49 protein-coding genes, 1 pseudogene and 1 CRISPR repeat array (1 of these 51 running past the window's edge) are annotated in these 57,671 nt (G+C 40.9%); of the genes and pseudogenes, 20 read left to right on the top strand and 30 right to left on the bottom strand.

Features of this window, described 5'->3' with window-relative positions; translation table 11 throughout:
* From CQA40_RS05555 to CQA40_RS05530, 6 genes are all read left to right on the top strand, one after another.
* Positions 1 to 279 carry the 3' portion of a methyl-accepting chemotaxis protein gene (locus tag CQA40_RS05555; protein WP_115519921.1) on the top strand. It extends 1,362 nt beyond the left edge of the window, so only the last 279 of its 1,641 coding nucleotides appear in the window; the start codon falls outside the window, past its left edge; the stop codon is at positions 277 to 279.
* Positions 280 to 481: 202 nt separating this feature from the next.
* Positions 482 to 1,399, top strand: coding sequence for a DMT family transporter (locus CQA40_RS05550; RefSeq protein ID WP_115519934.1), 918 nt, complete (start codon positions 482 to 484; stop codon positions 1,397 to 1,399).
* Positions 1,400 to 1,500: 101 nt separating this feature from the next.
* Positions 1,501 to 2,412: a DMT family transporter gene (locus tag CQA40_RS05545; RefSeq protein WP_023928266.1), complete on the top strand. Its 912-nt coding sequence runs from the start codon at positions 1,501 to 1,503 to the stop codon at positions 2,410 to 2,412.
* Between the two features lie 78 nt (positions 2,413 to 2,490).
* Positions 2,491 to 2,961, top strand: a complete 471-nt coding sequence (locus CQA40_RS05540; RefSeq protein ID WP_023928265.1) for a DMT family transporter — start codon at positions 2,491 to 2,493, stop codon at positions 2,959 to 2,961.
* Positions 2,962 to 3,532: 571 nt separating this feature from the next.
* On the top strand, positions 3,533 to 3,793 hold the full coding sequence (locus CQA40_RS05535) for a hypothetical protein (RefSeq protein WP_115519920.1): 261 nt from the start codon (positions 3,533 to 3,535) through the stop codon (positions 3,791 to 3,793).
* An 87-nt stretch (positions 3,794 to 3,880) separates the two neighbouring features.
* Positions 3,881 to 4,657, top strand: a complete 777-nt coding sequence (locus CQA40_RS05530; RefSeq protein WP_115519919.1) for a hypothetical protein — start codon at positions 3,881 to 3,883, stop codon at positions 4,655 to 4,657.
* A 358-nt stretch (positions 4,658 to 5,015) separates the two neighbouring features.
* Here the strand turns inward: CQA40_RS05530 and CQA40_RS05525 are convergent, their stop codons facing one another.
* The 6 genes and pseudogenes from CQA40_RS05525 to CQA40_RS11110 form a co-directional block, all read right to left on the bottom strand.
* The gene (locus tag CQA40_RS05525; RefSeq protein WP_115519918.1) at positions 5,016 to 5,894 is read right to left on the bottom strand and encodes a peptidylprolyl isomerase; all 879 of its coding nucleotides are present in this window, start codon (positions 5,892 to 5,894) and stop codon (positions 5,016 to 5,018) included.
* Positions 5,895 to 6,038: 144 nt separating this feature from the next.
* Entirely contained in the window at positions 6,039 to 7,442 is a 1,404-nt protein-coding gene (locus CQA40_RS05520; protein ID WP_115519917.1) for a hypothetical protein, read from the bottom strand.
* A complete protein-coding gene (locus CQA40_RS05515; RefSeq protein ID WP_408941414.1) occupies positions 7,439 to 8,278 on the bottom strand; it encodes a cytidylyltransferase domain-containing protein in 840 nt (279 codons plus the stop codon). Before CQA40_RS05515 ends, CQA40_RS05520 begins: the two co-directional genes overlap by 4 nt.
* Positions 8,279 to 8,344: 66 nt before the next feature.
* Positions 8,345 to 8,479 (bottom strand): annotated as a pseudogene (locus CQA40_RS11585) (cytidylyltransferase domain-containing protein); the annotation flags it as partial.
* Positions 8,480 to 8,577: 98 nt separating this feature from the next.
* Entirely contained in the window at positions 8,578 to 9,390 is an 813-nt protein-coding gene (gene flgH, locus CQA40_RS05510) for a flagellar basal body L-ring protein FlgH (RefSeq protein ID WP_115519915.1), read from the bottom strand.
* Positions 9,390 to 9,539: a hypothetical protein gene (locus tag CQA40_RS11110; protein ID WP_181882846.1), complete on the bottom strand. Its 150-nt coding sequence runs from the start codon at positions 9,537 to 9,539 to the stop codon at positions 9,390 to 9,392. The genes flgH and CQA40_RS11110 overlap by 1 nt, the downstream gene beginning before the upstream one ends.
* A gap of 229 nt (positions 9,540 to 9,768) precedes the next feature.
* Between CQA40_RS11110 and CQA40_RS05505 the strand changes: the two genes are divergently transcribed.
* The 3 genes from CQA40_RS05505 to CQA40_RS05495 all read left to right on the top strand — a co-directional run bounded on the left by CQA40_RS05505 (position 9,769) and on the right by CQA40_RS05495 (position 13,403).
* Complete coding sequence (locus CQA40_RS05505) at positions 9,769 to 11,568, top strand: glycosyltransferase (RefSeq protein WP_115519914.1); 1,800 nt, start codon at positions 9,769 to 9,771, stop codon at positions 11,566 to 11,568.
* Between the two features lie 196 nt (positions 11,569 to 11,764).
* Positions 11,765 to 12,031: a hypothetical protein gene (locus CQA40_RS05500; protein WP_115519913.1), complete on the top strand. Its 267-nt coding sequence runs from the start codon at positions 11,765 to 11,767 to the stop codon at positions 12,029 to 12,031.
* A complete protein-coding gene (locus CQA40_RS05495; protein WP_115519912.1) occupies positions 12,003 to 13,403 on the top strand; it encodes a histidine kinase dimerization/phospho-acceptor domain-containing protein in 1,401 nt (466 codons plus the stop codon). Before CQA40_RS05500 ends, CQA40_RS05495 begins: the two co-directional genes overlap by 29 nt.
* Positions 13,404 to 13,563: 160 nt before the next feature.
* Here CQA40_RS05495 and CQA40_RS05490 read toward each other — a convergent pair whose 3' ends face one another.
* Entirely contained in the window at positions 13,564 to 14,937 is a 1,374-nt protein-coding gene (locus CQA40_RS05490) for a glycosyltransferase family 9 protein (protein WP_115519911.1), read from the bottom strand.
* Between the two features lie 240 nt (positions 14,938 to 15,177).
* On the opposite strand from CQA40_RS05490, the gene CQA40_RS05485 reads away from it, so the two are divergent.
* A complete protein-coding gene (locus tag CQA40_RS05485) occupies positions 15,178 to 15,882 on the top strand; it encodes a Bax inhibitor-1/YccA family protein (RefSeq protein ID WP_115519910.1) in 705 nt (234 codons plus the stop codon).
* A 157-nt stretch (positions 15,883 to 16,039) separates the two neighbouring features.
* On the opposite strand, the gene CQA40_RS05480 is transcribed toward CQA40_RS05485, so the two are convergent.
* Both CQA40_RS05480 and CQA40_RS05475 read right to left on the bottom strand, forming a co-directional pair.
* On the bottom strand, positions 16,040 to 16,939 hold the full coding sequence (locus CQA40_RS05480; protein WP_115519909.1) for a DUF815 domain-containing protein: 900 nt from the start codon (positions 16,937 to 16,939) through the stop codon (positions 16,040 to 16,042).
* A gap of 223 nt (positions 16,940 to 17,162) precedes the next feature.
* Entirely contained in the window at positions 17,163 to 19,331 is a 2,169-nt protein-coding gene (locus CQA40_RS05475) for a M99 family carboxypeptidase catalytic domain-containing protein (RefSeq protein ID WP_258864474.1), read from the bottom strand.
* A 291-nt stretch (positions 19,332 to 19,622) separates the two neighbouring features.
* On the opposite strand from CQA40_RS05475, the gene CQA40_RS05470 reads away from it, so the two are divergent.
* Together CQA40_RS05470 and CQA40_RS05465 are read left to right on the top strand one after the other, a co-directional pair.
* Entirely contained in the window at positions 19,623 to 20,303 is a 681-nt protein-coding gene (locus CQA40_RS05470; RefSeq protein ID WP_115519908.1) for a flagellar FLiS export co-chaperone, read from the top strand.
* Positions 20,304 to 20,793: 490 nt separating this feature from the next.
* Positions 20,794 to 23,907, top strand: a complete 3,114-nt coding sequence (locus CQA40_RS05465; RefSeq protein WP_181882845.1) for a Plug domain-containing protein — start codon at positions 20,794 to 20,796, stop codon at positions 23,905 to 23,907.
* A gap of 85 nt (positions 23,908 to 23,992) precedes the next feature.
* Here CQA40_RS05465 and CQA40_RS05460 read toward each other — a convergent pair whose 3' ends face one another.
* The 6 genes from CQA40_RS05460 to CQA40_RS05440 form a co-directional block, all read right to left on the bottom strand.
* A complete protein-coding gene (locus CQA40_RS05460) occupies positions 23,993 to 26,677 on the bottom strand; it encodes a tetratricopeptide repeat protein (RefSeq protein ID WP_115519906.1) in 2,685 nt (894 codons plus the stop codon).
* Between the two features lie 73 nt (positions 26,678 to 26,750).
* The gene (locus CQA40_RS05455; protein WP_023928248.1) at positions 26,751 to 26,975 is read right to left on the bottom strand and encodes a YdcH family protein; all 225 of its coding nucleotides are present in this window, start codon (positions 26,973 to 26,975) and stop codon (positions 26,751 to 26,753) included.
* Between the two features lie 179 nt (positions 26,976 to 27,154).
* Positions 27,155 to 28,369, bottom strand: a complete 1,215-nt coding sequence (locus tag CQA40_RS05450) for an ABC transporter permease (protein WP_115519905.1) — start codon at positions 28,367 to 28,369, stop codon at positions 27,155 to 27,157.
* Positions 28,370 to 28,396: 27 nt separating this feature from the next.
* Complete coding sequence (locus tag CQA40_RS11105; protein WP_181882844.1) at positions 28,397 to 28,558, bottom strand: hypothetical protein; 162 nt, start codon at positions 28,556 to 28,558, stop codon at positions 28,397 to 28,399.
* The gene (locus CQA40_RS05445; protein ID WP_115519904.1) at positions 28,555 to 29,235 is read right to left on the bottom strand and encodes an ABC transporter ATP-binding protein; all 681 of its coding nucleotides are present in this window, start codon (positions 29,233 to 29,235) and stop codon (positions 28,555 to 28,557) included. The genes CQA40_RS11105 and CQA40_RS05445 overlap by 4 nt, the downstream gene beginning before the upstream one ends.
* A gap of 34 nt (positions 29,236 to 29,269) precedes the next feature.
* Positions 29,270 to 30,523 (bottom strand): efflux RND transporter periplasmic adaptor subunit, encoded by a 1,254-nt coding sequence (locus CQA40_RS05440; RefSeq protein WP_115519903.1) that lies wholly within the window; start codon positions 30,521 to 30,523, stop codon positions 29,270 to 29,272.
* Positions 30,524 to 30,832: 309 nt separating this feature from the next.
* Here CQA40_RS05440 and gltX point away from each other — a divergent pair, with 309 nt between their 5' ends.
* From gltX to CQA40_RS05415, 5 genes are all read left to right on the top strand, one after another.
* A complete protein-coding gene (gene gltX, locus CQA40_RS05435; protein WP_115519902.1) occupies positions 30,833 to 32,155 on the top strand; it encodes a glutamate--tRNA ligase in 1,323 nt (440 codons plus the stop codon).
* 23 nt (positions 32,156 to 32,178) lie between these two features.
* Positions 32,179 to 32,457, top strand: coding sequence for a YggT family protein (locus CQA40_RS05430; RefSeq protein WP_023928243.1), 279 nt, complete (start codon positions 32,179 to 32,181; stop codon positions 32,455 to 32,457).
* A 38-nt stretch (positions 32,458 to 32,495) separates the two neighbouring features.
* Positions 32,496 to 34,133, top strand: a complete 1,638-nt coding sequence (locus CQA40_RS05425; RefSeq protein WP_115519901.1) for a lytic transglycosylase domain-containing protein — start codon at positions 32,496 to 32,498, stop codon at positions 34,131 to 34,133.
* Between the two features lie 143 nt (positions 34,134 to 34,276).
* Positions 34,277 to 35,095: a site-specific DNA-methyltransferase gene (locus tag CQA40_RS05420; RefSeq protein ID WP_115519900.1), complete on the top strand. Its 819-nt coding sequence runs from the start codon at positions 34,277 to 34,279 to the stop codon at positions 35,093 to 35,095.
* Entirely contained in the window at positions 35,089 to 35,664 is a 576-nt protein-coding gene (locus CQA40_RS05415) for an Hpy99I family type II restriction endonuclease (RefSeq protein WP_115519899.1), read from the top strand. Before CQA40_RS05420 ends, CQA40_RS05415 begins: the two co-directional genes overlap by 7 nt.
* 119 nt (positions 35,665 to 35,783) lie before the next feature.
* On the opposite strand, the gene CQA40_RS05410 is transcribed toward CQA40_RS05415, so the two are convergent.
* The 14 genes from CQA40_RS05410 to CQA40_RS05340 form a co-directional block, all read right to left on the bottom strand.
* Positions 35,784 to 37,268 (bottom strand): ArsB/NhaD family transporter, encoded by a 1,485-nt coding sequence (locus tag CQA40_RS05410; protein WP_115519898.1) that lies wholly within the window; start codon positions 37,266 to 37,268, stop codon positions 35,784 to 35,786.
* A 24-nt stretch (positions 37,269 to 37,292) separates the two neighbouring features.
* Positions 37,293 to 37,910: a hypothetical protein gene (locus CQA40_RS05405; RefSeq protein ID WP_115519897.1), complete on the bottom strand. Its 618-nt coding sequence runs from the start codon at positions 37,908 to 37,910 to the stop codon at positions 37,293 to 37,295.
* Complete coding sequence (locus CQA40_RS05400; RefSeq protein ID WP_115519896.1) at positions 37,897 to 38,745, bottom strand: site-specific DNA-methyltransferase; 849 nt, start codon at positions 38,743 to 38,745, stop codon at positions 37,897 to 37,899. The genes CQA40_RS05405 and CQA40_RS05400 overlap by 14 nt, the downstream gene beginning before the upstream one ends.
* Positions 38,746 to 38,876: 131 nt before the next feature.
* Entirely contained in the window at positions 38,877 to 40,016 is a 1,140-nt protein-coding gene (locus CQA40_RS05395) for a site-specific DNA-methyltransferase (protein WP_115519895.1), read from the bottom strand.
* A gap of 234 nt (positions 40,017 to 40,250) precedes the next feature.
* Positions 40,251 to 42,311 carry a DUF1561 family protein gene (locus CQA40_RS05390; RefSeq protein ID WP_115519894.1) on the bottom strand — a complete coding sequence of 687 codons (2,061 nt, stop codon included), beginning with the start codon at positions 42,309 to 42,311 and terminating at the stop codon, positions 40,251 to 40,253.
* Positions 42,287 to 43,006, bottom strand: a complete 720-nt coding sequence (ung, locus tag CQA40_RS05385) for a uracil-DNA glycosylase (RefSeq protein WP_115519893.1) — start codon at positions 43,004 to 43,006, stop codon at positions 42,287 to 42,289. The genes CQA40_RS05390 and ung overlap by 25 nt, the downstream gene beginning before the upstream one ends.
* 119 nt (positions 43,007 to 43,125) lie before the next feature.
* Entirely contained in the window at positions 43,126 to 43,875 is a 750-nt protein-coding gene (locus CQA40_RS05380; RefSeq protein WP_115519892.1) for a hypothetical protein, read from the bottom strand.
* 265 nt (positions 43,876 to 44,140) lie between these two features.
* On the bottom strand, positions 44,141 to 44,635 hold the full coding sequence (locus CQA40_RS05370; protein ID WP_115519890.1) for a flavodoxin: 495 nt from the start codon (positions 44,633 to 44,635) through the stop codon (positions 44,141 to 44,143).
* Between the two features lie 203 nt (positions 44,636 to 44,838).
* Positions 44,839 to 45,162, bottom strand: a complete 324-nt coding sequence (gene cas2 / locus CQA40_RS05365) for a CRISPR-associated endonuclease Cas2 (protein WP_258864473.1) — start codon at positions 45,160 to 45,162, stop codon at positions 44,839 to 44,841.
* A complete protein-coding gene (cas1, locus tag CQA40_RS05360) occupies positions 45,125 to 46,357 on the bottom strand; it encodes a type II CRISPR-associated endonuclease Cas1 (RefSeq protein ID WP_115519889.1) in 1,233 nt (410 codons plus the stop codon). Before cas1 ends, cas2 begins: the two co-directional genes overlap by 38 nt.
* A 5-nt stretch (positions 46,358 to 46,362) precedes the next feature.
* Positions 46,363 to 49,740: a type II CRISPR RNA-guided endonuclease Cas9 gene (gene cas9, locus CQA40_RS05355; RefSeq protein WP_408941413.1), complete on the bottom strand. Its 3,378-nt coding sequence runs from the start codon at positions 49,738 to 49,740 to the stop codon at positions 46,363 to 46,365.
* Between the two features lie 288 nt (positions 49,741 to 50,028).
* Positions 50,029 to 51,900 carry an ATP-binding protein gene (locus CQA40_RS05350; RefSeq protein WP_258864472.1) on the bottom strand — a complete coding sequence of 624 codons (1,872 nt, stop codon included), beginning with the start codon at positions 51,898 to 51,900 and terminating at the stop codon, positions 50,029 to 50,031.
* A 53-nt stretch (positions 51,901 to 51,953) separates the two neighbouring features.
* A complete protein-coding gene (locus CQA40_RS05345; protein WP_408941412.1) occupies positions 51,954 to 52,199 on the bottom strand; it encodes a hypothetical protein in 246 nt (81 codons plus the stop codon).
* Positions 52,200 to 52,309: 110 nt separating this feature from the next.
* Entirely contained in the window at positions 52,310 to 53,182 is an 873-nt protein-coding gene (locus CQA40_RS05340) for a class 1 fructose-bisphosphatase (RefSeq protein ID WP_115519887.1), read from the bottom strand.
* A gap of 204 nt (positions 53,183 to 53,386) precedes the next feature.
* On the opposite strand from CQA40_RS05340, the gene CQA40_RS11580 reads away from it, so the two are divergent.
* From CQA40_RS11580 to CQA40_RS05330, 3 genes are read left to right on the top strand one after another with little or no spacing between them, the layout of a single operon-like run.
* Positions 53,387 to 53,521, top strand: coding sequence for a hypothetical protein (locus CQA40_RS11580; RefSeq protein ID WP_258864471.1), 135 nt, complete (start codon positions 53,387 to 53,389; stop codon positions 53,519 to 53,521).
* Positions 53,515 to 54,162: a ribulose-phosphate 3-epimerase gene (rpe, locus tag CQA40_RS05335; protein ID WP_115519886.1), complete on the top strand. Its 648-nt coding sequence runs from the start codon at positions 53,515 to 53,517 to the stop codon at positions 54,160 to 54,162. The genes CQA40_RS11580 and rpe overlap by 7 nt, the downstream gene beginning before the upstream one ends.
* A 39-nt stretch (positions 54,163 to 54,201) precedes the next feature.
* Positions 54,202 to 55,164 carry a 3'-5' exonuclease gene (locus CQA40_RS05330; RefSeq protein ID WP_258864470.1) on the top strand — a complete coding sequence of 321 codons (963 nt, stop codon included), beginning with the start codon at positions 54,202 to 54,204 and terminating at the stop codon, positions 55,162 to 55,164.
* A 763-nt stretch (positions 55,165 to 55,927) separates the two neighbouring features.
* Positions 55,928 to 56,886: direct repeats of the CRISPR family, unit length 36 nt; unit sequence ATTTTACCATAAGAGAATTTAACAAGCGGCTAAAAC.
* Between the two features lie 278 nt (positions 56,887 to 57,164).
* Here the strand turns inward: CQA40_RS05330 and CQA40_RS05325 are convergent.
* Positions 57,165 to 57,524 carry a hypothetical protein gene (locus CQA40_RS05325; protein ID WP_115519884.1) on the bottom strand — a complete coding sequence of 120 codons (360 nt, stop codon included), beginning with the start codon at positions 57,522 to 57,524 and terminating at the stop codon, positions 57,165 to 57,167.
* Positions 57,525 to 57,671: the final 147 nt, after the last annotated feature.

The following is a 57,671-nucleotide window of genomic DNA, read 5'->3' as shown; positions in this document are numbered from 1 at the left end:
CCACAAGCTCAAAAAAGCATAGAACTAGCCACACAAACCGCCTCTGTGCTAGATGAGATAAAAGACCAAGCTAGCGACTCCCTAGCAAAAGCAAAAGATGTAAGCACCTCCTCTAGACACCAAGATGAGAGTGTCAAAAATATCCGTGCTGAAATGGATGAAATGGTAAATATATCTAGAAACACAACAGAGCTTATGCACAAAGCTTCTAGAGCAATAAGCGATTTGGAAAATATCTCTACCAAACTCAAAGAAAACATTGGATTTTTCAAAGTATAAAGAGGATAGTTAGCTATACTAAGCCTATAAAAATTGCAGTGTAAAATCTGCATTGCTTAGTGATTGTAAAAATGCTTAAGCTAATATTTTTGCTAAAGGGTATTTTAGATTCTTATGAGATAAAAAATCTAGCGTGATTTGCACTACTTCATTTGTTGTAAATCCTGCTAAAAGCCTAAAGGCTTAATAAATGCTATCAACTATCAAAAAAACGATTAAGCACAATTTGGCTGTGTATTTTATGGTGCTTGCTTGTTTGGATTTCGCGCTTGTGGGGGCGTGTGCCAAAATTTTGAGCACTGAGGGGTTACCTAGCATTGAGGTGGTGTTTTTTAGAAATCTTATCGCTGCTTTTTATCTCTACTATCTTTTCAAAAAATCCACACTTAAGCAAAAAGAGGGTGGGCATTTTGGGATTTTGCTATTTCGTGGTGTAGCAGGTGTGCTTTCCCTCTATCTTTTGTTTTATAATATTGAGCATATCACTCTTGGTGGAGCATACTCTTTCCAAAAAACTGCACCGATTTTTACCACACTTATTGCATTTTTTGTATTTAAAGAAAGTATAGGATTTAGGGGGTGGCTAGCCGTTGGTGTGGGGTTTGTAGGAGTGCTACTTATCGCACAGCCGTTTGCTAGCGAGGATTTTCACACAGGTTTTGAAGCAAAAAACTGCCTTTTGGGCGTGCTGTGCGGATTTTTGTCTGCTATATCTGTGGTAAGTGCTCGCAAACTGCGACACTACTACACCACCGAAAAAATCGCGCTATCTTTTATGGTTGTTGGCACGCTTGTGCCATTGCTTTCAATGATTATTGGTGGATTTTACGCACCAAAGGAGCTAGATTTTGTGGTTTGTGGCTTTGTCCTGCCAAGTGCAAAATCTATGTTTTTTATCGTGGTTATGGGGATTTTGGGCGCGGCATATCAAATCCACCTTACCAAAAGCTACGGTGTAGCAAAAAAAGCTGGCATTGTCGCTGGGGTAAGCTATCTTGATGTGGTGTTTTCGCTGATTTTGGGGCTATTTTTGGGAGATAGTTTTCCTAGTGCTATGGTGTTTGCAGGTATTGTTAGCATCATTGGTGGGGGAATCATCTTGGTGCTTAGCAAAACCTAATGATTTATCTATATAAAGTAAAATATGCGATGATAAAAGGTGGCAAAATCTAAAAATAGCAAAAACCAAGATAAACGCTGATAAAACTCATAGAGGAAAATATGCTAAAAGTCATCAAACATAATTTGGGTGTGTATTTTATGGTGCTTGCTTGTTTGGATTTCGCGCTTGTAGGGGCGTGTGCCAAGATTTTGAGTGATGAGCTACCAAGCATTGAGATTATGTTTTTTCGCAATATCATCGGTGTGGCGTTTATGCTCTACTTGCTTAGCAAGGTCAAAATCCATAAAGAAGGTGGGCATTTTTGGCTATTATTTTTTCGTGGGCTTACAGGTGCTATTTCGCTGTATTTGTTTTTTTATAATGTCTCTAGCATTTCGCTTAGTGGAGCGTTTGCTTTCCAAAAAACCTCGCCAATTTTTATCACGCTTATTGCGCTTTTTGTATTTGGCGAGAGGGTGGGACTAAAGGGCTGGATAGGGATTTTTATCGCTTTTGGTGGCGTGCTACTTGTCTCGCAGCCTTGGGCGCACCCTGATATGCACACAGGCTTTGATTTTAAAAACTCCATTATAGGCATTATAAGCGGATTTTTTGCGGCACTAGCACTTGTGAGCGTGCGCAAGCTAAGGGGGTTTTATGCTACCGAGCAAGTGGCGTTTTCATTTATTTTTATGGGGGCTTTGCTACCGCTTATTTCGATGATTGTCGCAGAATTTTACGCGCCAAAGGAGCTAGATTTTATGCTTGCACCATTTGTGATGCCTAGCCTAAAATCGTGGATTTTTATCATCATTATGGGGGCTATCGGCACGATTTATCAAATCCACACTACCAAAAGCTACGGTGTAGCAAAAAAGGCTGGCATTGTCGCTGGGGTAAGCTATCTTGATGTAGTGTTTTCATTCATATTGGGGTTATTTCTAGGGGATAGTTTCCCTAGTGCTATGGTGTTTATCGGTATCGTTGGAATCATACTAGGTGGGCTTATCTTGGTATATAGAAAAGATTAGATTTTGGCGGTTTTGTTTTTGTAAGATTTTGTGATTTTACACTTTTTTGTTGGATTTTAGGTTTTAAGGAGAGTAAAAATGTATTATCTCATCGCTTTATGTATGGGGATAGCTATCGCTACCCAAGCCCCTATAAATGCCTCTTTGGCTCGCTCTTTGCAAGGCTCATCACTTCAGCTTGCTTCGCTTGTGGCTGCGCTAATATCATTTGGCATAGGCACGATTTGTTTAGGCTTTATGGCGTATTTTAGTGGTGCTTTGGGACTAGATACGATTAAATCGCTTTTTTCTCAATCGTGGTGGAAATTTTTGGGTGGCGTGCTAGGCGCGTTTTTTGTGTTTGGGACGATACTGCTCGCCCCCAAAATAGGGCTACTAAATATGTTTTTGCTAGCACTAGCTGGACAGCTCCTCACAAGTGCAGTGCTAGACTCTATGGGGGCTTTTGGACTAGGGATAAAGCCTATCTCGTGGCAAAAGATTTTGGGACTAGGGATAATACTAATAGGACTTTTGGTATTTTTCTCCAAAGAACTACAAAAAAACTAGGGTTTTGATAAATTTGTGTGAGATTTTTGCGTGTGGCTTTTTGGGTTAGTTTGTTTGTTATGTTAGGCTTTGTAGGGAAACTGAAGTATCTAAAAACTACAAATTTTGCATAGGTATTTTTGGATATTTCGCTTTTTTGCAAAAAGCTCAATATGACAATGATATAAACGCTTAATATGATAGCGAAATCCAAAAAACTACAATGATTTGCAAGCGTAGCAAAGTATCTAAAAAATAGCGCAATATACAAGACACTTTTGCATTCTCTATGGTTTTGTCATTAGCAAGAGTTGGTTAGATTTTCTCACTTTTAAGTCTTTTTTTAAGTCAAGTAAAAAAACGATAAAACATAAAAAACACATCATTTTCATCATTTTTACGCAATTTTTTATATACTTTTGTGAAATATCGTAACATAATTGAGTTTTTATAGGAATTAAAATGAGATTTACTTGACAAGGTGTTTTTGTTTTTTTATAATCTACTCGCCACCCAAAGAATTGACAAAGAATACATATATTCTTAAACATTTCTTATGAGGTGGCAAATTTTATGTAAGGAGGATACAACTATGAAAAAGTTGTCCTTAGTTTTTATGGTTTCTTTGGCTTTGGGACTTAGCTCCCTATCTGCAGAGGTGGTGCAAAACCAAGCTTCACAACATAAAGAGGTCTTGCAACAATCTGATATGGACTTTTTGTTTAAAACCGACAAGCAAAAAGAACTAAATATCGTTGTTTTGGACGAAGATGAGCTAAAAGCTACTCAAGGTGAAGCGTGGAGTTGGAGAGGATTTCTTAAAATATTAGGTGAAATATTTAGACTCTTCTAAATCACAAATCCAACATCATCACTCTACATAGCCCAATGGTTATAAAAGCCATTGGGCGATTACTATTTATAACTAAAAGGACTAAAAATGGTTTCGTATTCAGCTACTTATGCGGCGGCTTATATGGGTGCTTTTTGCGCTATAAATCCTGCCGAGTGTCCAAAAGAGCCTGCTAGACTAGGAATGGGTGTGCAATATGCACAAGTCCAAGAGGGAAAAACACAAACCTTAGGTGGCTACCTAAGTATGAATGTAGGGATAACCTCTACGGAGGGCAAAAGGGTGCGATTCTCTGTGGGAGGGCTTGCAGGGGCTGGCAATAGTGATAGCAAAAACTTCAAAGCCAATCACACTTCTGTGAAAAATGAGTTGGCACTTTTTTGGGAGCTTTACCCAAGACTTGGGATAAATATCGCCACCAAAAAATACCCCCTGTATCTCAATATAGACTTAATCGGCGAGGGATATAGCTCTAAAATCAACAGAGAAAATGGCTACACCAATGCGCTATTTTCTGCTGGGATAGGGCTAGAGGGGATTATCCCTACTACAAATAGATTTGCCATAGAATACGGCGCAAGCTATAACTACATATTTGCAGGATATTATTGGTTTGGGCAAACAGGCGATGATAAACAATCCACAATGAGTGGATACAGCTATGGGGCAAAGGCACATATCGGCTTTTCTTATGCTGCTAGCGAGAAATACTCATACTATTTGCGCTTTGTGGGAAAATATCAAGACTTAAGTGCCTCAAAACCTATCAGCGCAAATGGTGGCACTTCTCTAAACTACCCTGCGACAACAAACATAATAGGAATGCTTGAAATGGGATTTGGGTTTATGAGCGTTAGATTTTAGGTAGTGTTTGGGGGTAAGAGTGATAGGCAGCGTTAGATTTTGGGTGTGGCAAGAAATCATTTGAAAATCTATGCCACATAAAATCTACACTGCACAAGGACTTGTAAAACTATGGCTTTGCAAAGCCTAGATTCATAAACGGATTTGTAAGTGAATTTACAAGCGGATTTGAGTGTAGATTTGCAAAGCCTAGAGATTCTAGATTGTTTGCAAAAAGCTAGAATCTTTGCATAAAAATCACGCAAAATGTGATGAATCCCCTAAATGAAAGAAGCACAGATGAAAGATACACTAAAGAGATGAGAAAAACACGCGCTAGTAGCCCACACTAACGCGCTTATAAAATACTTAGAAAATCCTAAAGAGATAGTTGCACTTTTGCTTTAGCGCGAAGTGAATCAACCTTTTTTTGCATTTCTTCGCTTACCTTTTGCTCGGTTATCATTTGCTTTATAGCCTCTTTGATTTTCTCAAAGTCATATTTATCCGCCTTGTCAATGACATAGATGATATGATAGCCAAAGTCTGTCTTTACAGGGGTTTTGGAGTAGTTGCCCGCACTCATAGCAAACGCCGCATCAGAAAATGGCTTTACCATTTGGTCTTTGCTAAAGTTACCCAAATCCCCGCCGTTTTGAGCTTGCTTGTTGCCCGGGTCGATAGTTTGCTTATTTGCTATTTCGATAAACTTTTGCTCTACCTTGTTCTTAGGAGTTTTGTTTAGCTCATCAATGACTTTTTTTGCTTCGGATTCTGTTTTTACGATGATATGTCGTGCGTGGACATTTGGCTTGGAGAACTGTGCGCTATTGCTATCAAAAAACGCCTTTGCTTCTTGGTCGCTTACCGTTACTTTGCTAGCGATATTTTGCACCTCTTTTTGTGCCCATATATTTACCAAAAGATTGTCTTTTATGCGCTTTGTGATTTTGTTGTAGGCTTGGGTAAATTCCGCACTTTTATCAAGGCTACTTTTTTGCGCTTCTTTGGCGATTAGGACATTATTTACCGCTTGATTTACAAGCTCTTGTTTTTGCTCTTTGGTAAGTTTGCTAAACTCAAATGAGGGATTTTGTGCTTTTATCTCATCAAAGTCCGCTTCTGTAATCTGCACCCCATCGACTGTGGCAAGCACTTTTGCTACTGCTAGATTTGCTAGGCTTAGCCCTAGTGCTACTGCTACACTTGCGACTTTTGTCGCTACTTTTGCGCTATTTGCGCTTGTTTGTTTTGCCATTTAGACACTCCTAAGTAGATTTTGTGTATAGATTTTGTGAAAACACAAATTATAAAAACACATCTGTGGATTTTATCGCTTTTTTGTAAATTTTCAAGTTTTTTGCGTGTGTGATATGTGCCCAATGTGTGTTTGGCTAGTGTGCTAGCAAAATGTGAAAAATCTATGTGCTATTTTTTTGGTGGATTTTCCTATTTGTAGTTTTTGCAGATTTTGGCTTAGCTTTACGCGATTTTTAGGAGTGAGGGCGAGCAGGGCTTGTGATAGTTGTGCTTGCAGTGGTAAATCTTGCAGCAAGGCAGATGATAGCGTGTTTTTTAGGGCTTTATTTTTTTTTGTGGTTTCTCCTATGGATTTTTGGGGAGGCTGGGATTTTTGGCTTTTTGGACTTTTGGGGGATTTTGTGGGATTTGAAGTTTTTAGATTGGCTTGATTTTGGGAACAAAGCAAAATCGCCGCTTTTTTCTTTGCAAACGCGCTAGATTGGGCGAGCTGATTTGTAGCCGTTGGGATAATCACAAGTGGCAGTTTGCTTTGGGCGATTTCATAGATGTTTTGCCCGCCAGCACTTATGGCTATGTCGCAGTTTTTCATTACCCTAGCAAAATCTTTTGGGGATAGATTTTGATAGATTTTATGCGTTATTTTTGTAGGATTTGTGGCACTTTTGGTATTGATAGATTTTGGCTCAAGGTGGTGGGGATAAAACTTACCAAGAACGATATGAGCGCAAACTTTAGAGCCAAAGATATGCTTTTTTTGAGTGCTGATTATTTGGCTTAGTGCGTCTATGGTTTTTTGGGTGTAGTTTTGTGTATCGCTCGCTCCAAATGTAAGCAAAATATGCTTTATGTGCTTTTTTTTGCCCACTCTAGCGAAGTCAAAATCCGCATTTGCTACAAAATATTTCACCCCATAAAAGACATTATTTTTTATAAAATCACTCAATAACTTCTCACTAGATTTTGCAAAATCAGCTCTAAAATCTAGCTCACAAGATAAGTTTGCTACAAAATCTTTTGTAAAATTTTTTATAAAATCGCGTAATAATTTTTCGCTCCCAAGAGCACCATTTAGCACAAATATGTGGAGTAAAGCATTGCTAAGTTTTGAGAGATTTTGTGGTGTATGTTTGCCCTGTCGCAGTGTCTGTGCCACAAAGTGCAAAAACCCAATCCCATCATCAAGGATTAAAATAGATTTGCAAAAATCTTTTTTGCCTAAATCACTAGATTCTAGCTCGCTTAAAAGGGCTTGATAATGCTTATTTTGCACTTCATAGCTATCAATGATGATGAAGCGATATTTTGCGATGATAGCGCGAAACTCGCTTATATCTTGCCAAGTCTTAGTCTTTTTGCTATGTTTGTCATTATGGGTATTGCTTTGCGTCTCGCTATTTAGAAAGGCAAAATCAATTTTGCTATGCTTTGTGCGGTGTTGTGTGTGGGATTGCAGAAGTTTTGCTAGCTTTTTTGTGCGGAGCAAGTGTCCGCCACCTGCGTTTTTTCCCCAGCTTGTAAGCACCACAGCATTTTTTGTAGTCATTTTTTAGGCTTTTTATTTTTGGTGCGTTGTGGAGCTTTGGCTAGAAATTTTCTTTTTGCTAGCTGCCAATCACTCATCGTGTCTATGTCTTGGGAGCGGGAGGGCTCTAGTGCGATAGCGCGTGAGTGGCTAGAAAATATCGGCTTTTGTGCCAAAAATGAGCTAGCCCTGCCCCAATAAAGCACGCCAGCATCGACATATACAGGTGGTAAGTCTTGGGAGCGCACATTTTGATAGCGGCTAAAAAGCATTTGTGGTGTGCCACAAAGCGTGCTAGAATCGGCAAAATCTACGCTAGAAGTTTTCGTGCTAGTTTTTGTGCTAGATTTTGGAGTGCATTTGTGCTGAATATTTTGTGTGGATTCTAGCGTGAAGCCACGCAATGGGTTTTTTGGCAGCTCATTTGCAAAAAACACATATTCACATTTGGAGCACAAAAACACCTCAAAACTCCGCAAAATATCGCTAGAATCGATAAGTGGCGCGGTAGGATATAGCACACATATAGGTGTATCATCTTTTATGCTTACGCCTAAAGAGCGCAAGCAATCTAGCGCGTGAGCTATCACGGGGAGTGTCGCAGTGGTGTCATCTGCTAGATTGCTAGGACGGAGGAAAGGCACAGCTGCGCCGTATTTTTGAGCGATTTTTGCGATTTGCTTATCATCGGTGCTAACCACTACGGTAGAAAAAAGTGGCATAGCAGAAAGAAGGGATTTTTGGTGTGAGGTTTGGTGTGTGGCACAATCTTTTTCTGAATCCGTCTTTGATTCTGTTTTGGATTCTTTCTTGGAATGCTTTTTGGATTTTGTTTTTGAGTCTACTTGTAAATCCACTTCAAAGTCTGCTATAAAATCCACTTGGGAATCCGCGCCAAAATCTATGCCAAAACCTGCGCTAGAGATTTTGGATTCTAGGGCGTTTTGTATGGAGTAGGCAATGATAGGCTTCCCACAAAATGACTTGATATTTTTGCGAGGGATTCGCTTGCTACCACCTCGCGCGGGGATAATGCAAATAGGCTTAAGACTATCCAAAATCTAATAACCTCTTAAATTTTTAGCTACTCTTTACTACTTTGTAAGTGCTTTTGCAAGCATTTTACTTCTTAAAACTGCCAAATACTTAAATTAAGCTAAAAAGGAAATTCATTTTCCACAGCTTTTGAGCCAGCTTTTTTGTGGTTTGTCTGCCCGATAGAGCCTACGCTTAAGTAAGAGATTTTGGAGTCAGAGATATACTTTGATGAGATAGTATTGTCCCTTTGTATGTCATAAGGACGGATTACCCCGCTTATAGTAACAAGTCGTTTTTCGCCATCAATTAGCACTTCGTTGTGTCCATAAACGAAGTAGTTTCCATTTTCTAGGACTTTTAGGATTCTAGCCGTGATAGAAAATTTCAGCGCGTCATTGCGACTTTGCGCACCGCTACCGTTAAATGTCGAATTATCAGTGGTTTTTTGCAAGGAATAGTTCGTTGTGTTGTTTAGCTCTTGGGTGTCTTTGGCGATGTCCTCATCTGTGCCGTTGTAGTTTAGGATTGGTGCGTTTGTCGCTCCATTGCTCGTAGAGGTGTAGTTTTTGGAGCTAGAGAGGGAGGCGGTGGAGTTTTCATCTATGTTTATGGTGATTAAGTCATTTGGTCGCATAGCGCGTCTATCGGCAAACAGCGGTCGCTCTCCTTGCCCAAAAAGACTACCTGCTTGGGTGGGTGCGGGCAAAAACTCTTTACTTGGCATTTCCTCGACATAATCAGGGGGATTGAAATCTATCTGCGGGTCAAACGCCACACACAAGCTTAGTAGCCCACACAATCCCAAAAGCCCCAAAAAAGCGGGGATAAAAGCGATAAATACTTGAGGTTTTGTAGATTTTGCTGTGTGGATTTGACTTGGCTTAGTGGATTTTGTGTGTGGCTTGGCACTTCCTTTGATTTGCACTCTCATTATGACACTCCTTCGTGTTTTTGGTATTTTTTAGGCTTTTCTTGCTTGGTGGTTTTGTTTGATTTTGCTTTTGATATTCTTGGGTTGTGGTGTTTTGGTTTTTGTAGCGTCTTGCTTAGCTTTTTGGCATACTCTTTGTTACTTGCCATTTATTCGCATTTGCCCTATCTACGACATTGGCTAAGGTTTAGCAAAACTTATTCCATTATCTTGCGCTTATCTTTGCTATTTGCACCTGACTATTTTGCACTTGCTGGGGTTTGGTGGTGCTTATTTGCGCTTAGGTTTGTTTAATTTGGCTTATTTTTGTATAATGCAGATTTTTAAAGTCATCTCTAAGTTTATGTAGATTTTATTACTTTACACGCGAGGTATAGAATGAATAATGCTAGCAAAATCTCTGTTTGCATCATTGTAAAAAATGCGCAAAAAACGCTAGCAGAATGCCTTGAATCTGTGCGGGATTTTGATGAGATTATTTTGCTGGATAATGGAAGCACGGATAGGACGCTACAAATCGCGCAAGAATTTAATGCGGCTTATAAAAATTTGCGTGTGAAACAAAGCGAATTCATCGGCTTTGGTGCGCTCAAAAACTTGTGCGTGAGCTATGCAAAAAATGAGTGGATTCTCTCGCTTGATAGCGACGAAGTGCTTGAATCTAGCGCGTTGCACGAGATAAACGCGCTACACTTAGAGCCAAATCATATCTACGCCCTGCCACGCAAAAATCTCTACAATGGCGAGTGGATAAAGGCGTGTGGATGGTATCCCGACTTTGTGTGGCGCATTTTTAATAAAAATTTCACGCGCTTTAATGATAATGCAGTGCACGAAAGCGTGATGATTCCAAAAGATGCACAAAAGATTCACCTAAAAGGCGCGATAAGGCATTATGCCTTTGCAAATATTGATAACATCATCGCCAAAATGAATCGCTACACAAGCCAATCAGCACAAGAAAAGCTAAAAAACGGTAAAAAAACGAGCTTTTTTGCAGCATTTGCGCGATTGCATTTTGTGTTTTTCAAAGATTACTTTTTGCGAAAAGGGTTTTTATACGGATATAAAGGCTTCATAGTAGCCTTGCTAAACGCGCTTGGTGCGTTTTTTCGTTATGCGAAGCTATATGAGCTAAGCAAGGATAAAAAAGAACCCAAAGTGATTGCATTTGATAGGAGGCTTGGTGTGGGGGATATTATCTCAAGTATTCCAGCTTTTTATCTCACAAAACAGCTTTATCCACAAGCGACATTTATCCTAATCACTAATAAAATCGGTGCAAGTCTATGTCGTAATTTTAATTTTATAGACAAATTCATCATTGAGGGGGTGGATTTTGAGATAAAAGACTTTGCCAAAGTTGTCGATGAAAATGAGGTTGAAGCCTTGCTTCTTGGGCACAGAAGTAGCGTAAACATAAAACTTGCCAAACAAAGCAAATGCCCTAAAATCATCACTTGGAGGCATTTGCACTCTATATTTTCCTCACGCTTTATACACCCAAAACATATCAAAAGAAGCCAAAGGCTTGAGATTTTGCGATGTTTGGATTTGGTAAGAATGATAGACACTCTAAAGTATGATAAAAATATAAACAAATTTGAACTAAAAAGTTTGCCTATACGAATCCAAACTGATAGGCAAAATAAGATTTTTGTAGATGAATTTTTGGGTGATGCTAAAAAATATGAAAAAATCATCGCTATAAGTCCTTTTGGTATATCTAGCGCAAAATATAACCTTGCAATAGATGATTGGATAAGTCTTACTAAAAATCTAGCCAAAAAATTTGATAAAGCCCTGTTTGTCTTTATGAACTTTCGTGGTAGTGGCTATGAGTTTGAGCCGTTTATAGAGGAAAATATCAAAGTATTTGTAAATAACGATGATTTACTAAATCTAGTAGAACTAACAAGTAGGGTAAATCTCTGCATAAGTCTATCCACAGGCAATATCCATATAGCTGATAATTTAGGGATTGATACTTTGGGATTTTTTGCTTATACAGATGAGTTTTTGTTCCCTTGTGGGAATTATGGTGGGAATTTTGAAGTGCTATATCTGCCAAAAGATTGGAAAAAAGACTATGAATTTTACAAAAATGCTTTTTATCAAAAAGCTCAAAAATGTGTAGAAAAAATACTTTTGGGACATAAAAACAAAAAGGAAAAATAAAATAAACCACAAAATTCCTTACATTTTAAGCACACACAGAGGTAAAGCAAAACAAAGCATAATTATGAGGCAATGCAAAACAATAAAAAGTGTCGCAATGCTTTAGGCAATACGGAGCAATAAAATAATCTTTATTTGCTTTTTTTGTTGCTCTAGTTGCTTTGCTTTAGCCCATATTGTGAAGCAAATTTGATTTGTGTCTGCTTTTGCTTCGTTTCAAATTCAAGCAAAGCAATTCAAAAACCACAAACAATCCACGACAAATCTCATAAATAATCTCGTCCTTAGGCATTGCATAAGATTCCATTTTTGCTATAATTTTGTGCGAATAAAACCACAAAATACCAAAACCGCCAAACTTGGTGCAAAAACCTTGATACAAACACTTGACACAAAAGCAAAATATGAATCCAAAAACACGAGTGAGATGACAGATGAAAGCCCTCTCAAGCATTTATTTTAAGATTTTCTTTCTTTTTTTGAGTGCGATAATCGTAGCAATAGCACTTGCTTATGAGATAGACAAAAGTTTTCACAATAGCGAAATCTCTCGCTCAAAAATAGAGATATTTTACCTTATCAACTCTATGACGCCAAATATCGTTATGGGGGATTTCGCCACTGCCAAAGTGCTAGCAGAGCAGTTTGGATTCTATGAGCTAAATAGCCTGCCAAATGGATATGCCACGCTATATCAAAGCACAAATGATATGGTGCACTCTATGATTTTTAGCACCAAAGAAATGCTGGGATTTGAGCTAGAATACGAGGAATTCCACACGATTGTTTCTCGCCCTATATCTTATGGCGTGGTTATGGGCAATGATTTTTTGTTTTTTTGCGTGGTTTTTGTGGGGATTTTGGTTTTGCTTGGGATAGTGGTTTTGCGCTTGCTACGCCCACTTCGCAAGCTAAAAAAATCGCTAAAATCATTTAATGCAGAAATATCTAGCAATGTGTTTGAAGCAAATGCGCAAAAAGATGAGATAAGTGCGCTTATTGCTATGCTTAATGAGATGAGTGAACAAATCGTGCGTATGCTAAAGTCGCGTGAGCTTATCCTAAAAAGTCTAGGACACGAGCTAAAAACGCCACTAACCAAAATGAGGCTATTTATCGAAGTGTCTCAAAAAGAATATCCCTATATGCAAAAGCTACTACCACACATAAGTGGGCTAAGAGGGCTTATAGATAATATATTGGAGCTAGAGCGACTAAATAGTGGCAAAATACAGCTACAATCAAGCAGATTTTTTGCTGAAACGCTTGTATTTGAAACGCTAAAAAACTTCAATGAGGAAGAAGAAAAAATACGCCTAGAGATGATAGAAAATTTCCCTATACAAGGCGATTTGGAGCTGCTTGCAAGGGCATTGCGCAATCTTATCGAAAACGCACTTAAATACAATGAATCCCCCTATATAAAAATCATCATCGGCGATGAGCTATGCGCTCAAAGCGCGACATTAGCCCAAAATCAAGAAACAAAAAACGACAAAACAACAAACAAGCTAGTGGGCTGGGGAAATATGAACTATACTCTTGCGCTAGAACTAGAGCCCCTGCAGGATTCTATCGCTTCTCCCACGCTAAAAAACGCCCTCAAAAGCACGCTAAATCTGCCAAAATGTATCTCTGTGGTAAGCAAATCCCCTCCGCTAACCCACCCACTGCATCACTACACCGAGCCATTTGTCCGAGATGATGTCCACAATGCCTTGCCCGGACACGGACTTGGGCTATCAATCGTTAGCGATATTTTGGCATTGCACGGATATTGTTTGCAATACAGCTACCACAATCAAAGGCATTATTTTTCTATGGTGATTGCTTAAGTAGTGTTTTGGATTTTTTGGCTTAGACTTGATTTTGGGCTTTATCGTGGTTTATCGCGCCTTTTTATGCTTTTGACTAGATTTTGGAAATCTTAGTTGGCATTTTCGCTATTTTGTCTACTCTGGCTACTTTTTACACTTTTGCTACTCTTAGACACTCTCAAAAAGGCTTTAGCGCATTAGAATCTATAAGGCTTTGGATTTGGCTTAGGGTTTTGTCAATGATTTTGGCGCAGTGCTTTTGTGTGAGGAGGGACTTTTCTTTGGGGATTATGGTGTAGAGTTTGTCTTGTGTAGCCCACCTAGTCGTGTCTTTGCGTGAGTATAGCCCTATGGTTTTTATCCCTAGATTTGAAGCTAGGTGAATAGTGCCTGTGCTTGGGCTTATAAGCAGACTTTGGAAGCCTAAAAGTGCGATTAGGTTTGATAGTGTGTTGTCGTTTTGGTAGATAAAGAGTTTGGATTTTTGTGCTTGTAGTTCGCGGTGGCTCTGCACTTGGGACATAAACTCATTATGCACACTAGGAAAAGTGATGAGAAGCACACAGACATTTGGCAGTGCTAAGACTTTAGATATAAGCTCCAAAAACGCTTCCAAAGGCAGAGTGTGCGTGGCAGCATTGCTAAATGGATTTATACAGATGATAAAGGGGTGTGGTAGGTTGTGGGTGATATGTGGAAGTTTTGTGCAAGTGGGATTTGTAGGTGTATTGATTTGCAATGTCTTGTTTTGCAAATCTTTTATGTAGTTTTCTACGCGCTCTCTCAAAAAAGATTGCGCGATTTTTGGATTTGGTGCTTTTAGTTTTATCTCATCTTTTATGATAGTATCTAGCTGCTCCATTTTGCGCTCAAAATCTATTATGCAGCGAGATTTTTGCTTATAGTGTTGCCCCCCCCCCGCTAGAGCACAAGGATTTGGGTGTGCTAAGTTAAACATTTGCCAACTAGCACTTGCTAAATCGCTATTTGCAAAATTGTTGTCTGCTAAATCGTTGCTTGCCAAATCTGCTAGATTCTGCGCTCTATCGATAGAATTAGCAACAAAGCTATCAAATGCTTTTTTATCTACAATCCTAACAAGTGCGCAAAGAGCATTATCTGCGCGTAGTTTGCGATATAGTAGGAAAAATGCAAGTGGCGGACATTTTGCTTTAGCGCAAAAAAGTGATGGGAATTTAAGCGGTGTGATGATAGGTGTGTCAAGTTTGGATAAAAGCCTGATATAGTGCGCTTTTGGGTTTGTGAGGATAAAATAATCGCATTTATGATAAGCAACTATGGGCAAAGACTCCTCGCACAAATGCGAAATATCCACCACCAAATCCGTGCTATCTAAAAAATCCACAAAGTTTAGGATTTGCTTAAAGAGGGCATTGCCAAAGATGATAAGCCTGCAATTATAAGCCCTTTTGGCAAGGTAGAGGGATTTTAGTAGCATTAGGTTATCTCCAAGTCCATAGTGGTGCAAAAAGCCTAGAGTCAGCTTAGAGGGCATAGTGGGCGACATAGTGGATTGTCGTTTTTCACTCATAAAAATCCTTAAAAAAGCAAAATCTTAAAAACGCGCAATTATAGCAAAAACACCTAAAATCTAGCCACCACAAAATCCGCGCAAAATGCCTACAAAAGCCACCAAAATCAAAAAAAATGTCGTGTATTATCTTTTTTTGAGTAGAATTTTAGCGCAATTTTTGCGATTGCATAATATGCGCAATTATTGCTAGCAAATAGTGCAACTATTTGCAAATCTAAATGGATTAAAGGAGAAAAAATGGCACTTTATGACAGAAACATAAACACAAACAACGCGACTTTGGAGGGAAATATCGCTTATGCTGATGAAAGCGCACTTGTAAATTTCGTAAAGACAACTTATAAATTCTTTGGTGCGAGTTTGCTTTTAGCGACTATCGGTGCGCTTGTAGGATTTCAAAATTTTGCATTTGTGCTAGAGTATCGCATCGGTATCTTTATCGCTGAAATCGTTGCGCTAATCGCGCTATTTTTCTTGCGTGCAAAACCTGCGGTAAATGTAGCACTGCTTTTTGCATTTACTTTCTTAAGCGGTGTAGCACTCGTACCCTTGCTAGGATATGTGATTTCTCGCTCTGGCTTGGGCGCAGTGTGGCAAGCACTTGGTATGACGACTATCGTTTTTGGTGTGATGAGTATTTTTGCACTAAAAACCAAAAAAGACTTGGCAAATATGGGCAAAATGCTTTTTATCTCGCTTATTGTCGTGCTTGTATGTTCGCTAGTAAATGTATTTTTCCTAAATAGCACACCATTTCAAGCACTAATCGCTGGGGCTTGCGTGATTTTGTTTAGCCTATATGTCGCGTATGACACCCAAAACATCGTGCGAGGGCTTTATGATAGTCCTGTGCTAGCAGCTGTAAATCTATATTTAGATTTCCTAAATATCTTTATCAGCCTTTTGCAGCTTATCGGCATACTCGGTGGCAATGATGACTAAAGAGGACTTAATTTAGGCTTTTTAGATTCTAGTTAGAATCTATTTTGTTGGCTAGGTTTATGGCATTTGTGCTTTAAGCCTAGCCTTTTTATTTGGGCAAAAATTTGGGGGATAAATATTTTTTCAAATGTTTATTGAGGTGGGGGAAAAGCAAAATCTATATTTTGTCGATTTTTTCTACCCCATTTGCCACAAGCAATGCAAAATCTTTTGCGATTCTTGCGTTTTTGCTACCCATTTTTGCAGCGAAATTTAATGCTTTTTGCCTAGCGATTTTGGAGGCTTCATCTAGCTGCTGTGCCCTTAAATCTAGCTTTTTTACTCCCTTTATATTTGCCAAATACTCCTCCACACACGCCAAATACTCACTTGTCCCAAAATCATAAAATCCAATCTGTAATCCAAACCTATCACTAAAGCTAAGCTCCTCTTGGACTATGCTATGCTCTGGACTATGGTCTGCGCCCGCATTTTCTATGAGTTTGCGGATATTTGAAGTGGCATAAAGCAGGATATTTTTTGCCCTCCTTTCTAGCGAGCCCTCAAGCACGCTTTTGATACTTTTATACTCGCTTTGCCCTATGCGGAAGCTCAAATCATCGCAAAAAATAATAAACTTATATGGCTTAGTGCGCAGGCTATCAAAAAGCAGTGGTAAGAGCAAAATGTCCTTGCTATCAAGCTCTATGACACGCAATGTGGTAGATTGGCTTAGAGTGCTGTGGCTTATTTTTGTGGCTTTTGTGTTATCAAGGCTTTGAGGTGTTTTAGCCTCCCAAATCCCCAAAAACTCACCTAGCACACGCTTCACACAAGAGCTTTTCCCACAGCCCCTAGCACCCCACGCAAGCACATTTAGCGCGTCTTTGCCTGATAAAAAGCTAGCTGTGTTTGCCCTCAAAATCCCTAGCTGCTCATCTAGCCCAAGCAGATTTTCTACCCTATCAAAATCCACAATCCTATGTAGGTAGCAAACACCCTCAAACCTCCGCAAAGCAAATGCTTTTGCCTCCTCAAAATCCACTTCCTCAAAACTATTTAGAGAGAAAAACTCCATAAAGCACCTCCGCTTCCAAATTACCCACAATTTTTCTTAGATTTTAGGGCTTTTTATTGGGCAGGCTTCAAATCCTCTCACAAACTCTAACAAATCCTGCCAAAATTTATCAAAATCCTGCCCCACAAAAACAAAATTTGCAAAACAACTTGCAAAAACCATAGCTTACAAAATATTACAAAATCTAGCTTGCAAAACGCAAAATCTAGCCTTTGCAAAATCCCTACTGCGAAAAATCCACCAAAATCATACCCAAAAAAATCTCTTTTGGAATGTTTTGCTTTGGAGTGCTGCCCAAACTAGAATCTAGCGCAAAATCCCCATACCCTAGCAAACTCTCTAAGATATATCCGCTGATTTTACGCCCACCGAAATCATACTCCACCTTAGCCCAGATTCCACCTATTTGGCTTGCCATTTGCCCTGATTGTAGTGCTTTTTGCGTGCTTAGCACATAGAGTTTGCGTCCTCTTGGTGCTTTTGCGCGTGAGGGAGATAGCTCGCTTGGCTCGCTTCGCACAAACGCGCTTGAAGCGATGACTTGGGCGGGCTTGCGTCCATCACTTGTTGTGGATTTTGTAGAATCTACTTTAGATTCCACTCTTTTAGATTCTGTGGATTTTGTGGATTCTACCGCGCTTGTTGCACCGTTTAAAAAATCTTTTTTAGCCTGCATTATTTCCAAACTAGAATCCACTGAAAAATCCCCATACCCTAGCAAACTCTCTAAGATATATCCGCTGATTTTACGCCCACCGAAATCATACTCCACCTTAGCCCAGATTCCACCTATTTGGCTTGCCATTTGCCCTGATTGCAGTGCTTTTTGCGTGCTTAGCACATAGAGTTTGCGCCCTCTTGGTGCTTTTGCGCGTGAGGGAGATAGCTCGCTTGGCTCGCTTCGCACAAACGCGCTTGAAGCGATGACTTGGGCAGGTTTTTTATTTGCTATGTTTTTTGTCTCGGGGGTTTTTGTAGTAGATATATCAGATTCTAGCGAGGCATAGCGTATCTTTTGCCATAGCGTATCCCAAAGCATATCAGGATAAGTAAAATCCGCTGTGGCGTTATTTGATTGTGTGTAGAATTCTACTCGGTAGAGATTGCCTGCTTTATCAATACTTGCTAGGGGATTTAGATTTTCTTTTTTTATGATGATTGTGGAGGATTTTGGGGTGGCTTTTTGCCCTACCACCTTTACTTGATAGCCTTTTTCGCTCCATTGCGTCCTATCAATCTCTAGTGATTCCCTCACTTTGATTACTTCGCCAAAGGATAGATTTTGCTTTTTGCTATCGACATTTGCCATTATTTGTATGCCTTTTGGCTTGGCAAACTCCACATACTTTGGCACTATTTTTGTCATAGCGTTGTTGCCGTATTTGAGGGTAAAGGAGTTGCCCTTTGGCAAAAGTCCTAAAATCTTAGCGCGAGAATCTAGCACTATTGCTTCAAATCTTTTGCCCGCAGGCAGTGGCAATCCCCTAATCTCATCTCGCAAATCAAAAAGCGGAAAAGGTGGCATACCCTCTATGCCAACGCGCAGATTTCTATCATATATGACTTTTCCCACCCCCTCCACACTTAGCTCAAAATCCCGCTCAAATCCTATACCCACCCGCTCAAGCAATGCCTCAATGGCAAGCAGATGATAATACACGCGTTCTTTGACATTTAGCGTCTTGCTAGCCTCGTTTGCAAAAGCGGCTTTGCCACCCTTTATCGCATAAAAGGTAAGGGCTTTTTGCATTTCTTTGTCTTCTTTTTGGGTTTTGGTATTGCGCACGCGGTATTCGTGTAGTGGCTTTAGGATTTTGGTATTTATACGCTTAGTGATATGTGTGGCTATCTCATTTAGCTCGCCAAATCTCACGCCCTCTAGCTTGTCTTGGTCGATTATGGTGCAGTTTCCCCATCGCTTCGGGCTTAGTAGCTCGCTTTGGTGTGTGTGGCGAAAAAACCCGCTACCATCGTGCAAATGTAAAATCACATCGACACTAGAATCATCAATGATAGATTTTACGCGATTTATGAGTGGGGCTTCGGGGTCTTTTGGAGAGAGTGTGGCAAATTTGCGATTCATATCATCATAAAGCCCTCGATGATTTAGAAGCATAGAGTGAGGGTTTATCACGGGGATAACCCACACGCCACCTTTTGTGATTTTGTAGTGATTTAGAAATACATTTGTGGCGTTAAACCCCCCGGGCTCATCTCCTTGAATCCCTCCTATGAGGAGCAATGTAGGTGCTTTGGCAAAATCGTCTTCCCCGCCTCTTTGCCCTTGCATTTTGATGAGGCTAAAATCTATGGGGTTTATCAGCTGTGTGCTACTAGGTGGGCTAGCAAAAGCTGTTGCGCAAAGCAAAATCAAAAAAACAAATAACCTCATCACTAATCCTTAAATAAAATCTAAAAAACATATATGGTAGTATATAAAAGCGTGAATTATATCGTAAGCTAAATAATAAAATCTCAAAGCCAAAACAAAAATATCGCCCACCAAAATGATACAAAAGACGCACATAAAAATCGCCAAGTAAAATCTGCCCAAAAAACCAAAATAAGCCACCAAAAAGGAACGACAAATGCTTCTAGCAAAACAAAGTCGCGCAAATATCACGGCACAAATATAGTGGCATAAAAGCGCGTAAAACTGCGTTTACTGCATTAAGGAGAAGCGATGCAAGAGGACAAAACCCCAAAAAACACAAGTCTTGGCACAAATCTTGGTAATAGTGGAAACAATATCATAGAAACTTTCAAAAAGCACATAAAAGAGCAAGGCATAGAGCCTGATATACTAGCTCAAAACGCCCTAAGCAACATACAAGCGATAAAATCAAATGCTAAACTGCCATTTCTAGCCGAGCGCAAAATCCGCAACTTCGGCGAAGACATAAAAAGCGCAAACGAACTCACAGGCGCACTCCAAACCTTACAAATCGCGTTTAAAAAGCTACTTTTCTTTGCAGATGAAATCTCGCAAGATAGCTCAAATCAAGCAAGAGGACAAGTCTATAAGCAGATAAAAGATAAAATCTCATCTACCACATTTATGGGAGATGTGCTATTTGACACGGTCTTAAGTGCAAAAATCGGTGGAAAAGAGATTTTGCTAGAGAATCCATCACCTATGCCACTGCTAGAATCTAGCAAAGCAAGTAGTGAGGGCGAGTGTGTGGATTTTGAAAATTTCAAAGACTATGTAAGTGAGAAACTGCTAGAAATCAATGAAACACTATCGCTCTTAAGCGAGGCAATATCACAAGCACAAATTTTTGATAAAGCCCAAGAATTTGATAGCTTTGATTCTAGCGCGTTTGAGAGATTTGACAAAAATATGTTTAAGAATTTAAAATAACCAAAGTTTGATACCCAAGTTTGCAAAATCTAGCTATGAGCGTTGCTTAAGGTGGTTGTAGATTTTGCAAATGTTTTTGTGTGGTGGTTTTTGTGGTTTTTGCTTTGTGCTTTTGTCGCGCAAGTGTGCTTAAAAATGTATTTGAAGCACACTTGCAATTAGGACTGTGGTGTGAGCTATTTGCTTAATTTTACTTACTTGCTACTTCTAACTTGCTTACGAATTTTTATGAACTTTCTCTAAGTGATTTTTACTGAACTATTTTGCTTGCAAAAAGGTTTGCTTAATTTTATTTCAAAAAAAAAGCGGTTTTTAAGTTTTTTTGCTTTATGATTTTGCATTTATTTTGCATATAATTCTTACTTTTCTTAAAAGCATAGAATAATTAAGAAAAACATAGTAAAAATGCAAAAAATGTGCAAAAATTGCTCATAAGTGTGCGTAAATATATGTGTGTGGAATGTGTAGAATGTGTAGAAAAAGGTTTTTTATGAAAAAAGTCCAAAAAGTGCTTTTGCTTGCAAGTGTAATGAGTGCATTTACAAATCAAGTGATATTTGCTAGTGAAGTTGCTAGCAGCGAGATTGCTAGCAGTGGGATTACTAGAGAGATTGTGCCCACTGATAACGAGAGAGAGAGAGAGAGAGAGAGAGAGAGTAACTCCCGCACAATCCCTACGAAGTCTTGGCAAGTGGATTCTAGCGATTCTATCAAATCAAAAAAGAGTGATTCTGCAATATATGATTCTAAAGCACAAGATTTTAGTGCGAAAAATGCAACATCACAAGATTTACGGGCAAAAGACTTAGGCAAAGTAGTTGCCAAAGGCTACAAGGACAATGGTGCTCAATCTAGAGAGCGATACCAAAGCAGTGCAGGGGAAATCTCACGCCGTGTGCTAGAATCTAGCCCAAGTGGCAATGGCGATATAGGCTCGATTCTAAGGATTTTGCCAAATGTTCAATATGACATTACCCAGCTACGAAGCACTACGCCCGGGGAAATCGACCCTGCCAAAATCTCTATAAGCGGAGGATTGCACTATCAAAATAGCTTCCAACTTGATGGAATGAATATGAATAATGACATAAATCCTATGGGAAGCACGGGGTATTATGGAGGGGCAAAGGGACATACACAGGGGCTAAATATCGACACTTCCTTGCTAGAATCTATCATCGTGCAAGATTCTAATATCAGTGCGAGCTATGGCGGGTTTAGCGGTGGGGTGGTAGAAGCAAACACTCGCAAGCCTAGCAAAAAATTTGGCGCAAGTATCAGCTATCAATTCACACAAGGTGATGCAAACCCTGCCAATGTATCGCTAACTACCTATCATCTAAACGAACAAACAGGGCTTCTCAACTTCATAAACTCTAGCTCTCAATCAAATCAGCCAATATTTACCAAGCACCTTATCCGCGCTAGCTTAGAATCCAAAATCAATGATAGATTTGGAATCCTTGCTAGCTTTTCAAGCACGCTTAGCTTCATACCACTTTGGTATAACTCGCTTTCTTACTTGCAAGCAGGAAACATACAGCCAAAAAAGCAAAATCAAAACCGACAATCTTATAATTATTTTTTCAAAAGCTATTATGATTTTACTCCAAATGTCCGCACGGAATTTACCTACTCTTATGCCCCACAAAACAATACTTATTTTATTTCAGGCACAAAAGATAATTTCTACACTTCTGTTTTGGGCGGACACCAAGTGGGCTTAAAGACAATGTGGGATAACACTTTGGGCACACTTACTCACACTCTAAGCTACTCGTATTTGGAGAATAGCACACAAACAAAGGGCTACACAAATCATCAATTTTGGTATATGAGTGAAGCAAAAAATTGGGATTATACTTGGGGAAGTGTAAGGCAAGGTGGACACGCCCCTTATGATTCTACACAGCATACGATAAGCAACAAAATCTTGCAAGATTTTACACCTTTTGAAATGCTAAAAACCACACATAGATTTTCTGTGGGCGCAGAAATCGCTTATCAATATGTCCAAAATCAAAATCCTAGATTGTATTATGCTAGCTCACACACTCCACGCCCTATGAATCAGCAAATGCAAGCTAGCTGTTTGGCAACTGATTTGGAGTGGTGCGACCCTACAAAAACAACCTATGTCTATACTTCTGCTGCTAGAAAATATGCTGAACCTGACACTTCAAAGGGCGAAACGCAGTATGATTCTTATCGTGTGAGTTCGCTAAATGATTTTGGCATAAGCGATGGTAGCACGAAAGTAAATGGATATGATACACAGATTTGGCAATATGGGCAGTGGGTAACAGGCTCTAGGGCATTACTAAAGGGTGGAGTAAGCCTAGATAATGTGCTAGGAGCGGTGTTTGCAGAAGATGACATTGGGATAGGGCTGGGGAAGCTTGGGCGATTAAGTGCAAGGCTAGGTGTGCGACTTGATGCGGACAGCTATATGGGTAAAGCCACCTTTGCGCCTAGATTTAGTGCTACTTATCAAGCCCCGCATAATGCCCTACAAAAGTATCATCACTTTGCTTCCCAAATCACTTTTGGTGCGAATCGCTACTATGGGCGAAATATCTTTGCTTATGCGCTAGCCGATGGAATGAATACATTGCTAAAATATATCACTCGAAGCGGACCTAACAAAAGCTTTGATGATATTTTGGCTCACCACCTTGCCACAGGTGAAGTTTGCAACCCAAATGAAGCAGATTATAGCTATGACTGCGTGTATCAAGTGGGACAAAACACCACCAAATTTAGCCAACTAAAAGTGCCTTATAGCGATGAGCTAATGATAGGAATGGCACAAAAAATATATGATTTCACACTTGGGGTAAAATACATTTATCGAATCGGCAAAGATGAAGTTCGTAGAAGCACTAGAGCACTAAGCGGTTTGCCTCTAGATTCTGCTTATCAAAGCAACTACTACATTTACACCAATGAGGGAAAAAGCAAGACAAATGTCTTAACGATTTCTTTTCAAAATGATAAGCCTATAATTCTAGGTGGAATCCAAAATTTTGTGCTTTTTGCTTATGACTACACAAATGTCGTGCGAAACTACACGGACTATACCGACACACTTAGCAATCTAGAGCTAGCAAATCAATGGATAAGCTGGGGTGGCAAAATAATCCGCTATGGCGATAAACCTGCTGAAAACTTTGTCCGTCCATATACGATACGACTAAATACAACAAGTGCTTTTGTGATTGGTAGATTTAAGTGGCTGTGGAATAACTTTTTACGCTATCGCTCTAGCTACAATGCTATGGCTGCTATCCCTGCAAGCTATGGTGGCAATACCCGCCGTGCACAGCCTGATAAAGTAAATGGCGTGTATGTGGATACTTTTCGTCCATTTCTGGTAAAAGGTGCGTTTAGCTGGGATATGCGACTAGGGTTTGAAGTGGATATATGGCGTGGCAAACGCATAAACAACACTTTGCAAGTCAATATAGATATTTATAATGTCCTAAATAACAAAAATATGGCAATCGCTTCTGCTAGTGGTGTGGTAGGAAGTGTTGCAGCTAGTGCTGTGCCTGTGTATGAAGTAGGCAGGCAGTTTTGGCTAGAAGTGGGGTATAAGTTTTAGCTTAGTGTGGGTAGATTTTATGTGGGTAGATTTTGTTGCTTGCAAGTGCGTATCAGTGCGTATCTTGGATTTAGATATTTGGATTTTAGGCATTTGGTATGAAATTTTCCAAATATGATTTTAATGCTTTGCCTACTTCTATCCACTCGCCGTTTTTGCCTTGAGCTAGCACTTCCCCACCACATAGCCCGCTAAATCTCCCTCCTATCCCGCGCTCTTGCAAGCTAATATTTTTGCCTATCTCTTCCCACCGCCAATCATACCGCTTGTGTGCCACCACCACGCAGGGAATCCCTAGCGCAATGGCAAGATGAGCAGGTGCAGAATCAATGCTTATGACAATATCAAGCCCACTCATCACTTTTGCAGTATCTAAAAAGTTTGCCAAATCATAGAATCTAATGCTAGTTTCTGCAAAATTTTCTATGCCATTTTTTGTGGGGCTTTCTGTGGTGTTTTTTGCGTCATTATTTGCGCTACTAATGTTTTTGGGGGCTTTTTGTGAAGTGTTGTGTGCGTTTTTTTCTTTGCTGATTTCTTGGGCGAATTTTTGCAAGAGTGATTCTGGCTGGAGGCAGTGTAGCTCCAAATCTATGCCCCTTTTGCCAAAGGATTTTCTAACCTCAAAAAGAATATCTAGTATAAAATCTAGCGGTATGGATTTGTCTTTGGCATTTGAAGAGCCTGAAGTAGAGGCAAAGAAAAAGCCCACTTTGAAAGTGCTAGCAGAATTGTTAATAGCTTTGTAGATAGTTTTATTGACTGCTTTATGGGCTACTTTGCAGGCATTGATTTGTGCATCTTGTGTGCTTTTAGCAAAAGATGATTCTATGTTTTTTTGGCTTTGCTTGTCTAAACTATTTTGATTTTGCTTGGTTTGATTTTTGCGTGGGATTATTCCTGCTAGGTAGTTTTGGTTTGTGCTAAAATCACTCAAAGACTCCACTCCTAAAATATATGCCAAGCTCATCGCACTCACGCAATAATCAAACTCTCTAAACTCACTCTCCACCACCTTATAACGCAAGGCAAAAAGGCTTTTTAGCTCATCTCTCACATACACATACACCGCTTCGCATTGGCATTTACTCTTTAGCGTGTCGATAAATCGCCCAAACATTATCATATCGCCAAGCCCCTGCTCCCCAAAAATCAGCACCTTTGTGCCTTTTAGTCTTTTTTGGAGTTCTTGTGGAGTGCCACTTAGGCTATGCAGGTAGTTTGGGAGGGCAAAAAGCTCTGAATTAAACGCATCGGCTTTATCTAGTGCCAATCGCTCCTCATATAGCTTAAATCCAAGCGAGAAGTTTTGCAGGCTTAGGGCTAGATGTGCGTAGTTTATCGCGCAAAGTGCGTTTGAATCCAAGCAATACGCACAGCCATATAAATAAAATGAAAGCATATTAAATCCAGCGTATCGTGCGGTGTTTGCGTAGTTGAAATAAAATTGTGAAATGTGCTGCTCGGGCTTGCTAGATTTGGTGTGTAGGTGGCTTTTGTATGAGGCGATTTTGCTTATGGTGTCATCTAGTGAGGGGGTTTTGTGGGTTTTTGGCATATTTGGCAAAATATTGCTTCTAAAGTAAGAATCTAGTGCGTCTTTGTCAAACTCCTCACCATCAATGCTAAGTGGCAAAAATCCGCATTCTTTGGCAAACCCAGACTCTAGCGCGGCATAGATAGCACACGCCTTTTTGCCCTCATCAATTTGGTTGTATAAAAAGGCTAGATTTAGTTTGGCATTTAGCGTGCCACATTGCTCATATAGTGCGATTGCTTGGGAGTATTGCTTATCTTTGGCGTGCAAGTTTGCTAGGTTGTATATGGCGTCTTTATCAAGTGGATTTAGCTCTATGGCGGTTTTGTATGCAATCTTTGCTTGACTAAGCAGTAGCCTTGCTTGAGGGTGTGGCGGTGTGGGTGGCTCATAAGGATTTATGAAGTATTGGGGGTTGGTAAGGGAATCTAGCTCTAGTGATTTTTGCAGGGGAGAGTCTAAAGACTGCGCTTGAGATTGCGTTTGTGTGGATAGAGAATCTTGCGTGCTAGATTTTGGGCTACTTTCTGTGCTACTTGGTGCAGGGCTTTGCTTGAAATCTTGGTTTTGGGCTTGTGTGTTATTTATTTGTTGTTCTTGTGATTTTTGTGGTGGTAGTTGCGCACTTTTGCGGTTTTGGGAGGTGGTAAGATTTGCTAGATTTGTCATTTTTGGCGAGTTGTTTTCTTTGGCTATATTTTTGGCATTTAGTAGCTCGGCTTGGGTGGTTAGCGCACGAGCGAGGTTATAATACACATCGCCATTTTTGCAAGGCACAAAGGCATTTAGGATTTCAATAGCACTAAGTGCATTGCCATTTTGTCGCAAAATCTCGGCTAGATTGAAAGCGATTTGTTCGTTATTGGGAGAGAGAGTTAGGGCGATTTGGAGGGATTCTATGGCGCGGGGGATATTTGCTAGATAGTATAGGCTCATACCGCAGATAAACCACACCTGCGGTGCGCTAGGATTTTCTTGCAAAAACGCCGTGCAAAGCGCAATGCAACGATTGAAATCTTTTGCTTCAAAAGTAGCGATAATCTCACTTGGAAGTGCATCTGTCGTGTTTGGAGTCTGTGTGGTGTTTTGCTTATTTTGCGTAGGGGCTTGTGTGAGGGATTGTAGTGGATTTTGGGCTAGATTTTTGTGGCTAGTCTTTGGAATCATAGAGCGTGTCTTAGTAGATTTTGTGTGTTTGGAGGGGGTTTTGTTTTGGCTAGATTTTTTTCTCATCACATAGCCTAAGCGCAGGGATTAGCCCAAACTTAAAAGCCTAAGATTGGTGCGTGCAAACCCCGCTTTTGTTTTATTTCTGTGTCTTGCGATATTCTAAAATCATCGCATACACTTCGTCTTTTAGGCGAAGTTTTTGTTTTTTTAGCACATCTATTTCAGTTGGCGAGAGTGGCTCTAAGCCGTTTTCGGCGTTTTGGATTTTTTGGTCTAAGTCATTGTGCTCATCAAAAATCTTTTCAAAATGCGCATCAGAGACTTTTAGCTTGCTGATTTCATCGCGGTATTCGTGGAACATTTGGGACTCCTTAGGGCTTTTTAGTATTTCTGCTTAAAGATACAAAATCGCTTAAGCACTAAGGGGGTATTCTACAAAAATTTTGCTAAGTTTGTCCTTAGTTTGTGGCTATCTCTTAGCAAATCTAGCAAATCCTAAGTAAAATCACAAAATGCTAGCAAAATCTTAGCCCTATCTCATCACTCATATCTTAGGGCTTTTATCGGGTCTTGCATAGAGGCTTTTTTGGCAGGTAGGTAGCCAAAGGCGATTCCCACAGCGGCAGATACACCAAACGCACCCAACGCCACAAGAGAATCAAACACAAAAGGAATATTTAGATAAAAACTCATAAAAAGTGCCACAAAAAATCCAAGCACAATCCCTATAATCCCACCCATCATCGAAATCACTACTGATTCGACTAGAAACTGCATAAGCACTTCGCTCTCTAGCGCACCGATAGCAAGCCTAGTGCCGATTTCGCGTGTGCGCTCTGTAACGGATACTAGCATAATATTCATAATCCCTATGCCACCTACAAGTAGGCTTACACCCGCTATACAGCTTAGAAAAAGTGTCATAGTCTTTGTGGTTTCTTCTTGTGTGCGTGCCATTTCTTTGGTATCCCAGATTTCAAACATCTCTCTTTGTCCCTCTTGTGGGGGGCGGATTTGGAGCATTATCTCACGCAGTCTTTGCGTGGCTTGAGTGCTGTCTATACCCTCTTTTAGCGAGATAGTGATGCTTTGGACAAAAAATAAACTACTTGAGCCAAAGACAAAGCTAGAGAATGCTTTTAGCGGCATTATGATGACATTATCTTGGTCATTTCCCATTCCGCCCTGCCCTTTTGATTCTAGGATTCCTATGATTTCGCACACGCTATCTTTTACGCGTATGCGCTTACCCAAAGGATTTTCCCCGCTAAATAGCTCTTTTATCGCGCTTGTGCCCATTAGGCATATTCGCGCTCCTTGTGTGTATTCTCTCTCATCTATGCCTCTTCCGCTTGAGATTTTCCATTGTGTCGCAGAAAAATACTCACTATCTACGCCTATGACTTGGATTTGGGCATTTCTCCCTCCATAGCGCACCAAAGATTCTTTCCAAACACTTGGAGCGACTGCACGCGCTTGGGTAAATTGCTTTTTTACCCTGCCTACTTCTTCAAGGCTAAAGTTTCGCTTCATAGCCACGCCACCACTCATAAACCCCCTCGCAGGTCGCACCATTATGATATTGCTCCCTAGACTTTGGATTTGCTTTTGGATATTTTCTTTGACTCCATTGCCGATAGCTATCATCACTATGACACTGCCAACACCGATGATGACACCAAGCATCGTAAGAAATGCACGCAAAAGATTGCGGCGGATTTGTTTAAAAGCTAGCAAAAAAGCATTTAGTATCATAATTTTGCCTTGTGTATTATGTATGTGTTATTTTTGGGTAGCGATTCGGGCTAAAATCTGTGCTAAAATCTGTAGTGGTAGATTTTTGGATTTTCTCAATGCGCTCAATACAATCAATGCCTTGCCTATCATCTCTTGCCTATTTTGGCGTGATATTATGTGCTTTGTTGCTATATTCTTGCTTGTCATCTAGCGATTTCTTTGTCATCTAGGATTTTGCCATCTAGGAAGTGAATCTCACGCGTGGCATAAGAAGCCATTTCACTTTCGTGCGTAACCATAAGGATAGTTATCCCAAAGTCTTTGTTTAACTCGCACAAAAGCTGCATTATCTCCACACTTCGCTTTGAATCAAGGTTTCCTGTGGGCTCATCTGCGATGAGAAATGAGGGCGAGCTAGCGATAGCTCGTGCGATAGCTACGCGCTGCTGCTGCCCTCCGCTTAGCTCATTGCTAGAGTGGTGTGCCCACGAGCTAAGCCCGACTTTTTGGAGTGCGTCCATAGCGATTCTCTCTCGCTCTGCTTTATCTACACCTCGATATAGCAAGGGAAGCTCGACATTTTCTAGCGCGGAAGTTCGCGATAGGAGATTGAACCCTTGAAAGATAAATCCTATATAAAATCTACGCAAATAAGCCCTTTGCGTGCGGTTTAGCGCACTTACTTCTACGCCGTTAAAAAAATATTTGCCACTTGTTGGGGAATCTAAACAGCCCAAAATATTTGCCATAGTGGATTTGCCAGAGCCAGATGGCCCCATCATCGCTACAAAATCTCCCTTTTTTATTTCCAAATCCACTCCGCGCAGTGCTTGATAGCCTGCATCATAGGTTTTGTGAATGTCTTGCAAAGAGATGAAACTCATTTTTTGCCTTATGGTTTTGTTTATTAAGATTTTATTATTTTTTGGACTTGGCTTGAGAGGAGAGAATCACTTGAGTATCCTTTGGCAAAATCGGGCTTATGATATGGACATTTGTGCCGTCATTTATGCCTACTTCGACTTCTAGTGGCTGTGGCTTGCCATCTTTTAGGATATAGATTGTTTTGCCCATTTTTTTGGACTTTGTGATATTGCTTCGTGGTGGGCGAGGCATATTTCCACCAAAAGAAAATGCTTTTTTTGCTTGCTCTTTCTCACGCGGTGGCTCAAAGTATAGTGCGCCCACAGGAATACTTTGGGCGTCTTTTTGGGTTTCTACGCGAATATTTGCGCTAGCACTCATACCCGGTCGCAGTAGCAAAGATTTGTTATCCACCAAGATTTTTGTCTCATAGCTTACGATATTATTGGTGCTATCCTCTACCGAAGCGTAGCTCACTCTATCGACAAGTGCGCTAAACTCTACATCTGGATACGCATCGACAAAAAATCTAACTTCTTGTCCTTTTTTGACTTTGCCTATGTCAGATTCTGCGACATTTACCACAAGGCTCATCATCTCTATGCTTTTTGCCAGCTTAAAAAGCGTAGGTGCTTGGAAATTTGCCGCCACAGTCTGCCCCGCATCGACACTTCGCTCTAGCACGATTCCATTTATGGGGCTAATGATAATCGCATTTCGCAAGTCAATTTCAGAGCTTCTCACATCAGATTCTATATTTGCTATATTTGAAGCATTGACGCGCAAAGTGCTTTTGGCTGTTTCATATTCGATTTGAGCGGTTTTTAGCTCTAGTTGCGAGGGGGATTTGCCTCCTGTGCGCTCATATAGCTCTTTTAGGCGATTGTAGTTCCACTCATTTTTTGCTAGTGTGTTTTTGGATAGCTCGTATTGTGAGCGGGCAGAAGCTAGGTTTGCCTTGTATTTGGCTAGAGTTTGATTTAGCTTTTCGGGGTCGATTTTTGCTAGCACTTGCCCTTGTGTAACCTCATCGTTTATGTCGACATACACAGCTTCTATGCGCCCAGAGATTTGAGAGCCTACCTCGACTGTGTCGGTAGGAGAGAGAGTGCCTGTGGCGGATACGACTTGGGTTATGGTGAGATTGGTAGGGGGTGCGGTGGGGTAGGAATATGACTGCTTGGGCGAGAAAAACAGCACAAAAACAAGCAAAGCAACTAGCACTCCTACAAGCAGTGCAAGGGAGGTAAAAAATTTGGGGGATTTTTTGGGTGGATTTAGTCTTGCGTAAATCTCTTGAGCACTCAAGGCATTACTCCTTAATGTGGATTTTGGTTATGGATTTAATTTTGGGCAAATAAAACTTACTTGCAATGATTTTTGGGGAAATAAATTTTGGCATTGCTTTGTCATTGCCTTTGTATTGTAGGATTTTTGTGTGAAATAAAGATAAAATCCTAGCGACATAAAAACTAGCACAAATACTACCATAACTACACTAGCAAAAACCTAGCCAAATACACAATCTAGTGCGACATTTTCGACATATCAATAAAGATTTTATGCTAGAATTTCACACAATTTTATTCACACAACTCTACTTGGTAAGGAAAAAATATGCTTCGGTTTGCGCCCTCCCCCACAGGCGATATGCACATCGGCAATCTTAGGGCTGCGATTTTTAACTATATCTTGGCAAAACAGCGCAATGAGCGGTTTTTGCTTCGCATTGAGGACACGGATTTTGCAAGAAATATAGAGGGCAAAGACAAAGAAATCTGCTCCTTGCTAACACTTTTTGGACTGCAATGGGATAGCCTCGTGTATCAGAGCGAAAATTTCCCTCGTCATCAGCAGTTTGCAGACTTGCTACTAAAGCAAGGCAAGGCTTTTTATTGCTATTGCTCAAAAGAGTTTTTAGAAAACAAAAAGCAAGAAGCTATCGATTCTAAGAGGGCATTTCGCTATGATGATGCGTGGGCAGAGTGTGAAAAAAGCGATGGCAAAACTCCTGTGGTGCGACTTCGCGGGGCGCAAAAGCCTATCACTTACATAGACAACATAAAAGGGAAGCTAGAGTTTTTGCCAAATGAGCTAGATAGCTTTGTGATATTGCGCGAAGATGGCGTGCCAACTTATAATTTCGCGTGTGCGTGCGATGATATGCTCTATGACATTAGCTATGTGGTGCGCGGGGAAGACCACACAAGCAACACCCCAAAGCAGATTCTTATCCACAAAGCACTGGGCTATGACAAAGACATAGCTTTTGCGCATCTGCCTATTATCCTAAATGATAGTGGCAAAAAGATGAGCAAAAGGGACTCTGCTTCAAGTGTGGCGTGGCTGCTTGATGAGGGGTTTTTGCCAAGTGCGATTAGCAACTACCTAATCGCTATGGGCAATCACACGCCTTGTGAGATATTTACGCTAGAGGAGGCAATAGAGTGGTTTGACATAGCAAAAGTAGCAAAATCCCCCGTGCGCTTTGACATAGCAAAGCTTAGATTTATCAATCACGCGCATTTATCGCGCTTAAGCGAGGATAAAATCGCGCTTTTGCTAGAATCTAGCAAGCAATATGCTAGCCAAATAGGTGCGCTTGGCAAAATCTACTTAGAAGAAGCAAGCACGCTAAATGAACTAAGGGCAAAAATAAACGCGCTTTTAGAGCCAAAAGACATTGGGGCTAGCTATGAGGGGTGTGATTTTAGCAAGCAGTGTGAAAAGCTGTTTGAGGTTTTGAGCCAAGTGGCAAAAAATCCGCCAAGTAGCTATGAGGAGTTTAAATCTATCGCAATAAAGCAAAGCGAGCTAAAAGGCAAGGAGTTTTTTAAGCCTCTTAGGATTTTGCTTACAGGGGCAAGCCACGGACCAGATATAAGTGCTATGTATCCACATTTGCGTGAGATACTGCCATATATTTTGCGCAAGAAATAACAAAAAAATAAAAAGGAGAGAAAATGAGTGTGTTGCTAGGTGCGATTGGCACAGGATTGCATTTGATGATTAGCGCGTATATGTGGGTGATTATCATCGCTGTGCTACTCTCTTGGGTGCGTCCAGACCCGTATAATCCTATCGTGCAAGTGCTAAACCGACTAAGTGCGCCACTGCTTATGTGGGCGCGGGAAAAAATGCCATTTTTAGTCATAAATGGTATTGATATTTCGCCTATCGCTGTTATCATCGGCTTGCAAGTGCTTGACAAAGTCATAGTCCATACGCTTGGCGTGCTGTGATAGCAGAATTGGATTATTGCTATATTTTAGGAATTATTATGCGGATTTTTTGGGTGGTTTTTGGTGTGGTGTTTTTTGGATTTTGCCAAGTGGCTAGCTGTGCTCCGCTACTAAGCCTAAAAGAGCTACAAACCAAGCCAAAAGGCGTAGCAAGGGATTTTTATATTTGGGAATTTATAACCCACAAAGACACAAGTCTAAAAGATTCTTTGGAAGCCTACAAACTCGTATATAACGAAATCCCAAAGCTAAAAGCTGCCCTAGAAAAAAAGGGCTTTCACGCGCAAATGCCAAAAAACATAGCCTGCTCTAAGCTAGCTTATGAAAATCTAAAAAACAAAGACGCCCAATGTATTGCCTACGCCCTGCGACTAGGTGCAGTGCCAGCTATGAGCCAAGCCCAAGTGGATTTTTTTGTCTCTAAGCTAAAAGCCTCTCACCCAAACATAGTCCAAAAAATCCAAATCCTAAGAAGCAAAGACATAAAAGAATCAATGCTAAATGCTAGCGCACAAATCTTTTCTGAAGTATATAACTCGCTAAGCTACAATCAAAGAGCGCAGATTTTTGGCACACCTACCAAGCCAGAATCACTAAAAATCCTAGCAAATGCCAATCGATATAGCTTCAATAGAATCTTGCAAAATGTGATTTTGGATGGCGGGTTTTTGGAGTTTAAAAAAAGCATTTCTAAGGCGGATTTGAGCGGGATAAAAGACGCAAATACGCTATTTCTGCTAGGTATAAATGAAGTCCGCATAGGCACAAAAGATAAAGCAATGAAGTATTTTGCGCTTTCACGCACAAATGCCGCAGACCCATTTTTCCGCGATAGGGCGATATTTTGGCAGTATCTGCTAAGTGATAATGTGGCGTTTTTAAATGATTTGCAAGCAAGCAAATATGCTGATATTTTCTCTATCTATGCCAATCAAAAGCTAAAAACCACGCCAAACTATCAAATCATCTCACACTTTGAAAATCTATCCACCACAAATCCAAAACTTGATATAAAAGACCCATTTGCGTGGCAGATTTTGCGTGATAATATGCCAAAGGAAAGCTCAAAGCTAAAAGCCATTGCAAAGGATTTTAGTTACGAGCTAACTATCCCTCATCTAGCGTTTGTAAATAACAGAATCAACAAATACTCCATAAACTACTTCATAATGCCATATACAGAAAATCTCAAGTGGCGTGATAACTCCCAAAAGGCTATGGCACTAGCCGTAGCAAAGCAAGAAAGCACATTTTTGCCAGCACTTGTGTCGCGCTCCTACGCGCTAGGAATGATGCAAATAATGCCTTTTAATGTCGAGCCATTTGCTCGCAAGCTAAAAAAAACGGATATTACGCTAGAATCTATGTTTGACCCTGTGATTGCTTATGAGTTTGGGAGAATGTATTTAGATGAGCTAAATAGGGAATTTTCTCATCCGCTTTTTAGTGCTTATGCTTACAATGGCGGACCGGGATTTTTGCGAAAGATACTTAGCAAAAAGCGTCTTTTTATCAAGTCTCGCAAATATGAGCCGTGGATTTCACTAGAGCTACTACCTGTGGAGGAAACGCGATTTTATGGTATGCGCGTGCTTGCAAACTATGTGATTTATCAGCAGATTTTGGGGACGGAAGTGGATATAGAATCCTTGCTAAAAAAGACACTTCGGTATTAGGTGTTTTGGGCTATAAGGCACTTATTTTTACAAATTTTGCAAGCAAATCTTGTGAAATTTATCGTAATTTGGATTTTGGGCTATAATTTGATAATGGCATAAAGCTATGCTAAAATGGCGCAATTTTACTAAAAGGCTAATATATGACTGCTAGAATCAAGCCAGATGCACACACCTTGTTAAACAATTTTTATGTAGATGATTGTGTAAAGTTTATGCAAAATAAACTACAAGATGAAAGTGTTGATATGATTCTTACCTCCCCTCCCTATGATGATTTGAGAAATTATAAGGGCTATATTTTTGAGTTTGAAAAAATTGCTAATGAGATTTTTAGGGTTATCAAAAAAGGTGGTGTTGTTGTTTGGATTGTGGGGGATAAAATCAAAAATGGCAACAAAAGCCTTACTAGCTTTAAGCAAGCGTTGTATTTTCAGCAAATTGGCTTTAATATGCACGATGTGATGATTTATGCAAAGAAAAACACGCCTTTTATGCGCTCAAATGCCTACACAAATGCGTATGAATATATGTTTGTCTTATCCAAAGGAAAGCCAAAAACATTCAATCCGCTAAAAGAGCCTACCGCAAGAAATGGAATGGAAATGCTTGTGGCAAATAAAGGTGCGGACGCAAAAAACAATAAAGTCTTAAAAGAACTCAAAAAAGAAAAAACAAAAAACAACATTTGGTATTACGCGGTTGGGCTAGGCGGTAGCACAAATGATAAAATCGCTTTTGAGCACCCAGCGGTATTCCCAGAGCAGTTAGCACTTGACCATATTTTATCTTGGAGCAATGAAGGGGACATAGTCTTTGACCCTATGTGTGGCTCGGGCACGACTTGTAAAATGGCTTTTTTGCATAATAGAAATTTTATAGGCGTAGATATAAGCAAAGAATACATACAAATAGCCCAAAAAAGATTGCAACAATATCAACAAGGCTTGTTTGTATGCTAAAAAATGATGATTTTGTAATCGCAAAAAAGCAATTAGATAGCGTTGCGCCAAATTCTGTCGGTGTCATTAGAGCCATAAATGGTAAATCCGCAATGGTGCTATTTATAGGGCTTAATGAACTAAAAAGAGTTGATTTTGACGAATTACAAGCACTTGATATTTACAAAACAGGCAAGGGCTATGACAAAAAGATATGCAATATTTGCCATATCTTAAAAAATACAGATGACTTTGAAATCAACCAAACAGACGCAAAGGGTAGAAAAACCACTCGCCCAAGTTGCAGAGAATGTAGAAAAAACATTGATGGCGTGAAGCTATCCACCACAGAGAAAAAGCGAATGGATAAAATCGCCCCGCCCAAAGGTAGTATTTTTACTTGCCCTATTTGTGAAAAGCGAAGCATAGTAGGCGTTACAGCAAATCTTGTGCGCGACCACAATCACGACACGGGCGAGGGTAGAGAGTGGATTTGTGATAGTTGCAACACAGGACTTGGTAGATTTAAAGACAACCCCAAATTTTTAGAAAAAGTCATAGAATATTTGAAAAAATATGAGAAGCAATGAGATTTATCAAACACTGCTAAACCATACTATTTCAAGCCAAAGGTGGGGCGAAGTCCATAAAAGAATTTGTGTGGGTTTTGCGCAAAAATCTAGGCTAAGGGTGGGTTAGCCAAAAAATACTAAAACGCTAAATGTGAGATATAAAGCCCTAGTGTTGCCAAAAATAGCGTGGGGAGCGTGAAAATAAGGCTATATTTGCAATAATGCAAAAAGGTAAAAATTATGCCCTTTTGCGCGAGGGTAGAGCTTTTGGCGATGAGAGAAAGCCAAAGAAGTGTGCAAAGAGAGCCGATGGGTGTTAGCTTTGAGCCGATATTGCAGCCTAGCAAATGCGCGTAGATAAAGGATTCTTTTAGGTTTTGGCTAGGAGTTTGCGTGGCAAGATTTGTGAGGCTTTGGGTGTCAAAGTTTTGCGTGAAATCTTGTGTGAGGTTTTGCGCTAGATTTTGCAGATTTTGGGCGATTGCAAGCGTGTGAGAGCCAAAAAACTCATCTATCGCTAAATTGCCAAAAAGCACCATAGGCAGGTTGTTTATCACGCTTGAGCCTAGCGCACTCACACTAGCCACCCCAAAGATTCCTAAAACCTCGCTTTTGTCATAAAGCGCGATAAGCGTGTGAAAGAGCGCGTTTTGCGCCTCTGTAAAGTCTAGCTTTTGCACGCCAAACACCACCACAAATAGCCCAAAGACAAACACGATAATGCCAAAAGGTGCGCGTTTCATCGTAGCTATGGCTTTTTGGCGCGACTTGCGCCATAGTGTGATAAGCAAAATCCCCGCATAAAGTGCGCAATTTAGACTTAGAGGCAAGTCAAAATGTGTGGAGAGGAAAAAGCTAGCGATAAAAACCGCTAAAGTAGCGCAATGCAGGGCAAAAAGCGCGTTTTGTAGCTTTGGCTTTGAGGGCGTGCGAAAGATAAGCGGAGTGCGAAGCGGAGTGTGAAAAAACACCAAAAAGAGCATTAGCGCACCAAAAATACCAAAAAGATTTGGCAGAAGCATTGTGTGGGCAAATTCCGCAAAGCTAAGCGTGTGGAAGTGCGCGGTGATGATATTTGTGAGGTTTGAGATGATGAGCGGGTTTGAGCTAATGTCGCACACAAAGGCGGTGGCGAACAAAAATGCGATGATTTGTAGCGAAGTCGCGTTTTTGGCACGCAAAAACAGCCCAAGCACCAATGGCGTCAAAACAAGCACCGCGCCATCATTTGCTAGCACCGCGCTCAAAATTGCGCTAAGCAAAATGAGTGCGACAAATGCTTTGCGCGTGTTTATGCACAAAGTCGTGGCTAAATGCGCTCTAGATTCGGGATTTGTGGCGTGGGGAGAATAGCGAGAAGTCGCGCAAAACTTTAGCACATAAAAAATCAGCCACTCAAAAAACCCAAGCCCCTGCAAGCAAAAGCTAATGACAATAAGCGCAATGAGGGTAAGCGCACTATCCCAAATAAGCGCGAAAATCACGCCCAAGTCGCTCATCTCCACTAGCCCAAGTGTAAGCGTAGCGAGCGCACCAAAGCTAGAATACACCCAAATGCCAAGCCCAAAAGGAGTGCGCAAAATCCCAAAAAGCGTAAGGGCAAAAATGATGAGGGCTAGCATTTGGTGTTCTTTCTCACGCTAGGTTTATAGCAACTTGCCACCGTATAGTTCTTTGTTGTTGATATTGTATTCTAGCTTTAGTTTCACTTCTTTTTCATACATATACACTATGTGAAATTCGCCATTTAGTAGCAACGCGCTTCCATTTTTGTATGTCAAAAAGCAAATGACTAGATGGGAAGCATCATAGAGGATTTTAGAATGTGTGGAGGGGGAGTAAAAAAATGAACGCAATGTTTGATTTTGCTTGCTTTGCTCGCAAGTCTTTAGCTCGGTGTAAAAATATTGATTTTCAAACACGACTAACCCATCAGGATAGCCACTTTCTTTGCCCTTGCCCTGCGTGTCTTTTGGCTTTTGGTAGTCTAGCCCTACGCCTTTGCACTCTATGGCAAAAAGATTTGCCACGATATTGCCAAACTCATTTGGACGCCCGCTAAACTCGATATTATTCACAGGCGTTATGGTGTTTTTGCACGCACTTTTTAGCAAGCCTAGCAATCTAGCGTTTTTAAATTCTAAAACCTCACGCTTTTCTATGTTTTTTATCACTTCTCTAAATGGAAATCGTTTGTTGTTTAGCTTGCTAATCGTGCCAAGTTTGGCATAACTCTCATTGATAGATTGTTTAGAATAATCCATTTTCTACCCTCGTATTTTTTATCCGCTCTTTTGCGAAATCTAGGTAGCTTGATTCTATCTCGCAGCCGATGAAGTTGCGCCCTAGCTCCTTGCAGGCTACACCTGTCGTGCCAGAGCCACAAAAAGGGTCTAGGACAATGTCATTTTGGTTGCTCCACGAGTGCAAATGGTCGCGTGCTAGCCACAGCGGAAAAGTCGCGGGGTGCTTTATGGATTTGCACATATTTTCCTGCCCTGAAGTGTTGCCTTTCCAAATGTTATAACGCATACCAAATTCTGAAATTACGCGCTTTTTTTGCTTTGTGAAGTTGCCGTCTTTTTTGCGCGTGGTATTTTCGCCAAATGTCGTATGCCCAGCATAGACATTTTTCCTATCCATAAGTGGATTGAATGTCTTTGGCGTGCCTTTTGAGAGGACAAACATATACTCAAACACCTGATGATAGCGCGTCTTGCTAGGGTTTGAAAAATTGTTTTTTTGATAAATCATCGTATCGTGGATTCTAAATCCTATATCTTTGAAATGCAGTGCCTGCCTAAAGCTACTCAAGCTCTCACTGCCATTTACCACAGAATCCCCCACAATCCACACCATTACCCCGCCATTTTTTAGCACGCGAAATAGCTCGCTAGCAATAGCTTCAAAATCAAAGCTAAACCCCTCATAATCACGCAAATCATCATAAGGAGGCGAAGTCAGCACAAAATCAATGCTTAGTGGTTGCAGGGTTTTTAGCGTATCTTTTGCATCGCCTAGCAAAAACAAAGGGAAATTTTGCAAACTGCTAGATTGGCTTGTAGAATCTGTGTAGCATTTTTGCGAAGCTAAAGTCATTTGTGTCCTTATGGCTAATATTTCGCGCAATTATACTAAATTTTGTTTGCATTTATTTTTGCAAACAAAAAGCATTTTGTGAGAATCGCGCTTGTGCTTAGAGTGTGCCAAATTTGATTTTTGCTCTAGATTCACACGGCGGGGATTTTGTGTGTGGATTTTGGAGATAAGGATTTTTGGCTTCTCTCACAGATTGCACACGCGCATTTTTGGGATTCCTTGCATTTTTGCAACCACTCTTTGCTAACTTTGATTGCCTCCTTGCTAGAATCTATGCCGATAAACTTGCGGCCTAAGCCAAATGCCTCGCGCAAAAATCCACCACTGCCACAAAAGCAATCCATAACAAGCGAATCTGCATTTGAAGACATTGCGATGATTTGGCGCAAAAGCGCGGTGTTTTTCTGCGTGGGGTAGGATACTTTTTGTGCGTCTTTAAATTCCCAAATGTCTTGGATTTTTTTGCTTTTGTAGTCTTTGGCGTAGATTTTTTTGCGCGGATTGCCGTTTTTGCTCCACTCGATTAGTCCCTCATTTTGCAGTCTATCTAGCTCACGCAGAGTGCAACGCCAATGCCTGCCTTGCGGTGGTTTTAGCCCATTCCATTCTTGCCCGCTCTCTCCGTTTTTGGTTTCCCCCGGTGCGTGAAGCGGGATAGTGGTGTATGTGCCTTTTTCATCGCGTTTGCTAAATCGCTTGGCTAAGTCCTCCTCACGCACCTTTTGACTTATCTCATTCCAGATAAATTCCCCGCTCTTGCTATAAAACAAAATGCTATCTTTGAGATTGCCATAGCCCTTTTTTGCGAAATTTTTAGGATTGCACTTTATGCGCGTAATGTCGTTTATAAAATGCTCCCTGCCAAAGACTTCATCAAGCAAAATTTTGACATAATGCCCCACCTTGCTATCTGTATGCACATAAATGCTACCCTTTTGGCTCATCATCTCACGCATTAGCACAAGGCGATAATACAAAAACTCCAAGTAAGATTCTAGACTAAACTTATCATCATAAGCAATATTTGCGCTTAGAGACGCGCTTATGGTGCTGCCCATTCTAAAGGTATTGTTTGTCGCAAATGGCGGGTCTATGTAGATTAAATCTAGCGCGTTTTTGTAGCCCTTTTCTTGGATTAAAAACTGCATAGCGTTTAGATTATCATCAAAAATAAGCAGATTTTGCGCGCTAAAATCGCCTTGCAATGCGCACTTGTAAGGCTCTTGTAAAAAGTCTTTTGGGCTTTTAAAATCGCTAAAAATTTGCAACATTTCACACCTGATAGATAAAATCACGCAAAAGCAAGGGAAAGATTCTATGATTTTGCCTTTTGGCTATGCTTCACAAACCGCGCAATTATACTAAATTTTGCTTGCATTTTTTTTGGCAAACAAAAAGCATTTTGTAAGAATCGCGCTTGTGCTTAGAAAAATAAGTCTAATGCAAAAGTGGTGCAAAATCCCAAAAAGCCTAAGGGCAAAAATGAGGAGGGCTATGAAATCCAACTACTCCAAGCATCGCCCGCTAGCGCATTGATTTACAAGTGCACTTGTAGGAGTTGTGCCACTACCGCGTCTATTTTCGCCCTCGCCCGTGCAGTTGCCAAGCGAGATATTGCTAGCAAATGGATTTGCTAGCAATCCGCGCACGCCAAGTAGCGCGATATTTGTGATACTAAAGCCATACTCACTAAATCTAGTCAAAAACTCGCCTCTATCGCGCAAAGGCGTAGTAAAAATGCGAAGTTCCTCCGCACTCATTGGCGCATTTGTGGGGATAAGCACCACACCAGCACTTGTCCTCATAGCCACCATAGCGTGTCCTCCCTCTTGCTGTGCACTCTGCATACGAAGTAGCACTACAAATGCACTTCCATAAGCCGAGCCAAATATAGAATCTATCACACGAGGAATATCGCTCCGCCCTTGTGCGCGGGTGGTGATTGCCCAATCATATTGTGGCAAAAGTGCGATTGCGCTCATTAGGGCTAGGTTGTTATTGTAGTCAAACCTCATTTGCTCTGTGATAGTAGGGCTCTCCACATAAGCAGGAAACCAGCGGACAATGTCATCTAGCGTATGATAAAGCAATGAATTGCGTAACTCAAATGAGGTAAAAGGGTTTGCTCCGTTTTGCGTATCAAAAAAATATCCTCCATTTGTGCGTGGGGATAATGGATTTTCCAAAATTTCAGCGATGATTTGAAAAGATTGTAACAAGCATATACCGCACACACCTACGCTACTCTCCCCACTATCGCTCGTGTGGATAATCGCCAAAAGCCTAGCAAGCCAAGAATTGTTTATGACAAAATCATTAGGAGGGTTTTTTAGATTTTGTGGGGAATGTGTGTTTTGCGGATTTTTATGGGGAGCTTGATTTTTAAGCTGATTTTTGGGTGGATTTTGTTCTGTGTTTGCGCTTTTTGTCGTTTTATTTGAGGGGGCTGGGCAAAAGGGCAGATTATCCCCGATATTTGCGTAGATAAATCTAAGCCAATCCTGCGTATCTTTGTCGATGATGAAGCGCGAAGTAGGGTAGTTTGAACTATCTTTTAGCAGATATTTGGGTGCGACAATGTATGGCACTCCCCAATGAATGCCCGTGCTAGTTACGCGCAACGCAGCACCTTGAAAGTTTAATAGGACAGATTCAGCCTCGCTAACGCGGATAAATCGCCAATAAGCGCGATTTTTACTAGGAGCTTTTGCGTCCGTGCATTTGCCCCACCAAGCCCAGCTCCACTGCGCCCCGCCCAAATCCGCATAAAGGCAGTTTAGCCCCTTGTAGCCGTCATATTGCGCAATATGTCCGCTCTCTAAGTTATAATACAAATCCGTGGTGTTTCTACCCGAGCCGTTATTGTAGAGAAAATATCGCTGTGCGCCCTCTCTCGTGGTGTAATCCCACGCTAGGGAAGTTAGAATGCTAAGATTTGCAGGACGCGCAATGGTGCTTAGCCACTCGCTCATTGAAGTGTGAATCTTGCTTAGCTTTAGGCTTGTATCACGCACGCTTGCCGCATATAGATACGCGCTATCATCTTTTATCACATAGCTTTCATCAAGTGAGTAGAACAAATCATCTTTGAGCTTCCACCGCTGTTTTTTATCGTTTATTACGCAGGGCTTTAGCGTTAGGTAGTCCTTACTTTTACGCTTTGTTTGCGCCACTGATTCGGGTGCGCTTAGGCAAAGCCAAGTATCCTCTACATTATAAGCGATTCGCCCAAAGACATCATACCTAGCGGGTTTTGCCCAGCTCGTGCGACAAGTGCCAATGACGACATACACACTCCGCACATCAGGCATATAACAGCGAATTTTCCCATTTTCATCAAGGACTTTGATAATGCTATCTTTGGGCGAATCGGCTAGTTTTTGGGGAATAGACCGTTGTCCTAGCAAGCCCTCGCTGTGCAAATCCACACCCTGCAAATCCACGCTTTTGCACCCACAAAGAAAAAATAACGCAAACAAAATATGCTTCATTTTATACCTTTTATACGCTACAAAAATCGATTCTAGCACATTAGCAGGGATTAGCCTAAGGGTGGCAAACTCCAATCAAATGCTTCCTTGCCCATTTCTATAAGCGCGGCATTTGCCTTTGCAAACACTCCACTGCCTACAAAACCTTGCGCTAGGGGGCTAGGATGGGCAGCTTGCAAGATAATGTGCTTGCTAGAATCTATGAGGGTTGCTTTGCGTTTTGCGTAGTTGCCCCATAACATAAAGATAAGCCCCTCTTTTTTGCTGGATAGTTTTTTTATCACACTATCGCTAAATGCTTCCCACCCAAAGTGTTTATGCGAGCCTGCTATGCCTTTTTGCACAGAAAAAATCGCATTTAGAAGTAGCACACCTCTTTGAGCCCAAGCACTCAAATCCCCGTGTCTTGGTGGGACAAATCCAAGTGAGATTTGTAGCTCTTTGTAAATGTTTTTTAAGCTAGGTGGGATAGGCACACCTAGTGGCACGCTAAAGCTTAGTCCCATAGCTTGTGGCACTTCGCGCTTCACTCCCTTGCTATCAGTGATAAACACACTCCCGTGATATGGGTCTTGCCCTAGAATTACGATTTTGACATTTTGTGGGGGAGTTAGATTGAAAGCATTAAAAATAAGATGATTTGGTGGGAAAATGGTTTGGTTGGATTTTAGTGCGTTTTTGTAGTGGGCTACTATATCGCCAAAATATTTTTGCGAAAACTCATCATCTAGGAAATCCACCCATTGCTTTGATAGTGTCTTTGGTATCATTGTGGTTTGCGGTATTTATAAAGATTTGGGCAATCTTTGTGCTAGATTGGGGACGTTTGCTAGATTTTGTTTAAGTAGATTTGCCTAGCCAAGCGCGTTTATGAGCTATTTTAGCCCTATTAGGCAAGTGCACCACCACTTAGGTAATTCATCAAATGGATTTTTTGCACAAGCTGTGCGATAAGCCCGCGCATCTCACGACTAAGATTGTCGTTTTTTATCATAGAGTCAAAATCCTTAAGCGATATATTTGGCGATTTTTCACTCAAAAAATCCACCATCATCATTTCATCGCGGTTGATTACGCCGTCATTGTGAAGCTGGCGAGCCATAGCCTTGAAGCTATCAGCATCAATAAGTGCGTTTTTGAAATACGATTTTGCCCTCATAGCCGCGCTAAGTTCATCTGATGGGGTAAATGTATCTTCAAGTCGGCTTATGGATTGCACACCTTGTTGTGTTTGAGCGGTGTTTTGGGTATCGCTTACTTGGTTTATGTTGGATATTTGGTTGATTTGACTTACTAGATTTAGCGCGGAGTTTTGCTCATTTGTAGGGTCGTGGATAAAGTCTTGCAAAGTTGGCAATGTGTCTTTTTCCGCGCTGTTGTAAGGGATTTTGCTATCAGTCTTGCTATCTTGGGTGGTTTGAGGGTATTGCTGCGTGTTTGTTTTGGCAGAATCTCTAGCAGGAGTAGTTGCACCACTTGTGTCTAGGTGGTTTTGGGCTTGGCTTATGTCTTGGGTGATATTTTGCGCTGGGGTTTGTGGCAGGGTAGCACTCTGTGGGGCATAGCGACTTGCAAAAAGCTCGGCTAGCGCGGAAGTATCTGTCCTGCTTGTGCTAGAAATACTACTGATAGGGCTCATAGGAAAATCCTTTTGGGAAGTAAATTAAGGATTTTAAGCAAAATATATTCCCAAAGTGTAGCACAAAATCTGCAAAAAAGCAAAATCTTAAAATGAGAGAAAAACAAAAAAAGTAGTAAAAAAATAGTAAAAAAGTTTTTAGCAGAAGCAAAAAGCCAAACTAAAGCAAGTTTAAAAATAAAAAGCCTCCAAACCCGCACCCTGCCCTAAGCTAGAAGCACAAATGATTTGGAGGCATTTACAAAGTATTTAGAGGCGAAGATTCTTACGCAAAGCTACCTTTGATAGAATCTACCCAAGATGAGATTCTGCTATCTGTCTTATCGTCTTGATTGTCCTCATCGATGATAAGTCCTACAAACTTGCCATCTACTACCGCTTGAGAGTCGCTAAACTCATAGCCCTCTGTGGAAGTTTGTCCTACGATTTTGCCTGCTTTTGCTTTTGCATAGATATGAGAGATACCATCAGCGAAAGTGTCGCTATAAGTGTCTTGGTCGCCAAGTCCTACAAGCCCGATAGTTTTGCCTGAGAAATCGCCATCGCTAAGCGAGCCCAAAAAATCGTCCCAATCGCTTTGCAAGTCGCCACTGCCATAAGTAGGGGTTACAAGCACAAGGTTTTTGAACCCTGCAAGTTGGTCTTTGCTTGCGTTTGCCACATCGATTAGCTCGGCATTTCCTAGTGCGCTAGATACTTTCTCTGCTACGCCTTTAGCGTTTCCGCCATCGCTTCCATAAAAGATTCCAATCTTTTCCATTGTGTGTCCTTTCTATGAATAAAATTTAGAAACGATAAATATGCCAAATTTTCTTAAATAATGCAATAAATCCACACATTTTTAGCGCAAAATCACACAAACTTTAAGTCCAAACAATAAGCCTAAGCCTCCCCTAGCCCACCACCCAAAGCGCAAAACAAACGCAAAACAAACGCACAAAATCCACAAAAAAGCAAAATCCCCTAAAACAAAGTCAGCTGTCTTGGGGCGTTTGCTTTCTCGCACTCACTTTTTTGCCCTAGCAGAAGTCGCATATTATCAAACTGCTTCTCTGTAAGTATCAAAGCGCGGATATGCCCTTTGCGCGGGAGGTAGAGATATAGCCTATCAATATGATTGTTTGCGCTTGCTACGCCTTTGCAGATGCGCATATACACGCTAAACTGCAACATCATAAACCCCTCTTTGATTAAGTCTTTGCGAAATTTCGCGCTTGCCTTTCTGTCCTCTTTGGTAGAAGTTGGCATATCAAACATCACTAGCACCCTCATAAACTTCTCTTCCATTTGAAATATCCTCCATAAATACAGGCAAATCAAACCCTAGCCCGCTTATGTCGCCGTTTGATTCTATGAGCTTTACTAGGCTTTGCACGCAGATGATGACACCACGCATAAGCGGGTAGAGCTTGCCTTTGTTTGTGGCGTTTGAGAGATTTTGGGTATGTGTGGTGTGCGCTTGTGTAGCGGGGGCAGTGCAGAGCATACACACCTGCGTGCTTAGGATTTGGACTAGCTTTGTGCGGTTTTGTAGAGATAGCTCGCTAGATTGCAAAAACTCGCCTGATGAGAGCATTTCCACCACTAGAGAGTCCACAAACGCACGAAATGGCTCGATAATGTCATCAGCTAGATTAAATGGATTAAACACATTGGTGTGGGATAGCCCAAGTGCTGGGTTTAGCCCGCTACTAGATAGAGTGCGCACGATAGCCGCCCTCACTATGGCATAGCCATAGTTCAGCGCGGAGTTTATGATAGCATTTGGCGCACTATCTTTTGTGTCTGCTATATCTGCTGTGCTATCGCCAGCCACTTGGGCTTGTGTCTCTAGCTCATTGATTGCGTTTATTTGGCTATTTATATCACGCATTCGTATGAAGCTATTCCCAAAAAGTGCTTTGAAGTAGATTGCCGCAGCTTTTGCTTCATTATAGGTAGAGTCTCCTAGCTGGACAGATTTGGCTAGGCTTTGGAGAGAATCTATCGCTTTTATCTCATTTGGCTTGGCTAGCTTTAGGGCGGAGCATTGATTGGTAATTTTGGATTTTATGATTTGCTGCCAAATAATGCTTTTTGTCTGCTTTTTTAACGCGATTTGAGACTCAAGCACGGCTAGCGAACGATAGTGCCCCAAAAACGGCGTAAAAATCCCGCTAGGCAAGTGCGAGCTATCGCACGATATAAGTGCGACTTTGTGCGTGGAGAGTGCGTCTAGCAGGGCAGAGCTAAGGGTTATGCGCGGGGATTCTAGTATGATATAGGCAATATCAGCTAGCGGTATAGCCACACTATCTTTTCTGTCGCTTTTGTAAGGGGAGTATATATCACTCAAGTTATCGCTATCTTTTGCTTCTTTGTGTGCTAGGGCTTTGTGGGGGATAGTAGTAGATTCTTTGCGCTCTATGATTAGTCGCTTGGATTCTAGTCGCAAATGCGCTGGACTACTTATAAATAGCGTGCGAAAATGCGAATCAAACATTTTGGCTATCCTTGCAAGAATCTTTTCGGTGTGGATTTAAGTGCGATAGGCTCTCGCTCTTTGAATCCTGCCTTGCTTACCTCGCCAAGTGGCGAAACCTGCCATTTTTCAAAGACTTTTAGATTTTGGATACCTATGCTTAACCCTTTTACCTCTTTTGGTGTGGCATTGCTAAAAAGTAGCTTTTGATTTTCTGTGAGTGTATCAAAATGATTGTCGTGTTTTTCGACACTAATGGAAGCTGTCGCAATGCCAAAACCCATAAAATAGCACAACTCCGCCTTGCTCATCTCTTTCTTTTGCACCAAAATCAAATCATCTTTAAAAAGGCTAAAACAAAATTCATAATTTGAGTCCATTTCTAGCCAATCTTTTATCACGCCAGATTTGTCTTTGCCACCCACTACGGCTTTGTTTGGCAAAATCCCAAGTGCGAAATCCATCGTATAAATTGGCACACCATAAAATTTGCCACTTACTTTATGGCGAAAAATATCCACGCGCACCATTGTGCCATTATCGGCGATTTTGCTACCGATTTGGCGGACTTTGCCTAGCTTTATGGCGCGATTCACAGCTGTTTCGATAAACTCTAAAAATTCTTTTGGTTTATCTTGTTTTAACTTCTCTAATTCTTTTAGTTTCTTGTTGTCTATAAAATCTTTATAAACTTTTTCATCATAAGGCGACTTAAAAGTCTCTTTATGTAAAGCACCTCTTGCGCGTTTTCTCGGTGGTTTGCTAACAAAGATTCCACCTACTTTTTCGCCCATAGCCTCGCTATTTATTGACATATCATTCTCTCTAGATTCACGAGATTGTCCCAAAATCTTACGCTTTATAGCCTGACGAAACGCCTCATTGTTTTCAAAGCCACTCGGTGCGAAAAATCTGCGTGAGATTTTATACTCGGCTGATTCTATCTCTTTGGCGATTAAGTGAGCTTTGTTTTGCTCTTGTGTTTTCTTAAAGTCGCTAAAAGCCTTTATCACGCTATCATTCACATAAGCGATGATTATAGCATCTAGGGCGTGGTGGAGGTGGTTGCTTCTATCTTTTTTCTCGCTATCCTCACTATCTAGCAAAGTGTTTAGCCCCCAATAATGCCTCATAGTTGCCGTTAGTGAGCCATTTACCACACTTATGTGCTTTTTGCTTCCCTTTTCGCCGCGCCCTAGCGTAGTGTCCTCATTTTCTGTGAGTGGCAAAAACTCGATAAACGCATCTGTATAGCTTGCTGTAAGTGTGGCGATATAGCTCGTATCTACGATATTTCGCGCGATAAACCCAGCTTCTTTGTTGGCAAAATTTTTGTTTGTGATACGATTTTTCTTTGCCTTTGGTAGTTTTTCGATACGCCCTAAAATCTGATTCCATTTTTGTGTGTCGCCACCAAACGCCTCATAAGGCGTTTTTTCTCGTTTGTTTTGATTGGCATCTGCAAAGACAAGCACTTTGTTATTTTGGCTATCATCATAACTGCGCGAATATGGATAGATATGCTCGACTTCTAGGGCTTTTGGGTCTAAAAAATGCTCTCTACAAATTTTCTTACCACTATATACGCAAAATTCACCTTGCTCTTGCCAAAGTTTGAGTTTAAGGATATTTTTGCCGCTTGGAATTAGTCCATATTCCTCACACCTTTTTCGCGCTTCCTCGTTTGCCTTAAGCCTCTTATTTTGCTCGGCTATGATTTCGCCCCGCTCTTTGCTACTCACACCCGCTTGGCGCGTAAATTCTAAGTGAATCTTATGCACCTTGCCGTGTTTTTTAAGCAAAGCATTTAGCACTTTGCGATACTCTGCCAAAGCCCTTGCCACTACGGGATTTGCTAGATTTTGCTCGTATTGTATTAGAGGTGGGAGGCTATCGCCTTTTTGCGTCTTTTTGGCTACTTCGACTAGCCCTGCTTCTCTCCACGCTTCATCATACCGCTTGCACTCGCCACTATCCCCGCGCATAAGGGGCAAAATCGCCTCCAATGCCTTAAAACTCAAATCAATAAATTTATCAAAACTTAGCTCACTTAATTTTTCTCTTTGCTCATCATTTAGGCTTTGATAATTGGCAAGTTTGGCTTTTAGCTCATCTTTGCTTTTGGTAAGCGCAATATCTGTGGCGATAGAATCTAGCTCGGCACGAGAAAATCCCTCAAAACTCCCACCCAAAGCCTTTCTAAATGCTTTTAATTTGCTAAATTCTATTGCCTTTGCTTTTTCAGCGTCCTCTTTTGCATAGTCTAGTTTGGAGTCTTTGGGGAATTGTAGCTTTTCATCAAGAGCTATGACTTTGCGCAAGTTTTTATAAGTGATTTCGCCTTTGTCTAGCACGATTGAGAGAATCTCGCGCACTTTATCCGCGCTATATACCTCTCCACTGCGCTTTGTGATATTTGCTAGGGTGTTTATGATACGCGTAAGTGCGACAAACTCAATAGCACTTAAGGAGTCTTTTGGTGCGCGGGGTTCGCTCTCATAAAATGTGCATTTGCCGACTTTGTCTGCAAGGGATTTCAGTGGCCGTTGCAAAAATGCGATTTCTAGCACTGCGTCTGCAAAATCTAGCTCTTGGAGTTTGCCATTTGCATCAATGATTTTGTGCTTTTTGTCGCTAAATTCAAAGCCAAATTGCTTTTGTCTCTCAAAAATAATCTCTAATTCTTTTTGCAATTCGCTTTGAGCCAAGCAACGCGCGTAGTTTTCGCTCTTATTGCGGATATTGTTGAATTGATTTGGGCTTTGTCTTTCTAACTTATTTTTATTTTGATTTTCTACCTTTACTTTGTTGCTCTTATAATACGCCTTTAAAGTTTCCACCCTTGCCTGAATTTCTTGCTCGTTTCTTTCCTTTTGATAAAACTCGCCATAGAGATACTGCCCTGCGGTTGTGTAGCCTTTTTCACTCATCACTTTTTGATTTTCGCTTATCGCCTTTTTGACTTTACCACTATCATCATCGTTTGATTCCTTTGCGTGTTTATTGCCATAGCCTCTATGCTTTGCGATATGCAAAATCACACGGGCAAACTCATCGGCACTAAGTTTGCGATTTAGCGATTCTGCGCGGAGCTGATATGGGCTTTTTGTATCCTTACTTGTGTGATACGCCTTTGGCAATTCCCCTGCGTTTGCTAGATAGTCGCCACGATTTAGCCCAAACTCTTTGCAGATAAGCACTTTTAGCGCATTTAGCCTACCTTTTCTTCGTGCTAGTCGTCTGCGCACTCCCCTTGCCTCACGGCGTGGCAGGGCTAGAGAGCTGCCGTCTTTTGGATTTTCTGCCTTTGTGAAGATTCTCACTCCGCAGTCTTTTAGCTCCCCACCCTCGACAAACGCCCAGCCGATACTCGCCACACCTATATCAAAGCCTAAGATTTTCAAACTTTGTGTGCCTGATTGTGTGCTTAGCTGTGTGCTTGATTGTGCGCCTAATTGTGTGTTGGGTTGTGTAGTAGGATTGAGATGAGATTGTGTATTTTGATTTTGCGACATTTCCACTCCTTAGCTTTCTTAGAGCAAGATTCTACAAAAAAAAAAAAAATGGTTTTGTCAATATTTTTGCAAAACCCATAAAAATACACACAAATTTTTATGCAGAAAAATAAGCAAAAAACAACTAAATACAACCTCCCTTACAAACCCACTTTTTGAGCAAAATCTAGCTAAAAGCTATATAAACCCCACGCTTTTGCTACTATCAAAGTCCCCGCTTAGCTCACGCTTTATAGCTTCGATAAAGTCATCTTTGGCAAAGATAGGCTTATCTCTAGTGGCGACTTTATAGGCGGTGTTTTTTATCACTAGGGCGATTTGTGCGCCACTTAAGCTATGGCTAGATAGCTCTTTGCAGAGGGATTCTATGGTAGAGTTTGGCTCATATTGTGCGTTTTTGGGGAGGTATTTTTCCCACAGCTTGCGTCTTTGCTCCTCGTTTGGTCGCCTAAACTCGATTTTGTAGTCAAACCTCCTAGAAAACGCAGAATCTATACTCTCTACGAGATTTGTCGTAGCCACTAGCACGCCACTAAATCGCTCGATTTGCTCCAAAAATATATTTTGCATTTGGTTGTGCATTTTCTCCGCGCCAGAGCTAGAGGTTATGCGTGTGCTTAGGAATTGGTCTGCCTCATCTAGTAGTAGCACAGGCTCGTTTTTGATTTTTTTGCTTATGTCGCTGTATGTGTCAAATATCTTTCGCACATTTTTTTCACTCTCGCCCACATACATAGAGAGGATTTTGGAGCAGTCAAAGCTAAGCACTTGCTTTTTTAGGGCTTTGGCTATGGCAAGTGCGCTAAGCGTTTTGCCCGTGCCTGCGGCACCGTAGAAAAGGATTTTTGCTTCTACCCCTTTGTGCTTGTCTTTTATCCCCCATTGCTTTAGTCTAGCCACCACGCTAGAGTCTACTTGCTTTAGGATAGAGTCTATCATTGTTCTGGTGGATTGTGGTAGCACGATTTCATCTAGGCTACTTTTGGGGCGCAGTAGCTCAAAGATTTCTTGCTCTTCTAGCACAGAAGCTAGGGCGATTTTTTTGCTTTTTTTCTTGTAGGGCTCGCGGATAACCTTGTGCAAAATCTCTTCGGGGATATAAAATGTCCGCACGATTCCACCAAATGGATTTAGCATTTCCCCAAAGTCAAGTAGTCCCTTTTCTATGAGGGTGGATTTTTCATCAAGTAGGGCGCGATTTTTCATTTTGTCATATTCGCTTTCACTTATCAAGTCTATGAGGTTGTTCATATCTCGGTAGTAGCCATCTCCTCCATAGTATTCCTCCTTTAGCAGGGCAAAAAATATCATTTCTTCTTTTGGATTTAGTGCGTAGTCTTTGATGATTTTGTGTGCTGAAATCTCTTTTGTGGTGATGAGAAGTCGCTCTTTTATGCGGTTTTCTAGTGCGTTTATTTGGGATTTTAGCGCGGTGTTTTTTTTGTCATTTTGTGGGCTAAATTTGCTTGCCAAATGTATGCGCAAAAATTGGTCTTTGACATACTCTAGATGGTCATTATAAGGTGTTTCATCGGGCATTTGCACTTCGCTATGTCCTCTCTCTATGAGTCGCAAAAACGCGCTAGAGAGGCTCACCTCACAGCTTAGTAGCTCTAGCAAAGCCAAGTCCTTGATATTTGGCTGCTTAAATCGCGACATCTCACTAAGGACAATCCACCCCAAATCCAAAAGCGTGCGGATAGTGGGGAGGTGGGTAATGATTAGGGATTGCTTTGGTTTGTCATATAGTGAGGTTTGGAGGGGATTTTGGAGTGAGTTTTGTTTTTGCAAGGAATCTTTTTTTGTCGTTTTTTTGGTAGCTTTGGCAGGATTTTGCAAGTCTTGTGGTGTGCTTAGGCTATCTTGGCTTGTTTGCTCGCCAAAGCAGTTGTGCACTAGCTCTATCACGCCCACTTCTTGCACGCCATCTAGGAGTGCTTTTGTCATATATTGCAAGATGATTGCTTCTTGCTCTTTGCATCTCAAAAGCTCAAAAATCTTTGCTTTTTGTATGTCTTTCGTGTGTAAAAAATCCTCTAAAAATTCCATTTCCTCTAGCCTTTTATGTTTATTTGCCCTGCCAAGCAAAATTTAGATTTCATCTAGAAATCAAAATCTATGCCTTCTTGTCCCTTGCCCATACTCTCATACACAGCACTTACATAGGATTTGCGCGTGGGACACTCTAGCATCTTCTCACACACAAAGCAAGAATCCACCCCGCTACTTTGCTGGCAATTTTTGAGGTTGCCTAGCTCATCTTGGAGTTTTTTCTCAAATATATCCATTGCGCCATTTGCTACTTCTGCGCTCTGTGCTACATTATCAGGTGTCTTTATTTCACTCATTTTCTTATCCTTATGTTTGCAAAATGTTTGCAAGCCCAAAGCCTTTGCAAAGTCTTTAGGCTATAAAATCGTTTTTCTAAAAATGCTTTTTAAATCTCTTTATCGTGAAATTATTTATATGCTTCCTTTACAAGGGCGATTTCTGCCTTGCTACCTAAAAAGCACTGCGTGGTATCGTGCAGTCCATCACACCCTAGCTCTAGCAAAGAGCAGTGCCCATCTATGCCCTCTCCACCTGCTTTTTGGTAGATGAAAGCAAATGGAAACACCTCAAAAAGTTTTCTTAGCTTGCCTTTTGGTGCGTCTTGTGTCGCAGGGTAGCTAAATAGCCCTCCACCTTTTATAAGTATCTGGTGCAAATCTGGCACCATTCCCCCCGAATATCGCAATCGATACCCTTGCACAAAAAGAGAATCCACTAGCGACTTGTGCTTCTCGCTCCAATGCTTTTGTGTTCCACCCGGTGCATTTAGCTTACCTTTTTCGCCCAAATGCAAGGCTGGCTTACTAATCCATTCCCCCCTAGCAAAATCATACAAAAAATGCCCCACCTCATCATCTGTGCTATCTGCCCACACTAGCTCTAAGCGCGGTCCATACACCACATAGCACGCTCCCACTATCGCACTAGAGGCAAACTCCCCTTGATAGATTCCAAATATAGAGCCCACACTAAGGTTTGAGTCAAAAAGACTTGAGCCATCTAGCGGGTCATAAGCTACCAAAAGACTTGCACTAGAATCTTTATAGAGTGCTTCTTGTTTTTCTTCAGAGCATACTCCCTTTACGCACTCTAGCTCTAAGAGCTTTTTTTCTATGAGTTTATCACACGCCACATCTACGCCTAGCTGCATATCCCCACTAGAATTTGTGCTAGATAGATAGCCTACATTTTCACTTTGTAGTGCGCTATGCACAGCGATAGCACACTCTTGTAGGCATAGCTTTAGTGCTGCAAAATCTATTTTTGCTTGGGCTTGCATTTTCACTCCTTTTTCACTCTTTTTTGCTACTCTTTTAAGCGCGGGCTTTGTTAGATTTTGTGTGAATTTTTATATTTTTGCTAGTTTTTATAAAGGCTTAATTATATTCTTAATACACTTATGATAGCATTTAATTTTTGAAATTTATCGCCAAAACTTCGCTACAAATATGACACCTAAAGATACCAACCAAAAAGGCACGCGATGCAAAATCTACTTTCTACACCCTCTATGCCACTTGCACTTTTGCTTCACATACTTTCATTTGACATATTTTTGTCCGCTCATCTTTGCACCCACTGCGTAGATTCCACCACAAAAAGCCTGCCACTATGCTAGTCGCACCAAGTATTTTATCTAGCGATTTTTTGCGGCTTGGCGAGGAGGTAGCCTCTATCTGCGAAGCGGGGGCGGATTTTGTCCATATCGACATTATGGATGGGCACTTCGTGCCAAATCTCACATTTGGTGCACCTGTGATAAAAAGCGTAGCAAACGCCACCACAAAGCCACTAGATGTGCACCTAATGGTAGAAAAAGTAGAAAGTTTTGTAGATAGCTTTTTGCCACTAAAGCCAGAATTTATAAGCGTGCATATCGAGGAAGTGAAGCATCTCCACCGCCTCATAAGCCACATACGAGATAATGGAGTGCGTCCCGCAGTCGTGCTAAACCCACACACAAGTGAAGAAAATCTGCGCTATATTTTGCCAGATATTGATATGGTGCTACTAATGAGTGTAAATCCGGGATTTGGTGGGCAGGAGTTTATCCCATCTGTGCTAGAAAAAGCGCGAAACTTGCGCGAACTAATAGAAGCCAAAAATCCAAAATGCCTAATAGAAGTCGATGGCGGGGTAAATGACAAAAATGCCCTAGCTTTGAAGCAAGCAGGTGTAGATATACTCGTAGCGGGGAGTTTTGTCTTTGGTGCTAGGGATTATCACCAAGCCATAGACTTGCTAAAAAACCCACGATAGAGATTGTAAAAAATCGGGCTAAAGACTAAGGATATGACTTTGAGTATCGCAAAGGAACTGCAAGCAAGGCTGACAAAAAGCAAAATCTCTTATGAGGAACTTTATGGGATTTTGCAACAATCTAGCAAAAATCAAGCAATCTACACAGATAGCAAAAGCACGCACAAAAATCCACACAAAAGCACAAAAAAAAGTGCAGTAAAAAGTAGCGTAGTAAAAAGTGCAAAAAAAAGTGTGGAAAAAAATCTAGGGCAGGATTTTGGGGACAGACTAGAATCTAGCTTAGATTTCACGCAAGATTTTGCCAAAGATTTTGGGACTAGAGACTTTGATAAAGACTTTGACATAGAGGAAGCGTATCTACAAGTCGAGCTACTGCGTGCGCAGGGCTTGCCACTAGAATCAAGCGGGGATACCTACTTCCTAGCGCACAATGAGCTATCGTGGAGGGAACAGGAATTTTGCTTTGTGGATATTGAGACCACAGGTAGCAAACCTCAAGAGCACCAAATCATCGAAATCGGCGCGATAAAGTGGAAAAATGGCAAAATTTTGGGCGAGTTTAGCGAGCTTATCCACGCGTATTTTGTCCCAGAAACTATCGTAGAAATCACCCAAATCACACCCAAAATGCTAGAAAACGCACGAAAAGAGCGAGAGGTTTTGCGTGATTTTAGGGAGTTTTTGGCACAGAGTGTTTTTGTAGCACACAATGTGGGGTTTGACTATGGGTTTGTAAGCGCGGCTATGGAGCAAGCGGGGCTTTATAAGCTACTAAACCCAAAGCTATGCACCATAGATTTAGCCCGCAGGACGATACTTGCTAAGCGGTATTCTTTGCAGTATCTAAATGAATTTTTGGGGATAAATACGCCTACTTCACATCGTGCCTATGCCGATGCGCTAACCGCGCTAAAGGTGTTTGAAATATCGCTTTTATCACTGCCAAAAGCCGTGCGAACAACGCAGGATTTGATTGACTTTTCAAAAAGTGCTATGTAGGTTTTGTGAATATTTGGGGGTTTTGGGGATATTTTTGGTGGGTTTGTGGGATTTTGGTGGTTGTGGGTTTTGCTGAAGTTTTAGTTTGCTTTGGTATCTTTTTTGGTGTCTTTTGATGATTTTGATACTTCTAGGGATTGGTGGGGATTGTTTGCTTATTTGATTTTGTCGTTTTTTTTCATTGCTAATTTCTATGCTCTATCTTGCTATAAACCAACCCAAATTTTTTGTTGTCATATTTTAGTGAAGTATATTTATCGCTTATTATGGTTAGAGATTATCGCTATTTGTCATTTGTCGCTTTATCGTTGCTGTCTTTATTGCTGTATTATCATTGCCACCTTGTGATTGGCTGTCCTTGTCATATTGAGCATTAGCGAAATATCTCTTTATTGCTTTTTAAGTATTTGGGGGAATATCTTTTATCAGCAAATTTTGCTTGACAAAAATATTAAAAGGCATTGTGTGAAGTGATATGACTTTGGAAGTGGGTGAGGTAGGCTGAGTAGGTGTATCTAAGTGTGGTTATGCTTTAAGTATGTGTAAGGTAAAAAGTAGAATCAAAAAAACGGGCAGGTTTAGGGATTAGCTCAACACAATCCATTCATTGCGTTTTACCCCTTGCGGGACCCTGCGGGATTTCCTGCTTCCCTTATTTTAGCCGCTTGTTAGACTCTCTATGCTTGATTATCTCGATTTTATGGGGATTTTGGGCTGTCAAAAACTCTCAAATGCCGATAAAATCGATATATTCTCACAGGATATTTTACCATAAGAGAATTTAACAAGCGGCTAAAACACAGAGCCTGGTAAAAAAACTCATGATGCATTTTACCATAAGAGAATTTAACAAGCGGCTAAAACAAAATCAAGGCATAGAGGATAATCGCCCTAATTTTACCATAAGAGAATTTAACAAGCGGCTAAAACCACCTCGCTTCATTTAATATAATTTTTTTGATTTTACCATAAGAGAATTTAACAAGCGGCTAAAACGACTTGATGTGTTACCCTCATTTTGTCTCTATTTTACCATAAGAGAATTTAACAAGCGGCTAAAACTAGTTGCTATTTAATTTAAGCGTTACATTGATTTTACCATAAGAGAATTTAACAAGCGGCTAAAACTGTAAGTGTTACCAAGAGTAGCATTTCGCGATTTTACCATAAGAGAATTTAACAAGCGGCTAAAACAAATTTCCTAACTCATTTAAACACAAGCAAATTTTACCATAAGAGAATTTAACAAGCGGCTAAAACATTCGCGCGGGAGAATCATCTACGCAAGTAATTTTACCATAAGAGAATTTAACAAGCGGCTAAAACTTGCAACAGGTCGACCAAAACGCTGGCTTAATTTTACCATAAGAGAATTTAACAAGCGGCTAAAACTTTCTCGCTTCCTTAAGGATAAAGCTCTTTATTTTACCATAAGAGAATTTAACAAGCGGCTAAAACTGAGGACAGATTTACCTAAACCTTGAGATTATTTTACCATAAGAGAATTTAACAAGCGGCTAAAACCACACGACAGCAAATACAACGACCACAGGGATTTTACCATAAGAGAATTTAACAAGCGGCTAAAACCTGGTGGAGTAGAAGAAGCATACCCTACTTATTTTACCATAAGAGAATTTAACAAGCGGCTAAAACAAATCTCCCACGCTTACGAGCCATAATGTAATTTTACCATAAGAGAATTTAACAAGCGGCTAAAACCAATTGCTGTGTAAGTGTGTATTTTGCGTGGGTTTGGGAATCGTGTTTTTGCAAAAACTGCTGTTTTTGTGATTTTTGGTGGATGTATTTTGTTAGCTTGGTAAGATTTTAGGAATGGATTTGGTATAAAATTGGACTAAAAAATGAAGCTGAAGTTTTGCTTAAGAGCATTTCGGCTTAAGAGAGATTTTGAAATATTTTGCTAATGCTTAAATGGCGATTTTCGTCATTGCGAGCAAATGAAATGGGTGTGGCAAAACGAACGAAGTGCAGTTTCTTTAGTAATCCACGCTTTTATGCGTTGTCATATTGAGACAAGCAAAATATCTCTTTTTTTGTTTTGTGTTGTTTGCAGAATCTTTTGAGATATTCCTTGAGATACTTCGGGCTACGCCCTCAGTATGACAAATAGTTTTATTTACAGGGAAACTTCTTGAAACCCCCTCCCTTAGAGTAAGTGCGCTTGCTACTTTGTGAGTGAGGAGGACAAAAGCCTCCTCCCTTAGAGTAATCGCGTTCGACTCTCTTAAAGCCCCCTCCCTTTGCGGAGGGGTTTGGGGGTGGGTATCTTTTGCATTGGCAAAAGCGTGGAAAGATTCGTCATTACTAAAGAAACTACGCTTTGCTTGTTTTGCCACGCAAGTCTTTCGACTTGCTCGCAATGACGAAAATGCTGTGTTTGTTTGCAGTTGCTAGCTTTGCTTGAAGCGTGGAGGTGGTATCTACCCACCCCCTAGCCCCCTCCGCAAAGGGAGGGGGAAACACACACACAAATAAATCTAAAC

The sequence above is a fragment of the Helicobacter sp. MIT 01-3238 genome, from assembly GCF_003364135.1.
In the GTDB taxonomy this organism is placed as follows: Bacteria; Campylobacterota; Campylobacteria; order Campylobacterales; family Helicobacteraceae; genus Helicobacter_B.
Note: the sequence above shows the minus strand (reverse complement) of the source record. Positions and strands in the feature narration are given on the sequence as shown.

Coding starts and splice junctions, on each gene's coding strand:
- CQA40_RS05480 (WP_115519909.1), bottom strand. CDS start 16,939: ATGGAGTTTTTCTCTCTAAATAGTTTTGAGGAAGTGGATTTTGAGGAG.
- CQA40_RS05450 (WP_115519905.1), bottom strand. CDS start 28,369: ATGATACTAAATGCTTTTTTGCTAGCTTTTAAACAAATCCGCCGCAAT.
- CQA40_RS11580 (WP_258864471.1), top strand. CDS start 53,387: ATGCAAAATCTACTTTCTACACCCTCTATGCCACTTGCACTTTTGCTT.
- CQA40_RS05380 (WP_115519892.1), bottom strand. CDS start 43,875: ATGAGCCCTATCAGTAGTATTTCTAGCACAAGCAGGACAGATACTTCC.
- CQA40_RS05430 (WP_023928243.1), top strand. CDS start 32,179: ATGAGTGTGTTGCTAGGTGCGATTGGCACAGGATTGCATTTGATGATT.
- CQA40_RS05345 (WP_408941412.1), bottom strand. CDS start 52,199: ATGAGTGAAATAAAGACACCTGATAATGTAGCACAGAGCGCAGAAGTA.
- CQA40_RS05350 (WP_258864472.1), bottom strand. CDS start 51,900: ATGGAATTTTTAGAGGATTTTTTACACACGAAAGACATACAAAAAGCA.
- CQA40_RS05410 (WP_115519898.1), bottom strand. CDS start 37,268: ATGCTAGCCCTCATCATTTTTGCCCTTACGCTTTTTGGGATTTTGCGC.
- flgH (WP_115519915.1), bottom strand. CDS start 9,390: ATGAGAGTGCAAATCAAAGGAAGTGCCAAGCCACACACAAAATCCACT.
- CQA40_RS05540 (WP_023928265.1), top strand. CDS start 2,491: ATGTATTATCTCATCGCTTTATGTATGGGGATAGCTATCGCTACCCAA.
- CQA40_RS05485 (WP_115519910.1), top strand. CDS start 15,178: ATGGCACTTTATGACAGAAACATAAACACAAACAACGCGACTTTGGAG.
- CQA40_RS05535 (WP_115519920.1), top strand. CDS start 3,533: ATGAAAAAGTTGTCCTTAGTTTTTATGGTTTCTTTGGCTTTGGGACTT.
- CQA40_RS05415 (WP_115519899.1), top strand. CDS start 35,089: ATGCTAAAAAATGATGATTTTGTAATCGCAAAAAAGCAATTAGATAGC.
- CQA40_RS05470 (WP_115519908.1), top strand. CDS start 19,623: ATGCAAGAGGACAAAACCCCAAAAAACACAAGTCTTGGCACAAATCTT.
- CQA40_RS05530 (WP_115519919.1), top strand. CDS start 3,881: ATGGTTTCGTATTCAGCTACTTATGCGGCGGCTTATATGGGTGCTTTT.
- rpe (WP_115519886.1), top strand. CDS start 53,515: ATGCTAGTCGCACCAAGTATTTTATCTAGCGATTTTTTGCGGCTTGGC.
- CQA40_RS05455 (WP_023928248.1), bottom strand. CDS start 26,975: ATGTTCCACGAATACCGCGATGAAATCAGCAAGCTAAAAGTCTCTGAT.
- CQA40_RS05340 (WP_115519887.1), bottom strand. CDS start 53,182: ATGCAAGCCCAAGCAAAAATAGATTTTGCAGCACTAAAGCTATGCCTA.
- cas2 (WP_258864473.1), bottom strand. CDS start 45,162: ATGGAAGAGAAGTTTATGAGGGTGCTAGTGATGTTTGATATGCCAACT.
- CQA40_RS05420 (WP_115519900.1), top strand. CDS start 34,277: ATGACTGCTAGAATCAAGCCAGATGCACACACCTTGTTAAACAATTTT.
- CQA40_RS05525 (WP_115519918.1), bottom strand. CDS start 5,894: ATGGCAAAACAAACAAGCGCAAATAGCGCAAAAGTAGCGACAAAAGTC.
- CQA40_RS05460 (WP_115519906.1), bottom strand. CDS start 26,677: ATGAGAAAAAAATCTAGCCAAAACAAAACCCCCTCCAAACACACAAAA.
- CQA40_RS05445 (WP_115519904.1), bottom strand. CDS start 29,235: ATGAGTTTCATCTCTTTGCAAGACATTCACAAAACCTATGATGCAGGC.
- ung (WP_115519893.1), bottom strand. CDS start 43,006: ATGATACCAAAGACACTATCAAAGCAATGGGTGGATTTCCTAGATGAT.
- CQA40_RS05425 (WP_115519901.1), top strand. CDS start 32,496: ATGCGGATTTTTTGGGTGGTTTTTGGTGTGGTGTTTTTTGGATTTTGC.
- CQA40_RS05475 (WP_258864474.1), bottom strand. CDS start 19,331: ATGAGGTTATTTGTTTTTTTGATTTTGCTTTGCGCAACAGCTTTTGCT.
- CQA40_RS05395 (WP_115519895.1), bottom strand. CDS start 40,016: ATGTTGCAAATTTTTAGCGATTTTAAAAGCCCAAAAGACTTTTTACAA.
- CQA40_RS11110 (WP_181882846.1), bottom strand. CDS start 9,539: ATGGCAAGTAACAAAGAGTATGCCAAAAAGCTAAGCAAGACGCTACAA.
- CQA40_RS05520 (WP_115519917.1), bottom strand. CDS start 7,442: ATGACTACAAAAAATGCTGTGGTGCTTACAAGCTGGGGAAAAAACGCA.
- CQA40_RS05505 (WP_115519914.1), top strand. CDS start 9,769: ATGAATAATGCTAGCAAAATCTCTGTTTGCATCATTGTAAAAAATGCG.
- CQA40_RS11105 (WP_181882844.1), bottom strand. CDS start 28,558: ATGACAAGCAAGAATATAGCAACAAAGCACATAATATCACGCCAAAAT.
- CQA40_RS05405 (WP_115519897.1), bottom strand. CDS start 37,910: ATGGATTATTCTAAACAATCTATCAATGAGAGTTATGCCAAACTTGGC.
- CQA40_RS05400 (WP_115519896.1), bottom strand. CDS start 38,745: ATGACTTTAGCTTCGCAAAAATGCTACACAGATTCTACAAGCCAATCT.
- CQA40_RS05465 (WP_181882845.1), top strand. CDS start 20,794: ATGAAAAAAGTCCAAAAAGTGCTTTTGCTTGCAAGTGTAATGAGTGCA.
- CQA40_RS05545 (WP_023928266.1), top strand. CDS start 1,501: ATGCTAAAAGTCATCAAACATAATTTGGGTGTGTATTTTATGGTGCTT.
- gltX (WP_115519902.1), top strand. CDS start 30,833: ATGCTTCGGTTTGCGCCCTCCCCCACAGGCGATATGCACATCGGCAAT.
- CQA40_RS05495 (WP_115519912.1), top strand. CDS start 12,003: ATGAAAGCCCTCTCAAGCATTTATTTTAAGATTTTCTTTCTTTTTTTG.
- cas1 (WP_115519889.1), bottom strand. CDS start 46,357: ATGTTTGATTCGCATTTTCGCACGCTATTTATAAGTAGTCCAGCGCAT.
- CQA40_RS05490 (WP_115519911.1), bottom strand. CDS start 14,937: ATGAGTGAAAAACGACAATCCACTATGTCGCCCACTATGCCCTCTAAG.
- CQA40_RS05370 (WP_115519890.1), bottom strand. CDS start 44,635: ATGGAAAAGATTGGAATCTTTTATGGAAGCGATGGCGGAAACGCTAAA.